Source organism: Pseudomonas sp. UFMG81, from assembly GCF_015354575.1.
GTDB lineage: Bacteria > Pseudomonadota > Gammaproteobacteria > Pseudomonadales > Pseudomonadaceae > Aquipseudomonas.
This window is the reverse complement of record NZ_JACAFQ010000043.1, coordinates 1-55,220: the sequence shown is the minus strand read 5'-3', so window position 1 is coordinate 55,220 and position 55,220 is coordinate 1. Positions and strand designations below refer to the sequence as shown.

Genomic DNA, 55,220 nt, shown 5'->3' with positions numbered 1-55,220 from the left:
TGGCGGCGGTCTTCCGGGTTTCTCGTTGTGGTGCTGCCACAGTAACGGAGCCGCACGGCAACCGACCGGTACAGTTGAGTTAAATTGAACGAATACACTCTACTGAACTGTTCGTGTCGCTTCCGTAACGTTGGGCCGTTACCATGGCGCCAGCCCATACACAAGGAAGCCAAGACATGAGCCTGACCCTCCGCCCCGCCGTGCGCAGCGACGCCGCGCAGATCCTCGCCTTCATCACCGAACTGGCCGACTACGAACGCGCCCGCCACGAAGTGGTGGCCAGCCTCGCCGACATCGAGCACAGCCTGTTCGACGAGGGCAGCACGGTACGTAGCCTGATCTGCGAACGCGATGGCCAGGCCATCGGTTTTGCCGTGTACTTCTACAGCTATTCCACCTGGCTGGGGCGCAACGGCATCTACCTCGAAGACCTGTACATCACCCCCGAGCAGCGTGGCGATGGCGCTGGGCGCCAACTGTTGCGGCATATCGCCCGCGAGGCGGTGGAAAAAGGTTGCGGGCGCCTGGAGTGGAGCGTGCTGGACTGGAACGAGCCGGCCATTGGTTTCTACCAGTCGCTGGGCGCCGAGCCGCAGGACGAGTGGATCCGCTATCGCCTGGACGGCGAGCGTCTGCGCCAGTTCGCCGAAGGTTGAAGGCCGGCGCGGATTCTGTAGGAGCGGCCTCGTGTCGCGAAAGGGGCGCGAAGCGCCCCCGCGATTTCAGCCATTATGTTGAAAACCTGGGGCCGCGCTGCGGCCCTTTCGCGACACAAGGCCGCTCCTACCCAATCCAGCAGCCGCAAAATTTCCCTTGGGCTGATTTGAACATCACGCCATTCCTGGCCTCCAACGTTTGATGCCATGCCATCTTTCGCCAGGAGCCCCGCCATGCCCACAGCCCCCCGTGGAGCACGCCGACCATGAAGATGCCCTGCCGCGCGCCCAACGCCTGCCTGCAACTGGACTATGTTCGCGACACCCTGTTCGGCCCGGTGGCCTTGAGCGTCGAGTGCCAGGTGCAGCTTGCCGCGCTCACCCTGCAGGGCCGCCCCGCGCTACGCCTGCACATCTGCCCTCCACTGCCGGACAAGGTCGAACGCGCCCACAGCGTCGCCTTCACTTGGGATGGCCGCAGCTACCGAGGTGTGGTCCGCGACCAGGGCAAGTGCGGCGATGGCGGCTTGAACCTGTTGCTCGAACTGCTGTAAGGCGATCAACGGCCAGCAACCCGGCTGAACCCGCCACGCCCTGCGTGTCTCCATAACAAGAGGAAGCGCCACGTCGCGCCCTTGAGGAGATCGCCATGAACAGCCCCTTGCTCAAGCTATTCACCCACCCCGCCGACGCCTGGATCGAGATCCGTCGCGCCGAAGAAGACCATCCCCGCCAGTACCTGCCGCGCCTGCTGTTGCTGGCGCTGATACCCGCCATTTGCCTGTTCGTCGGCACCACCACCTTCGGCTGGAGCCTGGCCGGCGAGGCGCGCGTGCGCCTGAGCATGGCCAGCGCCGCACAGCTGGCGGGCCTGCTGTACGCCACTACGGTGGCCGGGGTGATGCTGATGGGGGTGATGATCCGCTGGATGTCGCGCGGTTTCGATGTGCAACCAAGCCTGAACCAGTGCATTGGTTTTGCCGCCTACTGCGCCACGCCCTGGTTCGTCGCCGGGGTGGTCGGGCTGGTGCCGATGCGCTGGCTGGCGCTGCTGGCCCTGCTGGCGGCCTCGGCGTATGCCAGTGTGCTGCTGTATGGCGGGCTGCAGACCTTCCTGCGCCTGCGCAAAGAGCAGGCCATGCTGTTCGCGACCTGCGTGTGGGGGGTGGGCTTGTTGCTGCTGGTCACCATCCTGGTGGCGATGATCCTGTTCTGGTTCAACGGCCTGATGCCGGAATATGTACGCCCGGCCAGCCTTGGCTGACCGGGCATCGCACGCTCAGGCGCTTGCCTTGAGCGGTTGCGCTTGCGCATGGTGGTGCTGCTTGAGCTGCGCCACCAGCGCCACCAGGTCACGGCAACTGTTGAGGCTGGCCACCGACACTTCGGTGGTGAAGCAGTCCCCCAGGTTGTCGCCCTGGCTCAGGCGGATGGTGAGGTGTTCGCCGTCAGGGCAGCTCACCTCGCAGTGATCGGGCAGGCAGCCCTGTTCAATCATCTGCCGCATTTCAAGCATCGAGACTCCAATCAACGACATGGTGCGACCCTCTCTTGTGCTGGATGGCCTGTTGTGTGGTTACGCCCTTGGGCGGCGTAGTGCCAATTGATATTGCCCATGCCCCAAGCGGCAATCCATTCGCCCGGGCAATCATGCTGCGCAAGATCAACTAGCACCTTAGTGGAAGAATCCGCCAGGGCGGGGAATGTTCGATCCAAGCCAACCACCAGGCGACAGATGGCAGCCTCGCGACCGCTCGTCCCTTGCCGCCGTGGAGGGTTAAAACTTTTACGCCTGCGCCCGCCTCCCACGATCAGGTATGGGCAGCGACGCAAGGATCCGAGCATTTCATGATCGACGCCAAACTCTACGTCATCGACTACACCCTGCACGGGCAGCACAAGTCGTTCATCATCCGCGCCGAGCGGATGGACAACGCCGAAGCCTGGCACTGGGCCAGCTGCGATGCTGGCGTGGGGCGCATTGGCCGCTACGACCGGGAGAAGATCCGCAAGGTCAGCCGGCCGATGGCCGAGCGCCACGGCATCAGCGAGGTGAGCTGGCGCCAGACGGGCTGAGCGAGGCCCACAGGTGCTGGGCGGCATAGGCACGCCATGGCCGCCACGCCAGGGCACGCTCGGCCAGCACTGCCTGTGGCCCTTCCAGCAGCCGCAAAGCCTTGACCAGCGCTACGTCGCCCAAGGGCAGCGCATCGCCGGCCCCCAGTTGGCGCAGCGCCAGGTAGTGGGCGCTCCACGGGCCGATCCCCTTGAGCGCGCACAGGCGGGCTAGCGCTTCATCCAGCGCCTGACCCGGTCGCAACAGGTCGGGTTGCTCCAGCAGGGCGCTGGCCAGGGTGGCCAGCGTCGCCGCCCGCGACCGGGGCATCCCCAATCCCTCCAGCGTTGCCTGGGCCAGTACATCGGCGAGCGGGAACACATGGGTCAGCGGCGCGGCATCGAGCCGCAGCCCTTCCCCATGGCGTGCCACTAGGCGCCCGGCCAGGGTCATTGCCCCGGCCACGCTGATTTGCTGGCCCAGCACCGTGCGAATGGCCTGCTCGCAGGCATCCCAGCCCTGGGGGACACGTAGGCCGGGGCGCTCGGCCAGCAGCCGGGCCATCAACGGGTCGCGGGCCAGGTCCTGGGCGATCCGCGCCGGCCGGGCATCGAGGTCATACACTCGGCGCAGCCGGGCGATCAACCCAGGCAGCGCGGCAGGCGCCACGCCCTGCAAGCGCACTTGCAACCAGCAACCGGCCACCGCGCTGGCCTCCAGCACAGCGTGCCGGCCGGCGCATACAAAGCTGCGCCGGTACACGCCGTCGGTGAACGTCTCGATGCCGGGGATGCAGCGGGCCGCGAAGAAGGCTTGGGTCGAAGGCCAGTGGTAGGGGGGCTGGTAGCGTAGCCAGAGCAGGTGCGCGTTACCTGGGCGCAGGGAGCGGCGGACGGCGTGCAGGGAGGACAGAAGGGTCATGGTAGGTCGACTTACCAGAGGGCTGCGGCGCAGCCCAATCGCTGGCAAGCCAGCTCCCACAGGTACAGCGCTGATCCTCGAGCCAGCGCCGAACCTGTGGGAGCTGGCTTGCCAGCGATTGGGCCCGGGAAGGCAACACGGATTGCCTCATACCTCAAGACCAGCCCTGTACCTGCAAGCCGGCGATGAGGCGTCATCATGCGCGCTACCCAGCGCAAAGGCGAGCGCCGTCAGGCTTGCGCCTCGCCCTCCTCGTCACGCCGATGCGCCCACTGATACAGCGCCGGCAGCACCAACAGGGTCAGCGCAGTGGATGACAAGATCCCGCCGATCACCACCGTCGCCAGCGGCCGTTGCACCTCGGCGCCGGTGCCGGTGGCCAGGGCCATGGGGATGAACCCCAGCGAAGCCACCAGTGCGGTCATCAGCACTGGGCGCAAGCGCGTCAACGCCCCCTCCTCGACCGCCGCCCGCAGCCCGCGTCCTTCTTCACGCAGGCTGCGGATGAAGGCGATCATCACCAGGCCGTTGAGCACCGCCACACCCGACAGCGCGATAAAGCCCACCCCGGCAGAGATCGACAGCGGAATATCCCGCAGCCACAACGCCAGTACACCCCCGGTCAGGGCGAAGGGGATGCCGGTGAACACCAGCAGGCCATCCTTGAGGTTGTTGAACATCATCAACAGCAGCGCCATCACCAACAGCAACGACACCGGCACCACCACCCGCAGGCGCTCGGCGGCCGACTGCAACTGTTCGAACTGGCCACCCCAGCGGGTCCAGTAGCCCGGCGGGATCTGCACCTGGTCGATCAGCGTCTGCGAGGCCTCTTCGACAAACGAGCCCAGGTCGCGCCCGCGCACGTTGGCGCTGACCACCACCACCCGCTTGCCATCCTCGCGGCTGATCTGGTTGGGCCCCAGTTGCAGGTTCAGGGTGGCCACCTGCGCCAGCGAGATGAAGCCGATCTGCGTGGCGCCCGCGGCGGCACTGGCCGGTACCGGGATCAACAGGCTGCCCAGCCCGTCGACATCGGTACGCAGGGCCTCGGGCAGGCGCACCACCATGTCGAAGCGACGATCGCCCTCGTACAGCGTGCCGGCGCTGCGCCCGCCCACGGCGATGGCGATGGCATCCTGCACGTCGCCCACGTTCAGGCCATGGCGCGCGGCCTTGTCGCGGTCGATGTCAATGGTCAGCACCGGCAGGCCGGTGGTCTGTTCGACCTTCACTTCCGAAGCCCCGGGTACTTGTTGCAGGCGGGTGGCGATATCGGCGGCGGTGCGGTTGAGCACGTCCATGTCGTCGCCGAACACCTTCACCGCAACATCGCTGCGCACCCCGGAAATCAGCTCGTTGAAGCGCAGCTGGATCGGCTGCGACAGCTCGTAGTTGCTGCCCGGCACGCTGGCGGCGGCGCGCTGCACCTCCTGGATCAGCTCATCACGCGGTTTGCCTGGGTCCTGCCATTGCTCGCGAGGTTTGAGCATCACGTAGGCGTCGGAAATGTTCGGCGGCATCGGGTCCGAGGCGATCTCGGCGGTACCGGTGCGGGCGAATACTCGCTCCACTTCCGGCACCTGCTCGATGATGGTCTTCTCCAGGCGCTGCTGCATGTCCACCGACTGCGTGAGGCTGGTGCCCGGCACGCGCAAGGCCTGCAAGGCGAAATCGCCCTCGCTCAGGCTGGGGATGAACTCGCTGCCCATGCGGTTGGCCAGCACGCCCGACAGCAACACCAGGGTCGCGGCACCGGCGAAAGCCAGGTTGCGCCGGCCCAGCACCCAATCCAGCACAGGGGCGTAGCGACGGCGTGCGGCGCGCATCACCACGCCCTCCTCCTCTTTCACCTTGCCGGTGACGAACAGCGCGAGGGCCGCCGGCACGAAGGTCACCGAGAGGATCATCGCCCCCAGCAGCGCCAGCACCACGGTGAAGGCCATGGGGTGGAACATCTTGCCCTCGACCCCGGTCAGGGCAAAGATCGGCAGGTACACCACCATGATGATCAGTTGCCCGTAGATCAGCGGCCGGCGCGCTTCGCGGGCGGCGGCAAACACTTCGTGGAAGCGCTCGGCGCGGGTCAGGATGCGGCCGTGGCGCTGCTGGGCATGGGCCAGGCGGCGGATGGCGTTCTCGACGATTACCACCGCGCCGTCGACGATGATGCCGAAGTCCAGCGCCCCCAGGCTCATCAGGTTGGCGCTGACCTTGTTGCTGAACATGCCGGTGAAGGTGAACAGCATCGACAGCGGAATCACCATGGCAGTGATCAGCGCCGCGCGGATGTTGCCCAGGAACAGGAACAGCACGGCGATCACCAGGATCGCGCCTTCGATGAGGTTCTTCTTCACCGTGGCGATGGCCTTCTCGACCAGGTTGGTGCGGTCGTACACGGTAATCGCCACCACGCCCTTGGGCAGGCTGCGGTTGATCTCTTCGAGCTTGGCCGCCACCGCTTGCGAGACCGTACGGCTGTTCTCGCCGATCAGCATGAACACCGTGCCCAGCACCACCTCGCGGCCGTTCTCGGTGGCGGCACCGGAACGCAGCTCCTGGCCCAGCCCCACCTCGGCCACATGGCTGACGCGGATGGGCGTGCCATCGACGCTGGAGATGACGATGTTGGCGATGTCCTCGGCCGAGGCTACCTGGCCGGGGGCGCGGATCAGCAACTGCTCGCCGTTGCGCTCGATATAGCCGGCACCGACGTTGGCATTGTTGCGCTCGAGCGCGGCGATCAGGTCGTTGAGCGTGAGCTTGTAGGCCGCCAGGCGCTTGGGCTCCGGGGCGATCAGGTACTGCTTGGCATGGCCGCCGATGCTGTTGACCTCGGCCACCCCCGGCACGTTGCGCAGCTGCGGCTTGATGATCCAGTCCTGGATCACCCGCAGGTCGGTGGCCGTGTAGGGCGTGCCATCGTCCTTCAGCGCACCGTCCTTGGCCTCCACCGTCCACAGGAAGATTTCGCCCAGGCCAGTGGAGATCGGCCCCATGGCCGCCTCGATGCCTTCGGGCAGTTGCTCGCGGGCCACTTGCAGGCGCTCGTTGACCAGCTGGCGGGCGAAGAAGATATCGGTGCCGTCATCGAAGATCACCGTCACCTGCGACAGCCCCGAACGCGACAGCGAGCGGGTTTGCGCAAGGTTCGGCAGGCCGGCCATGGCGGTCTCGATGGCGTAGGTGATGCGCTGCTCGGTTTCCAGCGGCGAGTAGCCGGGGGCGGCGGTGTTGATCTGCACCTGCACGTTGGTGATATCGGGTACCGCATCGATGGGCAGCTTCTGGTAGCTGTGGATGCCCACGGCGGCCATCAGCACCACGGCGAGCATCACCACCAGGCGCTGCTCGATGGCAAACTGGATCAGGCGTTCGAACATGAAGAATGTCCCCGGTCAGTGGCTGTGTGCGGCCGAGCCTTTACCCAGCTCGGACTTGAGGACGAAACTGCCGGCGGCGGCGATGACGGTACCGGCAGCGAGCCCCTCGCGGATTTCCACCTGGTCGCCATCCCGGCGCCCGGGCTTGACCGGGCGCGCCTCGAAGCCCTCCTCGGTGCGGGCGAACACCACGGTCTGCTCCTCCCAGGTCTGCAAGGCCGCCTGCGGCACCACCACGGCGGCATCGAAGCGTTCGACGGTGACCGCGATGTTGACGAACAGGCCGGGGCGCCAGGCGCCATTGGGGTTGGCCAGGGTGGCGCGCACGGTGGCGGCGCGGTTCTGCTCGCCGAGCAGGCTGCCGACGTAGTTGACCTTGCCCTCGACCTGCGCGCCGAGGTCTGGCGCGCTGACGGTGACACCACGGCCGCTGACCACCTTGTCCAGGTCGCGCGGGGCCACGGCGAAGGTGGCCCAGACCCGGCTCAGGTCGGAAAGCGTGAAGGCGTTGCTGGTCTCGTCCACCACCTCGCCCACGGTCAGGTGCTTCTCCACCACCACCGCGTCGAACGGGGCGCGCAGCTCATAGCGGTTGCCCTTGCCGGCGGGTGCCACGGCGGCGACCTTCTGCCCGGCGTTGGCGGCGGCGATCTCGGCCTCTTGCAGGGCCTGGCGCGCTTGCAGGTAGTCCTGCTCGGCGCTGATGCGCTCCTGCCACAGCTGTTTTTCCCGCTCGAAGGTCAGGCGCGCCAGCTCCAGGCGGCGCTGGGCGGCCTGCTGCTCGCTGCGCAGCTCGGAAATCTGCTGGCTGGCGATCACTGCCAGTACCTGGCCGCGCTTGACCGCCTGGCCCAGGTCGGCGTGCACCGACTCGACCACGCCGGGCACCCGCGGCACGACGTGGGCGGTGCGGTCTTCGTCGAAGCGGATCTCGCCGGGGAAGCTGATGGCAGTGCCGAGGGTCTGCGGGCCGGCGGTGGCCAGTTGCACACCCGCGGCCTGGATTTGTTCGGCGCTCAAGTGCAACTGGCCCTCTGCTTCGGCATGGCTCTCGCCTTCGGCCTCGCCATGGCCGTGGCCATCGTCCTTTTCTTCGTCGTGGCCGTGGCCTGCTTCTTCGCCGTGGCCGTGGCCTTCTTCGCCTTGGTCGTCATGCTGAGCCTGGCCGCTGGAGGCCTGGCCGAGGGTGCCGGTCCAGGCCAGGCCGCCGAGGCCGAGGGCGGCCAAGGCAGCGGCGAGGATCGCGAGTTTGCGGGGGTTGGTCATTGTCGTTCCTGCTGCAAAGGGTTGTCAGTCGAATCGCCGGGGCCGCTGCGCGCCCCATTCGCCGGCGAGCCGGCTCCCACAGGGTGCGATGTGGTTTCTGTGGGAGCCGGCTTGCCGGCGAATGGGCTGCGCAGCAGCCCCTTGTCACCGTGCTCTCGGAAGCTCGCCGTAGATGCGCTCCACCTGCGCCCGCGCATCGGTGGCCGAGGCCAGCGCGTCGAGGTACAAGCCCCGCGCCTCGATCAAGGTGCGCTGGGCGTCGAGCACATCGAGGAAGGCGAACTTGCCCATCTCGAAGCCTCGGGTGGCGGTGTCCACCGCCTGCTGCGCCGCCGGCAGGATGGTGCGGTCGTAGGCCTGCACCTCGCCCATGGCCGTGGCCCACTGGTCCAGGGCACTGCGGGTATCACTGCGCAGGCGCAGCTCCACGGCGTTACGCAGGTCGCGGGCCTGGTCGGCACGGCGTGCGGCGGCCAGCACGTTGCCCTGGTTGCGGTCGAACAGCGGCAGCGGCATCGACAGGCCCACTACGTTCACCCGTTCACGGTCCTCGCGGCTGTACTGGCTGCCGACGCTGACGGTGAGGTTGGGGATGCGCTGGGCCTTTTCCGAGCCGAGGCTGGCTTCGCCGCGTTCGATCTGCGCGGCGGCCAGGCGCCAGTCGGCGGTTTGCTCGACCCGGGCCAGCAATTGCTCGGTGCCTGGTGCAGGGCCAGGCGAGAGGCTGGCGTCGTCGAGGCGATCAAAACCGGTTTCGGCGCTGCCGGTCAGGCGCGCCAGGGATTGCCAGGCCACGCTGCGTTCGGTTTTCGCCCGACGCGCCGCGGCTTCGGCCTGGGCCAGCTGCACCTGGGCACGGGTGGCCTCGACCGGTGATGACTGGCCGGCCTTGACCCGCCCTTGCACCACGCGCAACCCGCGCTCGGTCAGGGCCTGGGACTGCTGCGCCAGCTCCAGCGCAGTCTGCGCGCGCAGGGCGGCGTGAAAGGCCTGGATCACATCGGCGCGCAAGGCATTGCGCTGGCGCTCGAGTTCCAGGCGGGCGACTTCCTGGCCGGCGCTGGCCAGGTCGATGCGTGCGCCGCGCTTGCCACCCAGCTCCAGCGCCTGGCTGAGGGTGACGGTGGTGGTGCTGGTGTCGCGGCGGGTGTCCTCGACTTCCCAGGACAGTTCGGGGTTGGGGACCAGCCCTGCCTGGCGACGCTCGCCCTCGGCGATGCCGATCTCGCGGCCCACGGCGGCCAGTTCCGGGTTGTGGGCGTAGGCGGCGGCCAGGGCCTGGTCCAGGCTCAGGCCTTGCGCACCGGCGGGGCCGGCCAGCAACAGGCAGAGCAAGGCAATCTTGCGGGGGATGGGCACGGCTTGGGTCCTCGTCGACAAGCGGCGGAATGCGTTGGCGAGGGACTGTAGGGAGCGGTGGTTATCGGGGTGGTGGCGTGAAGATTACAATTTTGAAATGTTCTCACTATCACTTCTACAACGATCTGGCTCGGGCGATTGCAATGTGACTTAAAAGTTGTCTGTGAGGGACTCATCGGCCAATTCACAATCAGGTGACACTATGTTCGTGACCAAAGAACAAATTGCAATTGCCAAGGAGCTCTGGGAGCTCGCCAGGGACGCCTGCGTAGTGGCACATTGCAACTGGGGGCTGCTGGAGGGAAGTAAAGCCAGCATCATTCAAAGCCTGCGCGATCACGGCACCCGGCCCCTTGCTGCCGAAGAGGCATTCAAGCTTTTTCGTGAAGAACGCTTGGACGCCTACCACAAACTTCTTCTGGTAAAAGACGAGCGCGCACAAGAGCTCGCTGAACTCGAACGTCGCTATCAGCAGCAGTAAGCACAATAACAAAAGGCGCCCATCGGAAACGCACTGTGCCAGACAAAAAGGCTGCAAACCCTCTGGCACAACTGTGCGGTAATCGCACAGATTTGCTCGTATCCAGATGCTTCAAATTGACGAAACTAACCAGATAGTACAAATATCGGAGCATCCAAAAACAACAAAGCGATACCCCGCCATGCCCCCTCGAATCCTCGTACTCAACGGCCCCAACCTCAACCTGCTGGGCACCCGCGAACCGGCCCAGTACGGCCATGAAACCCTCGCCGATCTGGCCAACCTGTGCGCCACCAGCGCCGCCGAGCTGGGCCTGGAACTGGAATTCCGCCAGACCAACCACGAAGGCGAGCTGCTCGACTGGATCCATGCCGCCCGTGGCCGCTGCCACGGCATCCTGATCAACCCCGCCGCCTGGACCCACACCTCGGTGGCCATCCGCGACGCGCTGGTGGCCACCGAACTGCCGGTAATCGAAGTGCACCTGTCCAACGTGCACAAGCGCGAACCCTTCCGTCACCTGTCGTTCGTTTCCAGCATCGCCGTCGGCGTGATCTGCGGCCTCGGCAGCCAAGGCTACAAGATGGCCCTGGCGTACTTCGGCGAGCACTTCAAGGAGCAGGCATGAACCGCACAGGCATCCTCGCCGGCCTGATCGGCCGTGGCATCCAGGCCTCGCGCACCCCGGCGCTGCACGAGCACGAAGGCGACGCCCAGGCCCTGCGCTACCTGTACCGGCTGATCGACGCCGACCTGCTGGGCGTGGACGACAGCGCCCTGCCCCACCTGCTCGATGCCGCCGAGCGCACCGGTTTCACCGGGCTGAACATCACCTTCCCGTTCAAGCAGGCGATCCTGCCACTGCTCGACGAGCTCTCTGAAGAAGCCCGTGGCATTGGCGCGGTGAACACCGTGGTGCTACGCGATGGCAAGCGGGTCGGGCACAACACTGACTGCCTGGGCTTCGCCGAAGGCCTGCGCCGCGGCCTGCCAGGCGTGGCCAAGCGTCAGGTGGTGCAGATGGGCGCGGGGGGCGCGGGCTCGGCAGTGGCCCATGCACTGCTGGCCGAAGGGGTCGAGCGGCTGGTGCTGTTCGAGGTGGACCGGGCCCGTGGGCAAGCGTTGGTGGACAACCTGGTGCAACGCTTTGGTGCCGGGCGGGCGCTGCTTGGCAGCGACTTGGCCTGTGCCGTGGCCTGTGCCGATGGCCTGGTCAACACCACGCCGGTGGGCATGGCCAAGCTGCCCGGCATGCCACTGCCAGCCGAACTGCTGCATGCAAGGCTGTGGGTGGCGGAGATCATCTACTTCCCGCTGGAAACCGAACTGCTGCGCCATGCCCGGGCCCTGGGTTGCCGCACGCTGGATGGCGGCACCATGGCGGTGTTCCAGGCGGTGAAGGCGTTCGAGTTGTTCAGTGGGCGGGCGGCAGATGCCGGGCGCATGCAGGCGCATTTCGCCAGCTTCGATTGAGGTAGACGCGGTCCCTGTGTAGGAGCGGCCTTGTGCCGCGAAAGGGCCGCAGAGCGGCCCCGGGGTTATTGCAACACTGCACAAATTGCTGGGGCTGCTTCGCAGCCCTTTCGCGGCACAAGGCCGCTCCTACACAGAGCCCGTGCCTACAGGCCAGGCTCACGCCTTGATATAGCGCATCACCGCCTCGCAGATCACCTGCTTGTGGCGCTGCTTGATCTGCTCATCCGACAGGTCGATCTGGAAGATATCGCCAAACGTGTGGCGGTTGGACACCCGGTAGAAGCAGAACGAACTCATCAGCATGTGCAGGTCGATCACCTCGATGCCTGGGCGAAACACGCCCTGCTCCACACCACGGGCAAGGATCTTGCCCAGGGCGTCGAGCACCATGCTGCTCATCTCGCGGATCACCGGCGACTGCTTGACGTACTCGCCGTAGTGGATGTTCTCGGTGCAGACGATGCGCACGAAATCGACGTTGTTGGCATGGTGGTCGAAGGTGAACTCCACCAGGCGCTGGATCGCCTGCTCGGGCTCCAGGGATTCGAGGTCGAGGCTGTGCTCGGTCTTGCGGATGTCGCCGTAGAGTTTGACCAGGCACTCGACGTACAGCTGCTCCTTGCTGCCGAAGTAGTAGTAGATCATGCGCTTGGAGGTGGCGGTGCGCTCGGCGATGGCATCCACCCGGGCGCCGGCCAGGCCTTGTTGGACGAACTCGGTGATGGCGGCCTGGAGGATGTTCTCGCGGGTCTTTTCCGGGTTGTTCTTGCGCGTCTTGCGCGCCCCCTCGACTTCAGGCTTGACTACCGAATCACTCATACCGACTCACAGGCTCGTTGTAGGAATCCGGACGATTATCCGTGAGCCGGGCGACGCAGGGAAGCGCGCTGTTGGTCGCGTGGTCAGCGTCGCCTGTTCAACCCTCATCGCGGGGCAAGCCCGCTCCCCCAAAACCGTGGGAGCGGGCTTGCCCCGCGATGAGGGCGCAACTCACAACACCGGCTTGCGCCCTACCCCGCTACGCGCCTTGGCCATCGCCGCCAGGCGCACCGCCACGTTGGCCGCGCCGTACCCGGCATAGCCACCCTTGCGCTGGATGATCTCGAAGAAGAACCGCCCTTCGAACGGCTCGGTGTACACATGGAACAACTCGCCGCCCTGGGCATCGCGGTCGTAAAGCACGTTGTAGTACGCCAGCTCGCTCAGGAACTCATCGTCGAAATCGAAGCGCGCCGCCAGGTCGTCGTAGTAGTTGAGCGGAATCTCCAGCAGCGGCACACCCGCCTCCTTGGCGCGCACCACTTCGCGGAAGATGTCGTCGCAGTCGAAGGCGATGTGGTGCACGCCCGAGCCGCGGTAGCTGTCCAGCGCATGGGCAATGGCGGTGTTGCGGTTCTCCGAAATGTTCAGCGGCACGCGCAAGGTGCCGCAGTGGCTGCGCAAGGCGCGGCTCTTGACCAGGCCATAGGGGTCGGGCAGTACCACCTCGTCGTCGGCGGTGAAGTCGAACAGGCTCTTGTAGAACAGCACCCAGCTGTCCAGCGCCTCGGCCGGCAGCGCCAGGGCCATGTGGTCGATACGCCGCAGGCCGCCGCTGGCGGTGGCCGTGGGGTCCAGGTGGAAGTCGGTGTCGTAGATGGTCTGGCCTTGCCCATCAGGTTCGACCAGGTAAAGCAGGCTGCCATCCGGTGCACGTACCGCCGGGATCTCACGCTCGTTGGGGCCGACCAGCCCACGGAACGGCTGGCCCCGGTAGGCGATGGCGCGCTGCAATGCAGCCTGGCCATCGTTCACCCGCAACGCAGTGGCGCACAGCGACGGGCCGTGGGCCTCGAAGAAGTTGTGGGCGAACGAGTACGGTTCGGCGTTGAGCACGATGTTGATATCGCCCTGGCGCAGCAGGCGCACGGCCTTGCTGCGGTGCGCGCCTGCCTCGGCGAAGCCCAGGCGCTTGAGCCACACGCCCAGGCGTGCGCCGACCGCCTCGTCGACCGCGAACTCGAGAAACTCCACGCCGTCGTAGCTGCTCGCAGCGGGCGGGGCGAACAGCACGCCCGGCTCCACCGCCCGCGCCTCGCGCACCAGTTGCAGGCGGGTCTTTTCTTCCAGGTACAACAGCGAGCGCAGGCCATCGGCGGCGTTCTGCCGAGGCGGCGCGGCGCGGAAACCATCGTTGAAGATCTCCAACGACAGCGGGCCGCGATAGCCGGTGGCGAGGATTGGCGCGAGGAAACCCGCCAGGTCCATCTCGCCCTGCCCCGGGAAGCAGCGGAAATGCCGGCTCCACTCCAGTACGTCCATGGCCAGGATCGGCGCGTCGGCCATCTGCACGAAGAAGATCTTGTCGCCTGGGATGTCGCGGATGGCACTGGGGTCGCCCTTGAGCGACAGGGTGTGGAAGCTGTCGAGGATCACCCCCAGCGCCGGGTGGTCGGCCTGGCGCACCAGGTTCCATACCTGCTGGTAGGTGTTGACGTGGCGGCCCCAGGCCAAGGCCTCGTAACCAATGCGCAGGCCCCGGTCGCCGGCGTGCTCGGCAAGCAGGCGCAGGTCATCGACCAGCAGCTGCTCATCACCCAGGGCGTCGGGCTGGACGTTGCTGCACACCAGCACCAGGTCGGTGCCCAGCTCCTGCATCAAGTCGAACTTGCGCGCGGCACGGTCGAGGTTCTTGTGCAAACGGTCGCGGCGGCAACCTTCGAAATCGCGAAACGGCTGGAACAAGGTGATGGTGATGCCGAGGTCGGCGCACATCTGGCGGATCTCGCGGGGGCTGCCGGCGTAGTACAACAGGTCGTTCTCGAAGATCTCGACGCCGTCGAAGCCCGCGGCGGCGATGGCTTCGAGTTTCTCTGGCAGGGTGCCGCTGAGGGACACGGTGGCGATCGAACGCTGCATGGGGGAGTTCCTTGTTATTGGGCGACAAGTCGGCATCCCGGTGGTCGCTACCGGCCTCTTCGCTGGCAAGCCAGCTCCCACAAGGGCAGCACTGTCCTTGTGGGAGCTGGCTTGCCAGCGATGAGGCCTTGGCAGCAACAACGCACTCAATGCCTGGCACGATCGATTATTCGCAGGTAAAGTCGCCCCGGCAACGCACTTTGTACGAAACAGTTAGTTTTTGTTCGATTACCGAACAAAACCCGTTTCGGCGAATTGATTCACCCCGCCCCGTGAACAACCATGATCGACAGTCGCAGGCCCCGCCGGCCTTTCTCGCTGCCACGCCGGTCGTTCGGCGGAGCCTGCGCCGCACAGCCCAACGTCACCACATAATAAGTTCAAGAAAACGGGTACCGACCTATGCACAGCTTCCTCGCCCTGCGATCCGCACCGCCGCGTTCGTCTTCTCTCCACAGCCCCGTTCACGTGCCCTGCGCGCGCTGACCCCCGGCCCCTGACAAGAACAACGGAGACAACATGGCCCGCTCAAGCTCCCAAGCCAAGAAAGCCACCGCCAGCGGTTGGATCGGCTCTGCCCTCGAGTACTACGACTTCTTCATCTACGCCCAGGCCGCAGCGCTGATCTTCCCGCAGATCTTCTTCCCGTCCACCGACCCGAAGATGGCCATCATCGCCTCGCTGGCCACTTATGGCGTGGGCTACCTGGCGCGACCCGTCGGCGCCTTCGTGCTTGGCCACTGGGGTGATACCCGTGGGCGCAAGAACGTGCTGCTGCTGTGCATGTTCCTGATGGGCCTGTCGACCATGGCCGTAGGCCTGCTGCCCACCTACCACGACATCGGCCTGCTGGCCCCGGCGTTGCTGGTGGTGCTGCGCCTGATCCAGGGCTTCGCCGTGGCCGGCGAAATCTCCGGGGCCAGCTCGATGATCATGGAGCATGCGCCGTTCGGTCGCCGTGGCTACTACGCCAGCTACACCCTGCAGGGCGTGCAGGCCGGCCAGGTGATGGCGGCGGCGGTGTTCCTGCCGCTGGCCTACTTCATGCCCAGCGAGGCGTTCAACGAGTGGGGCTGGCGCATCCCGTTCCTGATGAGCGCCGTGGTGCTGATCGCCGGCTTCATCATCCGTAAGGAGGTGCACGAGACCCCGGCCTTCGTTCAGGAGGAAAAGCAGGACAAGGTGGCCAAGTCACCGATCAGCGAGGCCTTCCGCCACAGCTGGAAGCACATGGTGCTGGTGATGTTCATGGCATTGATGAACGTGATCCCGGTGGTCGCCACCATCTTCGGCGCCGCATACGCGGTGCAACCGGCCTACGGCATCGGCTTCGACAAGAGCGTGTACCTGTGGATCCCGGTGGTGGGCAACATCGTCGCGGTGCTGGTGATCCCCTTCGTGGGCAACCTTTCGGACAAGATTGGCCGCCGCCCGACCATGATCGCCGGCTGCCTGGGCTCGGGCCTGCTGGCGTTCGTCTACCTGTACGCGATCAGCATCCAGAACGTGCCGCTGGCCTTCGCCGCCTCGATCTTCATGTGGGGCATGGTCTACCAGGGCTACAACGCGGTGTTCCCCAGCTTCTACCCGGAGCTGTTCCAGACCCGCTACCGCGTATCGGCCATGGCCATCGCGCAGAACATCGGCACCATGATCACCGCCATGCTGCCAGCGCTGTTCGCCCTGGTGGCGCCGCCGGGGTCGGAGAACATCCCGCTGGTGGTGGGTAGCTTGGCGTTCTTCATCACCTGCGTGTGCGCGTTTGCCGCGTACCTGGCGCCGGAGACACACCGCTTGGCGATGGAAGACCTGGGTAATCCGCAGGCCCAGCCGATGGAGCGTGAAGCTTATGAGGCCAGCCGCAAGGGCAGCCTGAAAGCGTTCGGGCATTGAAGCACGATCGCGGGGCCAGTCGCAGCAGCGCACCGCCGCTCCCACGAGCTTGCAGCCGAGCACGTGGGAGCAACTGTCTTGCGCGGTCTGTAGGAGCGGCCTTGTGTCGCGAAAGGGGTGCGCAGCGCCCCCAGGATCTCGAATACACCTCAAGATCGCCGGGGCCGCTTTGCGGCCCGTTCGCGACACAAGGCCGCTCCTACAGAGACCGCGCAAGATGTGGGAGCGGCGGTGCGCCGCTGCGACTGGCCCCGCGATCAGTCCGGTAACCGATAGCGCTCGGCAAAGTACTGCCGGAAGAACTCCACCGCCACTCGCACCTTGGCCGACCCGGCCAGGGGCGCGGTGTACACCGCCCAGATATCCGCCGCCTGCTGGTAGTCCGGCAGCACCTGCACCAGCCGCCCGTCCTCGATGCTGTCGTGCACGTCCCACCACGAACGCAGCAGGATCCCCCGACCATCCAGGCACCACTGGTGCGCCACCTCGCCATGGTTGCTCGACAACGCACCCGTCACCCGCACGCTCTCCTCGCCTTGTGGCCCCTCCAGGTGCCACAGCCCGAACGGGTGGTCGCGCTCCTTGATCACCAGGCAGTCATGGCTGGCGAGGTCGGCCAGTACTTTCGGCGTACCGCGTTCGGCCAGGTAGCGTGGCGCCGCGCACAGCACCCGGCGGTTGCGCGCCAGCGGCTTGGCGATCAGGTGCGGGGCGATCACGTTGCCGACGCGGATGTCCAGGTCCACGCCCTCGGCGATCAGGTCCACCAGCCGATCATGCACGTCCAGACGGATGTCCAGCCGTGGGTAACGCGCCGCCAGCTCCGACAGCGCCGGGGCCACGAAGCGCCGGCCCAGGCCCAGGCTGCTGGCGATGCGCAACTGGCCGGCGGGCTCGCGCTGGCCGGCGTTGAGGTCGTCGTCCATGCGTTGCAGGGTGTCGAAGATCTGTTGCGCCCACTGGTAGACCCGCTCGCCCTCCTCGCTCACCGTCACCCGCCGGGTGGTGCGGTGCAGCAGGCGCACGCCCAGGCTTTCCTCCAGCAGGCGAATGCGCTTGCTGACGAACGCCGCCGACATGCCGCGCTCGTCCGCCACCGCGGCGAAACTGGCGCGGCGCGCCACCTGGAGGAAGATATCGAGGTCATCGAGATTCGGCAGATTATTCACGCTTCGTGCACCAAGAATTGATCGATCAGCGGATTATCTCCGCAGCGCGCCCTTATAGCATGACCGCATCCTCCCTGAACACGAGATGCGCCCCATGACCAAGACCTTCAAAATCGCCGCCATCCCCGGTGACGGCATCGGCAACGAAGTCCTCCCGGAAGGCATCCGCGTGGTCGAGGCCGCCGCGCGCAAGCACGGCCTGAACCTTGAGATCGAGTTCTTCGAGTGGGCCAGCTGCGACTACTACCTGGCCCACGGCAAGATGATGCCGGACGACTGGTTCGAACAGCTCAAGGGCTTCGACGCGCTGTTCTTCGGCGCCGTCGGCTGGCCGGACAAGGTCCCGGACCACATCTCGCTGTGGGGCTCGTTGCTCAAGTTCCGCCGCGACTTCGACCAGTACGTCAACATCCGCCCGGTGCGCCTGTTCCCCGGCGTACCTTGCCCCCTGGCGAACAAAAAGCCGGGCGACATCGACTTCGTGGTGATCCGCGAGAACACCGAGGGCGAATACTCGTCGCTGGGTGGGCGCATGTTCGAGAACACCGAAAACGAATTCGTCCTGCAGGAGTCGGTGTTCACCCGCCGCGGCGTCGACCGCATCCTCAAATACGCCTTCGAAGTGGCCCAGACCCGCGAACGCAAGCACGTCACCTCGGCCACCAAGTCCAACGGCATGGCCGTGAGCATGCCGTACTGGGACGAGCGCACCGCCGCCATGGCCGCGCACTACCCCGAGATCAGCTGGGACAAGCAGCACATCGACATCCTCTGCGCACGCTTCGTGCTGCAACCGGAACGTTTCGACGTGGTGGTGGCCTCCAACCTGTTCGGCGACATCCTCTCCGACCTCGGCCCGGCCTGCGCTGGCACCATCGGCATCGCGCCGTCGGCCAACCTCAACCCCGAGCGCAAGTTCCCGTCGCTGTTCGAGCCGGTGCATGGTTCGGCGCCAGATATCTACGGCAAGAACATCGCCAACCCGATCGCGATGATCTGGTCGGGTGCACTGATGCTCGAGTTCCTCGGCAAGGACGGCGATGACGCCCGCTACCAGGCCGCCCACGACGACATCCTCAAGGCCATCGAGACCGTGATCGCCAATGGCGACACCACCCGCGACATGGGCGGCAGCCGCTCGACCCAGGACGTGGGCAAGGCGATTGCCGAATTGCTCGGCGCTTAATCGATACACCGGGGCCGACGGTCAGGATTGTCTGACAGTCGGCTTGCGGTACGTAACAATTCAATGCACACTTCGTTAACCAAAAGATATATGTAAACCTTAGGTTAACAGAAAGCCACACGACACGGATTTCACCCAACGCCTGACTGACTCCAACTACAAAAAAAATGCCCCTGGAGACAATTGATGTCCCCCAACAATAAAAAGATTGATGTGTTCCTGATTGCCGTGAGCCTGGTTGCCGTGCTGCTCACCGTGATCGGCCTTGCCGCCTTCCCCGCACAAGCGGAAAACCTCGCCAACCAGCTGTTCGAAGTGGCCACCCGCACCTTCGGCACCAGCGTCCAGGTGCTGGTGTTCGGCAGCTCGCTGGCGGTGCTGTACCTGGCGTTCAGCAAGTACGGCAACATTCGCCTGGGTGCCGGCAAGCCGGAATACTCCACCACTACCTGGGTGTTCATGTTCATCTGCGCCGGCATGGGCTCCTCGACCCTCTACTGGGGCGTGATGGAGTGGGCCTACTACTACCAGACCCCCGGCCTGAACATCGCACCGATGTCGGCCCAGGCGCTGGAATACAGCGTCAGCTACTCGTTCTTCCACTGGGGTATCAGCGCCTGGTCGATCTATGCCCTGGCCTCGCTGGCCATGGCCTACCACTTCCACGTGCGCAAGAAGAGTGGCCTGAACCTGGCCTCGGTGATCGAGGCGGTGACCGGCTTCAAGGCCACCGGCCCGGTGGGCCGCGCGGTCGACCTGATCTTCCTGCTGACCATGATGGGCGCGCTGACCGTGTCGCTGGCGCTCACCGCCTCCACCCTCACCCGTGGCCTTGCTGACCTGGCCGGCACCCCCAACACCTTCACCGTGCAACTGCTGGTGATCGGTGCGGTGGCGCTGCTGTTCTCGCTGAGCTCGTACATCGGTATTGATGGTGGTTTGCAGCGCCTGTCGAAGATGGTCTGCGTCGGCGCCCTGCTGTTCGCCGCCATCGTGCTGCTGGTCGGCCCGACCCAGTTCACCCTGAACAACACCGCCAACTCCATCGGTCTGATGCTGCAGCATTACGTGCAGATGAGCCTGTTCACCGACCCGGCCGGCGACGGCGCCTTCACCCGTAACTGGACGGTGTTCTACTGGCTGTGGTGGGTCTCCTACGCCCCAGGCGTGGCGATGTTCGTCGCCCGTGTGTCGCGCGGCCGGTTGATCAAGGAAGTGGTGTTCGCCCTGCTGCTGGGTGGCAGCTTCGGTTGCTGGTTCTTCTTCGGTGCGCTGGAAAGCTACAGCATGCACCAGTTCATCAACGGCCAGATCGACGTACCCAAACTGCTCAGCACCCTGGGCGGCGAAGCAGCGGTGACCGACCTGCTGCTGGCCCTGCCGTGGGGCACGCTGTTCCTGGCGGCGTACCTGTTCATCATGGCGGTGTTCTGCGCCTCGCACATGGACGCCGCCGCCTACGCCGTGGCCGCCACCAGCACCCGCAACCTGCGTGAAGGCGAAGACCCAAGCCCGACCCTGCGCCTGTTCTGGTGCGTGGTGCTGACCCTGGTGCCGCTGGCCATGCTGTTCGCCAAGGCCTCGCTGTCGACCATGAAGACCGCCGTGGTCCTGACCGCGATCCCGTTCATGCTGATCCTGCTGGTGAAGATCTACGGCTTCTTCAAGTGGCTGGCGGCCGACTATGGCCAGGTGCCGGCGTACCGCATCGAGGAAGAGGCCACGCGCCTGGCCGGTGAAGAGCCGCAGGAGCAGGCGCCGCGTAGCGCCGCGGCGGTGCACTGACCCTTGTAGGAGCGCCCCGGCAAGGCCGCTCCTACACAGATCAACATCACGCAGCAGCACAAAAAATTTTGCACCACTTGTTAACCAACAGATACGCGTTAACCAATAAGAACCGAGATAAAGCCATGAACGATTTCAAACGCCTGCCCGCCGACTTCTGCGCCAACCCCGAGGAAGCCTTCACCCTGCCGGCCAAGTTCTACACCCAGGCCGCCGTGTTCGAGCATGAGAAGGAAGCGATCTTCGCCCGCAGCTGGATCTGCGTCGGCCACCGCAGCGAAGTGGCCGAGAAGAACGCCTACATCACCCGCCAGGTGATCGGCGAAAGCATCATCGTCGTGCGTGGCCGCGACGACGTGCTGCGCGCGTTCTACAACGTCTGCCCGCACCGCGGCCACCAACTGCTCGAAGGCAGCGGCAAGGCCAAGAACGTCATCACCTGCCCGTACCACGCCTGGACCTTCAAGCTCGACGGCGAGCTGGCCCACGCGCGCAACTGCGAGAACGTGGCCAACTTCGACAAGGACAACTCCACCCTGGTGCAGCTGCGGGTCGAAGAGTACGCAGGCTTCATCTTCATCAACATGGACAACGACGCAGGCTCGGTCGAAGACCAGCTGCCCGGCATGCAACAGCGCATGCGCGAAGCCTGCGCGGTGATCGACGACCTGCACCTGGCCGCGCGCTTCGTCAGCGACACCCCGGCCAACTGGAAGTCGATCGTCGACAACTACCTGGAGTGCTACCACTGCGCCCCGGCCCACCCGGGCTTCTCCGACTCGGTGGATGTCGGCCAGTACAGCCACAGCCTGCACGGCAACTGGACCCTGCAGTACGGCCTGGCCAAGCCTTCGGAGCAGTCGTTCACCTTCGACGAGTCGGTCAAGGACCCGTCCTTCGCCGGCTTCTGGGCCTGGCCGTGCACCATGTTCAACGTGCCGCCAGGGGCCAATTTCATGACCGTGATCTACGAGTTCCCGGTCGATGCCGAAACCACCCTGCAGCACTACGACATCTACTTCCTCAACAAGGACATCACCGAGGAGCAGCAGAAGCTGATCGACTGGTACCGCGAAGTGTTCCGCCCCGAGGACCTGCGCCTGGTCGAAAGCGTGCAGAAGGGCCTCAAGTCCCGTGGCTACCGTGGCCAGGGCCGGATCATGGTCGACGCGCAGCGCAGCGGCGTGAGCGAGCATGGCATCGCTCACTTCCACAACCTGATCGCCGTCGCCCACCTGGACGACTGACCACACCGTTAGGCTCGCCCCGCGCCAGGCCTGGCGCGGGGCTTCGTTGTCGAGGTATGCCATGGCCAAGCAATACGAAATGTTCAAGGTGCGCGTGACTGGCGTCGAGCAGGCCACACCGCAGATCAAGCGCTTCACCCTGGCCCGCACCGACGGCGCCGCCCTGCCTGCGTTCACCGGCGGCAGCCATGTGATCGTGCAGATGCAGTCGGCCTGCGGCGGCCAGTTCAGCAACGCCTACTCGCTGATGAGCGACCCGCGCGCGCTGGCCAGCTACCAGATCGGCGTGCGCCTCGAAGAGCAGTCCAAGGGTGGCTCGGCCTTCATGCACCAGCAGGTCGAGGTGGGCAGCGAGTTGACCATCTCCACCCCCAACAACCTGTTCGCCCTCGACCCCAGCGCCGGCCGGCATGTGCTGATCGCCGGCGGCATCGGCATCACCCCCTTCCTGGCGCAGTTGCACGAACTCGAGGGCGGCACTACCCCTTACGAGCTGCACTACGCCTTCCGCGCCCCGGAGCACGGCGCCTTCCAGGGTGACCTGGAAAACGGCCCGCATGCCGGCAACACGCGGTTCTACATCGACAGCCTGGGCCGCAAGCTCGACCTCGCAGGCCTGTGCGCGAGCCTTGCCGACGATGCCCACCTGTACGTGTGCGGGCCCAAGCCACTGATCGACGCGGTGATCGCTACCGCTGCCGCCGCTGGCATCGCCCAATCCCGTGTGCACTGGGAGCAGTTCGCCGCCGCAGCGCCAGCCACCGGCGCCGCCTTCACCGTGGTGCTGGCCCGTTCCGGCACCGAGCTGGCCGTGGAGGAAGGCATGACCATCCTCCAGGCCATCGAGAAATCCAAGGCCGCCAAGGTCGAGTGCCTGTGCCGCGAAGGCGTGTGCGGTACCTGTGAAACCGCGATCCTCGAAGGCGAAGCGGAGCACTTCGACCAGTACCTGAGCGATGAGGAAAAGGCTGCGCAGCAGACCATGATGCTGTGCGTGTCCCGGGCCAGGTCGGCGCGGATCGTGCTGGACCTCTGAAGCACCGCACGCCTGTAGGAGCGGCCTTGTGCCGCGATAGGGCCGCAAAGCGGCCCCAGCAGTGGGTGTATCGACACTGTGTCTTGGGGCCGCTACGCGCCCCTTTCGCGGCACAAGGCCGCTCCTACAGGCGATCGTGCAGGTTTGCTTTACGCGGAACTCCCGCCCCCGCCACCGCTCTTAACAACATGCAGTAACTCCCTGGTCACTACCTTCGCGGAGGACTCACCATGCGCCACTTACTGCTTGTTCCATCGCTGCTGCTCCTGCTCCCTGCCGGGGCCGCCCTGGCCCGGGTCGATGCCGGCGACGTCGCCACCTCGGCGGGGATTTCCGCTTCGCTGTACTCGACCTTCAAGGACGACAAGCGGGTCATCCCCGCCCGCGACGAGCTGACCGCGTTCATCGCCAGTGGCGGCGCGATCCGCGGCGCCTACCTCGAATCGGCGTTGCAGCAGGCTCGCCAGGCCAATCCCGGCCTGCAAGCCAGCGACGAGGAACTGGCCCAGGCGCTGCTGTCGCAACCCGACCCGCTGGCCGATCACTGAGCCAGCTCTGCAGGGGCCGCCCAGCGGCCCCTGGTTCATTACACCTGTTGCCGCCACTGGCCGGGGCTCATGCCGGTCTTGCGGCGGAACACCCGCGCCAGCGCCGAAGGGCTCTGGTAACCCACCTCGTCCGCCACCAGTGCCAGAGGCCGGCCGTCGCGGATGCGTTTTTGCGCCAGGGCGATGCGCCAGCCGGCCAGGTAGTCACCCGGCGTATCGCCTACCACTGCCTTGAAATGCGCGGCAAAACCCGCCCGTGACATGCCGGCCAGCGCCGCCAGCGCCTGCACCGACCAGTCCAGCGCCGGGGCCTCGTGCAGGGCAACCAGCGCACGGGCCAGGCGCTTGTCGGCCAGCCCCGCGAGCATCCCCGAAGTCACGCCCTGGCTGCCCAGCAGATCGCGCAGCAATTGAATCACCAGCAGTTCGAACAGGCGGTTGAGTACCAGCCCTTTGCCGCACTCATCGCCCAAGGTCTCGGCGAACAGCCACTCGCACAGCGCCCGCACCTGGGGCAGGTCGCGCAAGGGGCTGACCAGCACGTCCGGCAGCGCGCGGGTGAGCGGGTTGTCCGGGCCGCCGGTGAACGCCAACGTGGCGCACACCAGGTCGGCGCCGTCGCTTTCGCCAGCGCTCAACTCATGCGCCCGTGGGCGAATCATCAGGATCAGGCTGGGCTCGTCCAGCACCCGTGGCGGCCCCAGGCCATCGCGCAGGCGCAGGCTGCCGGCGCGCAGCAGGTGGACATGGCCGACCGGTTGGCTGCCATCAACCTGGTCGATGCCGCAAAAGCTACCTTGGTGGAAGGTCGAGGCGGTGAAGGCAAACTGGTCGAGCAAGGTGGCGAGGCGGTCCATACAGATTCCAGTCTTAGACGATCAGTCGCACAAACTGGACGATCAGAACCCGAAAGGCAATGCCCGTTGGATAACCTGTGCCCAGTTCGATCAACAACCCCCACCGCACAGGAGCAACACCATGAGCCGTATCACCGCCCTCACCCTCGACCAGGCACCTGCCGCCACCCGCCCGGCACTGCAGAACATCGAGAAAGGCCTGGGCTTCCTGCCCAACACCTTTGCCACCCTCGCCCACTCGCCGGCCGCGCTCAATGGCTACCTGGCACTGGCCCAGGCCCTGGGCCGCGACGGCCTGACCGCGGTCGAACGCGAAGTGGTTGCGCTGGCGACGTCCGAAGTCAACGGCTGTGACTACTGCGTCGCCGCCCATCGCTATTTCGGCGGCAAGGCGGGCTTGAGTGCCGACGAGGTGCTGGCCGCCCGTGCGGGTACCTTGAACGCAGTGGCCAAGCTGGCCCGTTCGGTCACCCTGCAACGGGGCCTGGTGCCCGACGAGGTGCTGACCGAGGCGCGCGACGCAGGCCTGGACGACGGGCGCATCGTCGATGTGATCGCCCAGGTCACCCTGCTGACCCTGACCAACTACCTGAACAACGTCGCCCGCACCGAGGTCGACTTCCCGCCCCGCACCGCCTGAGTTGCCGCGCGCCGCTGCAAGGCGGCGCGCCACCTGCGCCCGGCAACCGATGCCCAGCGTGTCCATCACGGCTTTTTCCTGGGGCAAAGCCCTCCTACAATCAGGCCCTGGAATCAACCACAGGCCAGCCCCATGCCCGACAACCTGTTCAGCACCCTGCCCGCCCTCGACCCTCAGGCCAACGAGCAGTTCGACGACCTGCTACGCCGCCCTGGCCTGCGTATCGAGCGCATCGTCTCCAGCGGCCAGGCCAGCCCGCCGGGCCATTGGTACGACCAGGAAGAAGGCGAATGGGTGGCGCTGCTCAGCGGCAGCGCCGGGCTGCGCCTGGAGCACGAGCCCGAAACTCGCGTGTTGCGCCCAGGCGATCACCTCAATATCCCGCCCCATTGCCGGCATCGGGTGGAGTGGACCGAAGCCGGCGTGGCCACGGTGTGGCTGGCAGTGTTCTATCGCACCTGAGCCAGCGCCGTAGAACCCGGCACGGCTTGCAGCCGGTAGAAGCGCCACGGCAGCACCAGCGCCGCGACCGTCAGGCCACTGGCGAAGCCCACCCACACCCCCACCGCGCCCAGCGAGGAATGGAACGCCAGCCAGTAGCTCAGCGGCAACGCCAGCAACCAATAGCTGACCAAGGTGACGCCCACCGGCCAGCGGTAGTCCTGCAACCCGCGCAGCGCACCCAGCGCTGTGGATTGCAGGCCGTCGGCCACCTGCATCGCCGCGACCACCACGAACATCGGCACGGCGATGGCGATCACTTGCGGGTCGTCGCTCATGGCCTCGGCGATGCGCCGGCCGAACAACGCCAGTACCACCGTGGCCAGGCACATCCACGCGGTGACGCTGATGAAGGTGGCGCTGCCGATGGCGCGGATACGTGCCGTTTCGCCACGGCCCTGGGCCTGGCTGATGCGAATGCTCACCGCCGCCGCCATGCCCAGCGGCAGCATGTACAGCAACGAACCGATCGAATGCACCACCTGGTTGGCCGCCAACGCGGCATTGCCCAGCCAGCCCAGCATCCAGGCGGCGATCACCACTGCGCCGGCCTCGGCCAGGTAGCCCAGGCCCACCGGCCAGCCCTCGGCCAGCAATGTGCGCCGCCGCAGGCGCGGCCCGCCGGCAGCCTGGCGATAGCGCGCCAACGACGGCGCCAGCCGCCAATAGGCCAGGGCCAGCAGCACCGCCAGCGACTCGGCGATCACGCTGGCGATACCGGCACCGAGCAGGCCCAGCGTCGGCAGGCCGAAGTAGCCGTGGATCAGGCCATAACTCAGGGGAATGTTGAACAGCACTGCGCTCATCACCAGCAGCACCGCCACCCACGGGCGGCCGATGGCTTCCAGCACGTCCTTGAACACCACGGCCAGGCAGTAGGGGATGAGAAACACCGCCATGGCCTGCCAGTAGGGTGTCAGCAGCGCAATGTCCGGCAACGGTACCCCGAACCATTGCAAGGTCGGCAAGGCGCCGAGCATCGCCAGGCAGCCCAGGCTGCCGACCAGCAGCCCGTAGCCAAGGCCTGCGCGCAGCGTGCGCGCCACCGCAGCCGAGTCGTCGGCGCCGAAGGCATGGGCCACGCGCACGCTGAGGGTGGCGAGCATGCCGTAGAGCCCGGCATGGAAGATCAGCCCGGCGCTGCTGGTCAGCGCCACGCAAGCGAGTACCACGGTGCCGAGCGAAGCCAGCAACACAGTGTCGGTCAGGCTGATCAGCTCGGCGGCGGACAGGCCCAGCACCAGTGGCAAGGCCAGGCGCAGCAAGCCTGGTAGCTCCGCCAGCCAGGCAATCTGGGGCCGTGTTACAGAACTCACGGTAAGTATCTCCAATTGACATACGCCGCGTATGTTAATGCCATTCATTGACATACGCAACGTATGCTAATTTACGCGCCGTCGTCCTTTGCCTGGAGTTCCCCATGCCCACCCCTCGCCGCAGCCGCGCCGCCATGAGCGCGGACACCACCGAACGGCTGATCGCCGTCGCCCGCCGGCAATTCACCGAGAAAGGGTTCAATGCCGTGGTCATGGACGAGCTATGTGCCGAGGTCGACCTTACCCGGGGCGCCCTGCACCACCACTTCGGTGGCAAGGCGGGGTTATTCACTGCGGTGGTGCAGAGCCTGCTCGATGAGATCAACCAGGCGCTGGATGTGCGCTATGCCACGCATCACGACCCTTTGGAGGCGTATATCGACACCTGCCTGCATTACTACGACCTGCTCAAGGACCCGGCCTTGCGCCGTATCCTGCTGCAGGACGCGCCGGCGGTGCTTGGCCTGCGTTTGCGCGAGCTGGAAGAGGCCAGCTATATCGGGCCCATGGCCCAGGGGCTGGTGGAATTGCAGGAGGCTGGCCGGTTGCGGGCGTTCGACGCGGTGGCCATGGCGCACCTGATCAATGGGGCGATGGGGGATACCGGGATCTGGGTGGTCGCGCAGGATGATCCGCAGCAGGCGGCGGAGCGGGTGAAGGGGGCGTTGCGGTGTTTGCTGGAGGGGTTGCAGTGTTGAGGGCGATGGAGCGGCCTTTGCGCGTTATGGCTGCCAGGTGCTTGCCGGTGTTTTTGTAGCGCTCTCAAGATCGAGCGCCNCTGGAAGAGGCCAGCTATATCGGGCCCATGGCCCAGGGGCTGGTGGAATTGCAGGAGGCTGGCCGGTTGCGGGCGTTCGACGCGGTGGCCATGGCGCACCTGATCAATGGGGCGATGGGGGATACCGGGATCTGGGTGGTCGCGCAGGATGATCCGCAGCAGGCGGCGGAGCGGGTGAAGGGGGCGTTGCGGTGTTTGCTGGAGGGGTTGCAGTGTTGAGGGCGATGGAGCGGCCTTTGCGCGTTATGGCTGCCAGGTGCTTGCCGGTGTTTTTGTAGCGCTCTCAAGATCGAGCGCCAAAAAATCACCGACAGGCACCTGGTGGCCCTAACACGGTGACAGCCTCTAAACCCCACACCAACACCCTTTTCCCCACACGATCTAAGCTTTTAGCAACAACCACCCCCTCCCCACCCTGCGACAATCAGCCCCACCAACAAATGTACTAACTTGTTAATTAGCTTGCTAAGAGCTTAAACTGCGCGGCATTCCACCCCCGAGACTCCTGGCATGAAAGACACCCCCCGCGCCTCCGGCGCCTCACGCATCCTCCTGATCGGCCTGGGCAGCATCGTCGCCCTGCTCGGCCTGCTGCTGGCCGCTGGCGGCATCAAGCTCGCCGGCCTGGGCGGCTCCTGGTACTTCCTGCTCGGCGGCCTGGCCATGGCCATCGCCGGCCTGCTCATCGCCCGCCGCAAACCCGCCGGCGCCTGGCTGTACGCCGCCTTCCTGCTCGGCACGCTGATCTGGGCGGTGGCCGATGCCGGCCTCACGTTCTGGCCCCTGTTCTCGCGCCTGTTCATGTTCGCCGCCATCGGCCTGGCAGTGGCGCTGGTCTACCCGCAACTGGTGCAGCGCAAGGCACGCGGTGCCTACGGCGTTGCCGGCGTGATGGCCGTGGCGCTGGTAATCGCCGCCGGCAACATGTTCGTCGCCCACCCCAGCGTCGCCCCCACCGGCAATGGCCCGGGCCTGACCCCGGTCGAGCCCGGCCAACAGCAGAAAGACTGGGCCCACTACGGCAACACCGAGGGCGGCAGCCGCTTCGCCGCGCTGGACCAGATCAACCGTGGCAACGTCGACAAGCTCCAGGTGGCCTGGACCTACCACACCGGTGACGTCGCCCTCAGCGACGGCAACGGCGCCGAAGACCAGCTGACCCCGCTGCAGGTTGGCAACAAGGTGTTCATCTGCACCCCGCACAACAACCTGATCGCCCTCGACGCCGACACCGGCAAGGAACTGTGGAAGAACGCGATCAACGCCCAGTCCAAGGTCTGGCAGCGTTGCCGTGGCATGGCCTACTTCGACGCCAGCGCGCCCGTTGCCCAGCCCACCCAGCCGAACAGCTCGCCGATCACCGTGGCCAACGTGCCGGCCGGCGCCAACTGCCAGCGTCGCCTGCTGACCAACACCATCGACGGCCGCCTGATCGCAGTGGACGCCGATACCGGCGCCTTCTGCCAGGGCTTCGGCAACAACGGCCAGGTCGACCTCAAGGCCGGCCTTGGCGCTGTGCCCGACTCCTACTACCAGCTGTCCTCCGCGCCGTTGATGGCTGGCACCACCGTGGTGGTCGGCGGCCGCGTCGCCGACAACGTCCAGACCGACATGCCAGGCGGCGTGATCCGCGGCTTCGACGTCTACACCGGGGCAATGCGCTGGGCCTTCGACCCGGGCAACCCTGAAGACCGCAATGCCCCGCAGGGCGACAGCACCTACGTGCGCAGCACCCCCAACAGCTGGGCGCCGATGTCCTACGACCCGGCGATGAACACCCTGTTCCTGCCGATGGGTTCGTCCTCCACCGACATCTATGGTGTCGAGCGCAGCACGCTGGACCACACCTACGGCGCTTCGGTGCTGGCCCTGGACGCCACCACCGGCAACCAGAAATGGGTGTACCAGACCGTGCACAACGACCTGTGGGACTTCGACCTGCCGATGCAGCCGAGCCTGATCGATTTCACCAAGGACGACGGGCAAACCGTTCCCGCCGTGGTGATCGGCACCAAGGCCGGGCAGATCTTCGTGCTCGACCGCGCCACTGGCCAGCCACTGACCCAGGTCGACGAAGTACCGGTCAAGCCCAGCAACATCCCCAACGAGCCGTACTCGCCGACCCAACCGAAATCCGTAGGCATGCCGCAGATCGGCGCGCAGACCCTGACCGAGTCGGACATGTGGGGTGCCACCCCGTTCGACCAACTGCTGTGCCGCATCGACTTCAAGAAGATGCGCTATGACGGCCTGTACACTGCGCCCGGCACCGACTTGTCGCTGAGCTTCCCAGGTTCGCTCGGTGGCATGAACTGGGGCAGCCTCTCGACTGACCCGGTGCACGGCTTCATCTTCGTCAACGACATGCGCCTGGGCCTGTGGATTCAGATGATTCCGTCGCAGAACACCGGTAAGGCAGCAGGTGGTGGCGAAGCGCTGAACACCGGCATGGGCGCCGTACCGCTCAAGGGCACCCCCTATGCGGTGAACAAGAACCGCTTCCTGTCGGTAGCCGGCATCCCCTGCCAGGCACCGCCGTTCGGCACCCTGACCGCGATCGACATGAAGACCCGCCAGGTGGCCTGGCAGGTGCCAGTGGGTACCGTCGAAGACACCGGCCCACTGGGTATCCGCATGCATCTGCCGATCAAGATCGGCCTGCCGACCCTCGGCGGCACCCTGTCCACTCAAGGCGGCCTGGTGTTCATCGCCGGCACCCAGGACTTCTACCTGCGCGCCTATGACAGCAGCAACGGCAGCGAAATCTGGAAAGCCCGCCTGCCGGTGGGCAGCCAGGGTGGCCCGATGACCTACGTGTCGCCCAAGACCGGCAAGCAGTACGTGGTGGTCACCGCGGGCGGCGCGCGCCAGTCGACCGACCGTGGCGACTATGTGATTTCGTACGCCCTGCCGTAAGCCACTGACGCCATCGCGGGGCAAGCCCGCTCCCACGCTGACCGTGGGAGCGGGCTTGCCCCGCGATGGTTTCCACCCGATTTCAGGAATACCCGCAATGCGATCCACCCTTCGCCACACCCCTACTGCCCTGCTGCTGGCCCTGGCCAGCACCACTGCCCTCGCCGACAGCGACCTGCTCACCCGCAACACCCTGACCGGCGACTGGGGCGGCCTGCGCCACCAGCTCGAAGCAGACGGCGTCAAGTTCAGCGGCGATTACAGCGGTGAAACCGCCTACAACGCCCACGGCGGCCTGCACCGCTCGGCGCGTTATTCGCAAAACCTCAAGCTCGGCGTGCAATTCGACCTGGCGAAGCTGTATGGCCTGGACGGCAAGGTCCAGCTGACCATCAACGACCGCCGCGGCAACAGCGCCTCGGAGGACCTGGTGGGCAACCGCCTGCCGATCCAGGAAAACTACGGCGGCCTCTACACCCGCCTGACCGAGCTGAGCTACGAGCGCAATTTCACCACGGCGCTCAACGTCAAGCTCGGCTACATGGCCATGGGCAACGACCTCGGCGGCCTGGACAGCGGCATCCTGTGCAACTTCATGAACGCCGGGTTCTGCGGGCACCCACTGAACATGTCAGGCGGCAGTGGCTGGACCAACTACCCCAACGCTCACTTGGGCGCACGCGTGAAGTACGACCTGTCGCCCGCCTGGCAGCTGCGCGTGGCCGCGTTCAACGTCGACCCCGAAAGCAATGGCAACTCCAGCCGCGCCTGGCACCTGGGGCCCAAGCACACCACCGGCACGGTGGTCCCGGTGGAGCTGGTGTACAAGCTGCAGGGCGAGCTGCCGGGCGAGTACAAGCTGGGCTACTACTACGACAGCTCCGATGTGAAGCGCATCGGGAGCAGCAAGGAGGTGTCCGGGCGCAGTGGCCACTACCTGCTGATCGACCAGGCCGTGTGGAGCGACCCCACTTCGCCGGGGCGCAGCCTGCATGCCTTCGGCCAGTACTCGGCGTCGAGCAAGGCGGCCTCGCCTTTCACCAAGTGGTATGGCGCCGGTGTGGTGCTGTACAAGCCGTTCGAAGGCCGTCCGCGCGACACCGTGGCGCTGGGCTATGGCCGCGCCGTGCCCAACCCGCGCAGCCGGGATGTGCTGGAGGATGCCGCGTTCGACGCAGGCCAAGGTTTCCCCAACCTGGACAGCGCCGAGCAGCTGATCGAACTGAGCTATGGCTACCAGGCCACGCCGTGGCTGAACCTGCGCCCGGATGTGCAGTACATCGTCGAACCGGGGGCGTTTTCCGGGAAGGCGATTGATAACGCCTTGGTGGTCGGGCTTCAGGTCAAGGCGACCTTCTGACCCATAGGGCCGCTGCGCGGCCCTGGCCGGCTTGCGCATTCTCTGTAGGAGCGGCCTTGCCGGGGCGCCGGACCGGCCGGAAAGGGGTGCGCAGCGCCCCCAGGATCTCGATTACACCTCAAGATCGCCGGGGCCGCTTTGCGGCCCTTTCGCGGCACAAGGCCGCTCCTACAAAAAACTGTGCAAGACAGTTACTCCCACAAGGGCCAGCCTTATCATGCCTGCCTGAGGTGCTCCACCAGCCGCAGCAACATTGCATCGCACCCCTGCAACTGCTCGACACTGACGAACTCGTCCGGCTTGTGCCCCTGCTCCATGCTGCCCGGCCCGCACACGACTGTCGGGATGCCCGCCTCATCGAACAACCCGCCTTCGGTGCCAAATGCCACCGTGCCGAAATCGTTCGAGCCACTGAGCAATGCCACCAGTTGCGCCGCTTCGCTATCGGCCGGCGTGGCCAGCCCAGGGTAGGCGCTCAGCGGCCGCAAGCGAATATCACTGCCCGCGTTGACCGCGCGCATCCGCGGCAGCAGCTCGGCCTCGGCGAAGGTCTGCAAGCGATCGGCCACGGTATCGGCGGCAAAGCCTGGCAAGGCGCGCACCTCGAAGTCGAACTCGCATTCCTCGGGCACGATGTTCAGCGCCCTGCCGCCTTTGATCACGCCCGTCTGCACCGTCGAGAACGGCGGATCGAAGCGCTCGTCGTGATGCTCGGGGCGTGCCAGTTCGTCACCGATCTCGCCCAGCTTGCCGATCAACCGCGCCGCGTACTCGATGGCGTTGACACCATAGGGCGCATAGGCCGAATGGCAGGCCGCGCCATGCACCTGGCAGCGCATGGCCAGCTTGCCCTTGTGGCCGAGCACGGGCTTGAGTTCGGTCGGTTCGCCGATCAGGCACAGCCTTGGTTTGTGTGGCCGCTGCTGCAGCGCCTCGAGCATCGAACGCACACCCAGGCAGCCGACCTCTTCGTCATAGGAGAACGCCAGGTGCACCGGCAGCTTCAACGGTTGCGCGAGGAACGCGGGGACTGCCGCCAGCACCGAGGCGATAAAGCCCTTCATGTCGGCCGTACCGCGTCCATACAGCCGGCCATCACGCTCGGTCAGCTGAAACGGCTCGACGGTCCACGCCTGGCCGTCCACCGGCACCACGTCGGTATGCCCGGACAGCACCACGCCACCGCGATCGGTCGGGCCGATGGTGGCGAACAGGTTGGCCTTGGTGCCTTCCTCGTTGAGGAACAGCTCGCTGTCGACCCCCAACCCGGCCAGGTAGTCACGGATGAAACCGATCAACCCCAGGTTCGAGTCACGGCTGACAGTGGCGAACCCCACCAGCCGCTCCAGCAACGCGCGGCTGGACAGATCATTCATCGCCCGGCACCCCATAGCTCGGCGCGGCGGTGGGGTTGAGCGCGCGGGTCACGTAGTCCTGCATCTGCGGGCGATAGGCCTGCCACAACCCGTCCAGCTCGCCGATCGGATCGTGTTCGGCCCAATCCACGCGCAGGTCCACCAACGGCCAGGTCAGCTCACCGGCGATTTTCAGCGCCGCCGAATGCACCGGCCCCGCTTCGCCGCCGGCTGCCATGGCCGCATGCATCGCTGCCAGCAGGCGGTCGGCCAGGTGGCCGTCAGCCTGCTCGAAGGCCGTAACCATGGCTTCGATTACCGCCTGCGAGGTCAACAGGTTGCCCGCCGCCGCGCATTGCTCGCCGGCCACGGCGTTGTGCACACCCAAGGCCTCTTTGCCGGTGAACAGCGCCACCTGGCCGTGGCTGTCGATCACCGTGACCTGGCGGTACTCGCTCCAGCCATTGGCGCTGAGCACCCGGTCCAGCGCCGCCGCCGGCGGCAGCTGGCCCTGCTCCAGGGCATCGAGGATCTGCGGGCCAAGGGCCGGCAGGGTGATGTTCTGGGTCGAGACCGCGCCAACGCCTGCGCGCACCCAGGGGCAACGGGCGCCCACGGCGATGCTCGACGAACTGATGGCGATGCCGACTTGGCCGGTGTCCTGGCAGCGGCCGATGATGGAGAAGGTCATGGTGCAGCTCCTGTCTGGGAATGCCTGCATTCTCGGCAAGCCTTGGCGGGTGCGAAACGAGCATTTTGTTGGGTATTGCACAGGAAAAAACTAAGCGCCTCGATGGAGGACCTTTGTAGCAGCGGCCCGGCACCCCCTTCGTGAATTTATCGGCAAGGCCCAGCTAAATACTATTTTCGCGATTTTCCGCACATCCCTAGTCTGGCCCCAGGCAACGGCGGTCCTCCGCAACCGACCTGAACAACAACCGCCTGAACAAGGGCTCGGACATGACACTGAACAACATCGAAATCGACACCCTCGTGGTCGGCGCCGGCCAAGCCGGCGTGGCCATGAGTGAACACCTGAGCAAGCTCGGCGTGCCGCACTTGGTGCTGGAGCGCAACCGCATCGCCGAGGCCTGGCGCACCGGGCGCTGGGACTCGCTGGTGGCCAACGGCCCGGTCTGGCATGACCGCTTCCCAGGCCTGGAATTCGACCTCGACGCCGACGCCTTCGCCGGCAAGGACCAGGTTGCCGACTACTTTGAACAGTACGTGCGCAAGTACAACCTGCCGGTGCGCACCGGTGTCGAGGTCAAGCAGGTGGTGCGCAATGCCGACCGCCCGGGCTTCACCATCGAAACCAACCAGGGCGTGATCCGTGCCAATCGCGTGGTGGCCGCCACCGGCCCGTTCCAGAAACCGGTGATTCCGGCCATCGCGCCAAAGGATGAGGGGCTGCACCAGATCCACTCGGCCGCCTACTTCAACCCCGAACAACTGCCCGAAGGCGCGGTACTGGTGGTCGGCGCCGGCTCTTCCGGCGTGCAGATCGCCGAAGAACTGATGCGTGCCGGGCGCCAGGTGTACCTGTCGGTCGGTGCCCACGATCGCCCGCCACGCAGCTACCGCAACCGCGACTTCTGCTGGTGGCTGGGTGTGCTGGGTGAATGGGACGCCGAGATCGCCAAGCCCGGCCGCGAACACGTGACCATCGCCGTGTCCGGCGCCCGCGGCGGCCACACCGTGGACTTCCGTGCCCTCGCCCACCAAGGCATGACCCTGGTCGGCCTCACGCAATCGTTCGAAGCCGGCGTGGCGCGCTTCCAGGACAACCTGGCCGACAACATCAACCGTGGCGACGAAAACTACCTGGCGCTGCTGGATGCCGCCGACGCCTATGTCGAGCGCAACGGCCTGGACCTGCCGGAGGAGCCCGAGGCACGCAAACGCCTGCCGGACCCGGCCTGTGTCAGCGACCCATTGCGGGAGCTGGACCTGGCAAAGGCCAACGTCACCAGCATCATCTGGGCCACCGGCTATGGCGTGGACTTCAGCTGGCTGCAGGTCGACGCCTTCGACGCCAACGGCAAGCCCCAGCACCAGCGCGGCGTGTCGAAAGAGCCGGGCGTTTACTTCCTCGGCCTGCCCTGGCTGTCGCGCCGTGGCTCGTCGTTCATCTGGGGCGTGTGGCACGACGCCAAGCACGTCGCCGGCCACATCGCCACCCAACGCACCTACCTGGCCTACCGCGACCGCGACCAGCGCAACGCGGATGAGCAGAACACCTCGATCAGCAACGTCAGCACCCTTGGAGCCCACTGATGCCTACCCACACGCGCATCCGCATGTTCAACACCAAAGAAACCTACCCCAACCAGACCCTGGACAATGACCTGTGCCAGGCAGTGCGGGCCGGCAACACCATCTATGTACGCGGCCAGGTCGGCACCGACTTCGAAGGCCGCCTGGTCGGCCTGGGTAACCCGCAGGCCCAGGCCGAGCAAGCGATGAAGAACGTCAAGCAGCTGCTCGAAGAGGCAGGCTCGGACCTGTCGCACATCGTCAAGACCACCACCTACATCACCGACCCGCGCTTCCGCGAGCCGGTGTACAAGGAGGTGGGCAAGTGGCTCAAGGGCGTGTTCCCGATTTCCACCGGGCTGGTGGTGGCGGGCCTGGCCCAGGCTGAATGGCTGATGGAAATTGATGTAATCGCGGTGGTGCCGGATCAGGTTTGATCCTTTGATATCGTCAGGGGCGCTTTGCGCGCCTTTCGCGGGCAAGCCCGCTCCCACAGGTACGGCGCAGACCTCGGGCTTGGCGCCATCCTGTGGGAGCGGGCTTGCCCGCGAAGCGTTTTAGAACTTGGCCAGCTCTTCCCGGCAAAACTCCACGAACAACTGCGCCGGCTTGGTCAACTGCACCCGCTTCAGGTGCGCCGCGGCCAGCCCCGACAGCGTCACCGGCTCGGCAATATCCAGCATCACCAAACGCTGGCCATCGTAGGTGAATTCCGAATGCGGCCGGGTCACCAGCAGCGAAAAGCCGAAGCCCTGCCCCACCATCCCCCGCACCATCTCGATCGACGGCGAACTGAAAACGATGTTCGGCGTCAGCCCCAGCTCGTTGAACAGGCTGACGAAGTAGGTGCGGCTGGGTGCCACGTCGAGCAGGATCATCGGTTCCGGGCACAGGTCGCGCAGCGACACCTGGGCCTGCCCTGCGAAGCGGTGCTTCTCTGGCAACAGCACGTAGGGTTTTTGCGGTGGCATCAGCGGCTCGGCTTCGATGGTACCGTCCAGGTCATGATCATAGAGAAATGCCAGGTCGAAGGTGCCGGCGGTCAGGCCCTGGATCAGGTCCTGCTGTTCGCCGTCACGCAGGCGGATGTCCACACCCGGGTAACGCTGGCGAAAACCGGCGATCAGTCGCGGCAGGTAAAGCGGCGCCACAGTCTCGAAACAGCCGATGTCGATATGCCCGGCCACCGTGTCGTTGTCAGCCAGTGCGTTCTGTTCGAACTCGTGGGCCATCTGCAGCAACGCGCGAGTCTTGGCGTAGAAACGCTTGCCACTCGGGGTCAGCGACACCCCCTGGGCGTGGTGGCGGATGAACAACTGCACCCCAAAGCTTTCTTCCAGGCTCTTGATCGCCGTAGAGATCGACGGCTGGGCGATGTACAGCTGACGTGAAGCTTCGGCAACGCTGCCGGCCTCGACGGTAGTGACGAAGTACTTCAGTTGACGCAAGGTGTAGGAAGCCACAGGCACCTCTCTGGCGCTTCGGTCAGCGCACTGGAATTTTTCCCACAAGCTTACCTCGGCGACGGGCTGGCGGATGCGCAGTACAGGCAAGGATTTGTCTGGGAGTTGAGTACATTTTACCTCTGTCAACCCATGGGGATGTCTACGTACTGCACCCAAGAAACTCGCCCCTAAAGTACACCGCCGCCTGTAGTTGCCCACAGGCGGCGGTGTTTACAAACTCAGTGACAGATCGACAGTTAGTCGAAATCGAACTCAGGCTGGCACAAGCCTACTGGGGTAATGTACGTGCCTGCCGGGCAATCAATGCTAGGAACCGCCAGACTCGAGAGTTGAATATTTTCGGTAACGGAGGAGTCAAACTGAGCGAACGGCGGAACGGTCTCCACGTCGAAGTTGCTGCCATGGGCGGCGGCGTTGCTGTAAGCGGCTTGAGTCAGGCCGGCAGTTGCCAGCAGTGCGATCAGTGCATACTTTTTCATACAAGCTTCCTCGAAATAAAGTTTTTATGCGTTTCTTATAAGTAGCTACAGCAAGTTCTTACTTTGCTTCTCGCTACACGACAGACTTTATTCCTTGCCCAAGACGGATGAACTAGGAGAAGGCTGATAGCCAACCAGGCAATGGGGCGCCGCGCCGTGGGAAATATGCCGACTCCAACCTGGATGCACTCAGCGTCTAGCTCCCAGCATCCCCCGCTCAACGATGAAGTCGATCACCGCCTGCAATCCCTCCCCTTTCTTCAGATTGCTGAAGGTCCATGGACGCTGCGGGCGCATTCGGTTGGTATCGCGTTCCATCACCTCCAGCGAGGCGCCCACGTAGGGCGCAAGGTCAGTCTTGTTGATCACCAGGAAGTCCGACTTGGTAATGCCAGGCCCGCCCTTGCGCGGGATCTTCTCGCCTTCGGCGACGTCGATGACGTAGATGGTCAGGTCGGCCAGTTCCGGGCTGAAGGTGGCGCTGAGGTTGTCGCCGCCGCTCTCGACAAAGATCACTTCAAGGTTACCGAACTTGCGCGCCAGCCCTTCCACGGCGGCGAGGTTCATCGACGCGTCTTCACGTATCGCCGTGTGCGGGCAGCCGCCGGTTTCCACGCCAACGATGCGTTCAGGCTCAAGGGCGCCGGCCTCGGTGAGGATGCGCTGGTCTTCCTTGGTGTAGATGTCATTGGTCACCACGGCGATCTGGTAGTGGTCGCGCATGGCCTTGCACAAGGCTTCGAGCAGCGCGGTCTTGCCGGAACCGACCGGGCCGCCGACACCGACGCGCAGGGGTTGCTGGTAGTTTTCCATCTAGGCAGTCCTCAGGAACGGAATAAACGGGTGTATTGGGTTTCGTGGCGTGACGAGGCGATGGCCAATAGCGGCAAGCCACCGCCGAGCTGGTCGTCTGCCAGCGTCAGGGCCTGATCGAGCACGGCAGGCAGTTCCTCGCTCAAATCGCGCAGCAGCGTCTGTGCCGCCTGCTGGCCGAACGGCACCAGCTTCACCCCGGCCATCACCGCCCCTTCCAGCCAGGCGAAGCCAAGGCCAAGGGCGAGCTGGCGCAGCGGGATCGACCAGTGCGCGCCGAGCCAGGCCATGCCACCGAGCTGGCTGAGTTCCAGGCTGGCCCGCCAGGCCGACGCCTGGCCCAATTGCCAGCCATCGAGCAAGCGTGCCAGGGCACTGCCGCGTTGCTGCTCTTCAAGGCGCAGCTCGGCGGTTTCGCGGTTGGCCAGCAAGAAGCGGCTCCAGTGGCCGAAAGCTTCGGCGTCGTCAGCGAGGCTGGCGTGGTAGAGGCGCGCCAGGACCGGCCAGTCAAGGCAGCCAAGGGTGTCGTGCAACTGCTCGCGCTGCCAGCTGGCGAAGCCCGCGGCATCCTTCACCCAGCCCGCCTCGACGGCCCATTCCAGGCCTTGCGAATAGGTGAAGCCGCCCACCGGCAAGCCTGGGCTGGCCAGCTGCAGCAGGCGCAACAGCGCCAGGTCGCTGTGCATCAGCCGGCCAGCACCAGCGCGGCACCGGCCAGCAGGCCGCCGCCGAACGCCTTCTGCAGGCCGGCATGGCGGCGCAGCAGGCAGCCCACGGCAAAGCCTGCCACCAGCAGCAAGCCGCTGACTGTGACGAAGCCGGCGCTGAACTGCCAGAACGCGCTGGGCGTGGCCTCCACGCCATGGGCCCAGCCATGGAACAGGGCGAACACCGGCATGATCAGCGACAGCAACAGTTGACGGCTGGGTAGCAGCATCGCGGCGGCGGCCACCAGCAGGGAACCGAGGATCATCTGTTCCATCCCCACCACATCGCCGAACAGATGGCCGCACACTGCACCGCCGAACATGGCCGCCAGGGTGGCCAGCGGCAGGGCCAGGGTGCGGCCGGTCAGCGCGGCGAGCACGCCGGTACCGAGCAGCATCAGCAGGTGATCGAGGCCAGTCAGCGGGTGCAGCAGGCCATCTTGCAAGGGGTTGGCGTCGTGGCCAGGGTGGGCGAAGGCCGGCAGGGCCACCATCAGCAGCAGCAGGGCGAAAGTCTTTTTCATGGTCAGCTCCAGGGGGTGTCAGGAATGGGCTTGCAGGCGCACGAACGGATGGTCGTGGTCATGGCTGTGGCTGTGCGGTACGCTCTGGTAGGCGCCGGCCTCGGGCTCGAACGGCGCCTGTTCGGCCTCCACCGTCAGCCCCAGGCCACGCAACATGTCGTCGAGCACATGGTCGTGCTGAAAACGCAGCAAACCCGGCTCGATCTGCAACGGCACATGGCGGTTGCCCAGGTGGTAGGCGGCCCGGGCCAGCAGGTGCGGGTCGCTGCAACGCACGGTCGATACCGCTTCAGGCGCGGCGAGTACACGGATCACCTGGCCGCCTTCGGCATCGGCGAGCAGCTCGCCGCCGCGCAGCAGGTGACCGCGTTCGAGCATCAAGCCGGCCTCGCGGCCGTCGTCGAGGGTCACGCGCAGGCGGCTTTTGATACGGCTGTCGACCGTCAGGGTGACACTGCCGGTCACCGTGTCGGCGTTGGGGACCCTACGGGTAAGTACGATCATGTTCACTCCTTTCAAACAAAACGGATGGCACTGGCGGGCCCCTGTGGGAGCGGGTTCGGCAATTGCGCTCAGAACAGGAAATAGCGCTGGGCCAGGGGCAGTTCAGTGGCCGGTTCGCACACCAGCAGCTCGCCGTCGGCGCGTACCTGATAAGTCTGTGCATCGACTTCGATCAGCGGTTGCAGGGTGTTGTGCACCATGTCCGCCTTGCGCACCCGACGACAGCCGTGGGCCACGCCGATCAGGCTCTGCAGCTTCAGCTCCTGCGGCAGGCCACGGTCCATGGCGGCCTGGGGCAGGAAGGTCATGCGCGTGGCATGGCGAGCGGCGCCGAGCGCACCGAACATCGGCCGGTAGTGCACCGGCTGGGGCGTGGGGATCGAGCCGTTGATATCACCCATCGGCGCGGTGGCGATCATCCCGCCCTTGAGCACCAGCGCCGGCTTGACGGCGAAGAACGCCGGCGCCCACAACACCAGGTCGGCCAGCTTGCCCACTTCCACCGAACCGACCTCGTGGGCGATGCCATGGGTAAGCGCTGGGTTGATCGTGTACTTGGCGATGTAGCGCTTGACCCGGAAGTTGTCGCTGTAGTCGCTGTCCGGTGCCAGCGGGCCGCGGCGCAGCTTCATCTGGTGCGCCACCTGCCAGGTGCGCAGCACCACCTCGCCAACCCGGCCCATGGCCTGGGAGTCGGACGAGGTCATGGCGAAGGCGCCCAGGTCGTGGAGGATGTCCTCGGCGGCGATGGTCTCGCGGCGAATACGCGACTCGGCGAAGGCCACGTCCTCGGCGATGCTCGGGTCCAGGTGGTGGCAGACCATCAGCATGTCCAGGTGCTCGTCGACCGTATTGACCGTGTACGGCAAGGTCGGGTTGGTCGACGACGGCAGCACGTTGGCCTGCCCCGCCGCACGGATGATGTCCGGGGCGTGGCCGCCGCCGGCACCTTCGGTGTGGAAGGTATGGATGGTGCGGTCGCCGATGGCGGCCAGGGTGTCTTCGATACAGCCGGACTCGTTGAGGGTGTCGGTGTGGATAGCCACCTGGATGTCCATCTCCTCGGCAACGCCCAGGCAGCAGTCGATGGCCGCCGGGGTCGAGCCCCAGTCCTCGTGCAGCTTCAGGCCCACCGCACCCGCAGCAATCTGCTCACGCAACGCTTCGGGGCGTGAGGCATTGCCTTTGCCCAACAGGCCGATATTGATCGGCAGGCTGTCGGCGGCCTGGAGCATGCGCGCCAGGTACCAGGGCCCGGGGGTGCAAGTGGTGGCATTGGTGCCAGTGGCCGGCCCGGTGCCGCCGCCAATGAAGGTGGTGACGCCGCTGGTCAGCGCCTCTTCCACCTGTTGCGGGCAGATGAAATGAATGTGCGAGTCGATGCCACCGGCGGTGACGATCTTGCCCTCGGCGGCGATCACCTCGGTGCCCGGCCCGACCGGCACGGTCACGCCCGGCTGCACGTCGGGGTTGCCGGCCTTGCCAATGGCGGTGATACGCCCGTGCTTGACGCCGATATCCGCCTTGACGATGCCCCAGTGGTCGATGATCAGCGCATTGGTCAGCACCAGGTCCATGGCCTCGGCAGCGAGCATCTGGCCCTGCCCCATACCGTCACGGATCACCTTGCCGCCGCCGAACTTGACCTCCTCGCCATAGACCGTGAAGTCCTGTTCCACCTCCACCCACAGCGCGGTATCGGCCAGGCGCACACGGTCGCCGACGGTGGGGCCGAACATGTCGGCATAGGCCCGGCGGGAAATGCGGCTCATAGCCGGCCCTCCAGCGCGCCCATCACCTTGCCCTGGAAGCCATACACCTCACGCTTGCCGGCATAGGCCACCAGCTGCACGGTGCGTGCCTGGCCCGGCTCGAAGCGCACGGCGGTGCCGGCCGGGATGTCCAGGCGAAAGCCCAGGGTCGGCTCGCGCTCGAACACCAGGCAATCGTTGACTTCGTAAAAGTGGTAATGCGAGCCGACCTGCACCGGTCGGTCGCCATGGTTGGCCACGCTGACACTGACGGTGGCACGGCCAACGTTGAGTTCGATGTCGCCTGCGGCGACCTGGATTTCTCCGGGAATCATGGGCAGCACCTCAAACGATGGGGTCATGCACGGTCACCAGTTTGGTGCCGTCGGGGAAAGTGGCTTCGACCTGGACGTCGTGGAGCATCTCCGGCACGCCATCCATCACCTGCTCGCGCACCAGTACCTCGCGGCCCAGGCTCATCAGCTCGGCCACCGTGCGGCCATCGCGGGCGCCTTCGAGCACCGCCGCGCTGATCAGTGCCACCGCTTCCGGGTAGTTGAGCCTCAGGCCACGGGCCAGGCGCCGTTCGGCCAGCAGCGCGGCGGTGAACAGCAGCAGTTTGTCTTTCTCTCTCGGGGTCAGCTCCATGATGGCTCTCTCAAGTGGCCCAGATGCGCGGCGGGCACGGCGCCAGGCCGAGCACGGCCGGGCGCAGCAGGTGCCAGAGGCGCTGCAGGTTGCGTTGCAGGTGTTGGTTGTCGTGGTCGAGCAGGCGGATCACCAGCAGCGGGCCGAGCAGCGTGGCGCCAGCCGGCGTGTCCAGTTCGTCGAGCAGCTCGCGCACCTGCTCCAGCACGCTCGGGTTCGCCGGTGCTGCACAGAAGGTGGCGAGCAGCGGATGGCCGCCCAGCTTGTCCAGGTGCCCGCCTTCGATGCGCAGGCGCTCGTGCAGGCCCGGGTCGTCGGGCAATTCGATGCGCAGGCGGCTGTCGAGCGCCCCCTGTTCAAAGCGTTCGTTCATCACCGGGCGGCCCAGGCACAGCGTTTCCCAGGCCAGCAGGCGAGCGCCGGGCGCCAGGGTGAAGCGGCTGTCGAGGCTTGCGCGCGCGCCGTTGAAGAAGATGCTGTCCTGGGGCAGCCACTCCAACGTACTGCCGGCGGCCAGGTGAAAACGCTGGGCCAGCCGCGCGGTGGGGCCGATGCTGCGGTAGAACTTGCTGGCGCCGGGCATGGTGAGCAATGCGTGGCTGCCGGCCTCGAGGTGAATGTCCAGTTCCAGGCGGTCGCCGGCGACGATGCCGCCCGGCGGGTGCAGTACATAGACATGGCACGGCGCGCCTTCCGGGTAGAACGGCCGCTGCACCAAAAGAGGTCCGACATGACGCCGCGCACCAAGGCGGGTCACACCCTCACGCTGGACGAAGCGCAATTGCAGGTGCGCGCTCCAGCCTGCGTGCTCTTCCTGGGCCTCGATGTGCTGCGCCAATGTCATGTTTCAACCCCGTGTTTACGTGGTGTGGCGCACTGCGCGGTGGCGTGTGAAGCGCCTTTCCAGAGCGGCGGCCTGACCGTTCGATCAAATAACGTGAACGGGATGTTGCAGGTTGCAGGCCAAGTAAGCGGATGAATCTGAATGAATTTTCCTACATTCACCCAAACAACCAGGCAGCAGGGCCCAAAGTGCGCAAACGAGGGGTGAACGGGCGCCCCGCAGCGGTGCCGAGGGCGCTACACTGGCGCCCCAGGAACAGGCACACCCCAAGGAGCTACCCATGCAGTTCGCCCCCGCTATCCCCATCCTGAGAATCTTCTGTGTCGACAAGGCGCGGGAGTTCTACCTGGACTTCCTCGGTTTCACCGTCGACTGGGAGCATCGATTTGCCGCAGACCTGCCGCTGTACATGCAGATCCACCGCGACGGGCTGATCCTGCATCTCTCCGAGCACCATGGCGATGCCACCCCAGGCTCGGCGATCTTCGCCCGGGTCGACGACCTCAAGGCCCTGGAGCAGGAGTTGCAAGCCAAGCAGTACGGCTATTCGCGCCCACATGCCGAAACGGTCGACTGGGGCCTGGAAATGCAGATCGCCGACCCATTCGGCAACCGCCTGCGGTTCTGCCAGCAGATCGACGACGCCTGATGGCCAGCAACAAACGTGCACTGGCGCGCCTGGAGCGGGAAATGGTCGCGCACCTCACCGAGGCCTGCGCCACTGCCCAGGCCGAGATCGTCGGCTTCGCCTGGCTCACTCACCAGGTCGACCTCGACGATTTCCCCGCCAGCCTGCGCATCACCTGGGTATTCAGCGACGACACGGCCAAGGCCGAGGCCCTGGCTGGCCAGGCCAAGGCCCGCATGCTGGCCCTGACCACCCAGGCGCTGGCAGAGGCCGGTGTGCAGCTGGACCATGTGGCATGGCATGTGCGTTTCGACAGTGAAGAAGCCTGCTGGCGTGACCACGGTGGTGACTGGAATCGGCGGCTGCGCTGACTCAGCGCGGTCACCCTGTAGGAGCGGCCTTGTGTCGCGAAAGGGCTGCAGAGCAGCCCCAGCGGTTTACGCATCGACGCTGAGATCCTGGGGCTGCTGCGCAGCCCTTTCGCGACACAAGGCCGCTCCTACAGGGTGACCGCGTCAGGTGCCCCCAACTGTTGCCTTACCCCACCCGCTGGACTAGTCTTGCGCCTCTGCTCCCCTCCCACGAGGTATTCGTCCAATGCGCCATTGATGCCGCCGTCAGCTTGACGGCCTGTCTTCAGCCTCCGGCCTGCTCCGGAGATGTCGCGGCATGAGTGGAGTTGTGCATGACGAATACGTCGATCCTGACGCTGGACAGCGTCGCCCTGGCCCTGCCTTCCGGCCGGCCACTGTTTACTGATCTCAACGCTTCCTTCGACCAGCGCCGTACCGGCCTGGTGGGGCGCAATGGCGTGGGCAAGAGCCTGCTCGGGCAACTGCTGGCCGGCCTGCGCGAGCCCAGCCAGGGGCGCTGCCTGCGCCATGGCCGGGTGCATTACCTCGACCAGCAGATCATCGAGCGCAGCGCCAGCGTGGCCGACCTGGCCCAGCTCGGCGGTACCCTCGCCGCGCTGGAGCGGATCGAGCACGGCAGCTGCGATACACAGGACTTCGATGCCGTCGCCGACCGTTGGAATATCCGCGAGCAACTGCAAGCCCAGTTGCAACGCCACGGTCTTGGGCACCTTGATCCGTGCAGCCCAAGCGCCCACCTGAGCGGCGGCCAGGCCATGACTGTGGCGCTGCTCGGCGCCTGGTTGAACGACGCCGACTACCTGATCCTCGACGAGCCAAGCAACCACCTGGACGGCAGCGCCAGGGGCCGCCTGCTGGAGATGATCGAGGCCTGGAACAAAGGCCTGTTGGTGATCAGCCACGACCGCGCCTTGCTTGGCCACATGGCGCGCATCGTCGAGTTGTCGCCACTGGGCCTGCAGTCGTATGGCGGCAACTACGACTTCTACGGCCAGCAAAAGCAGCAACAGAGGGTGCAGGCCGAGCAGCAACTGACGCGCCTGAAACAGGAGCGCCAACGCCAGGCCCGCGAGCTGCAGCACCAACGGGAAAACCTCGAGCGTCACCAGACCCGTGCCGGGCGCCAGGCCAAACAGAGCAACCAGGCGCAGATCCTCATCGACCGCCAGCAGCAACGCAGCCAGGCCACCGCCGGGCGCCAGCGGCGTGAACAGCGCGACGCCAGGGCTCATCTTGACGACCAGGTGCGCGCTGCGGCACTCAAGGTCGAACGTGAAGTGGCGATCGCCCTCCGGGCACCGTCGGTGCAGCGCCATCAAGGGCGGGAGGTCCTGGCGCTGGAGCGGCTAAGCCTGCCGCGCGGCCTTGCTCAGGCACTGGACTTGCGCCTGTGCCAAGGGCAGCGGATGGCACTGGTCGGCGACAACGGTAGCGGCAAGTCCACCTTGTTGCGGGTGATTGCCGGTGAACTGGCGCCGCAAGCCGGCCAACTGCGCACAAGCGGCGAGCTGACGCTGCTCGACCAGCATTGCAGCCACCTGCCAGGCGAGCAGACGGCACTCGCGCATCTGGCCGTAGCCAGCCCTCGGCTGCCCTTGGCCGAACAACGTACCCGCCTGGCACAGCTCGGCCTCGACGCCGCACGCATCGAGTTACCCAGCGCCCTGCTCAGCGGCGGCGAACGACTCAAGGCGGCCCTCGCCGCCGTGTTGTACCGCGATCGCCCCTTGGACCTGCTGCTCCTGGATGAGCCGAACAACCACCTTGACCTGCCATCGCTTGCGGCCCTGGAAAGCATGCTGCGCCAATTTGCTGGGGCCCTGCTGGTGGTTTCCCATGATCCGTTGTTCCTGGAGGGGTTGGCGCTGGACGGTTACCTGCGATTGGGCAGTGACGATTGAATCCACCAGGAACGCCGCGCCGAAGGCTCCGCCCGGCCAATTCGTGACTGGCCGTTCCCGATCCGCGCCGGATGTATTAAGGTGGCGGGGTGCGCATACAAAAGCAGCCCGCCGTGTTCGGGCGTAGAGCAATGAGGGTGTCATGAGTAACGAAAGCATTAACTGGGACAAGCTGGGTTTCGACTACATCAAGACCGACAAGCGTTACCTGTCCGTATGGCGTAACGGCGAGTGGGACAAGGGCACCCTGACCGAAGACAACGTGCTGCACATCAGTGAAGGCTCCACTGCCCTGCACTATGGCCAGCAGTGCTTCGAAGGCCTCAAGGCCTACCGCTGCAAGGACGGCTCGATCAACCTGTTCCGCCCCGACCAGAACGCCGCGCGCATGCAGCGCAGCTGCGCCCGCCTGCTGATGCCACACGTCCCCACCGACGTGTTCATCGAAGCCTGCAAGCAGGTGGTCAAGGCCAACGAAAAGTTCGTCCCACCGCACGGCAAGGGTGCCCTGTACCTGCGCCCGTTCGTGATCGGCACCGGTGACAATATCGGCGTGCGCACCGCCCCCGAGTTCATCTTCTCGATCTTCGCCATCCCGGTGGGCTCGTACTTCAAGGGCGGCATGAAGCCGCACAACTTCCAGATCTCCAGCTTCGACCGCGCTGCCCCACAAGGCACCGGCGCAGCCAAGGTCGGTGGCAACTACGCCGCCAGCCTGCAGCCAGGCGCCGAAGCGAAGAAAGCCAACTTCGCCGACGCCATCTACCTGGACCCGCTGACCCACACCAAGATCGAAGAGGTCGGTTCGGCCAACTTCTTCGGCATCACCGCCAACAACGAGTTCGTCACCCCGAAATCGGCCTCGGTGCTGCCAGGCATCACTCGCCTGTCGCTGATGGAACTGGCGCAATCGCGCCTGGGCCTGACCGTGATCGAAGGCGACGTCGAGATCAGCAAGCTCGACCGCTTCCTCGAAGCCGGCGCCTGCGGTACCGCTGCGGTGATCACCCCGATCGGTGGCATCGAGTACAACGGCAAGCTGCACGTGTTCCACGACCTGGAGAAGGTCGGCCCGGTCACCCAGAAGCTCTACAACGAGCTGACCGGCATCCAGAGCGGTGATGTCGAAGCACCGGCGGGCTGGATCGTCAAGGTCGCCTGATCCAGCGACGCGACAAGCACGGGGCAGGCCAGCGATGGCCTGCCCCGTTTTTATTTGTGCGCACATTCCGCAACACTCTGGAGGCATTTCCTACGCCAAGCAGTGAACCTGCTGACAAAAATGCGGTCTGTCGCTGACGGTCAATTCACCCGACCCGCTCGCCGGCCCAGTCATCGGGCCTTCATTTGCCCTGTTTCAGCGAAGACCACCATGCCAGACAAGCAGCCCTCCTCCGCCCTCCCCGCCCTGCGCATCGGCGTGATCGCCGCCCTGATCGCCCTCGCCGCCCCGGCCCATGCCGAAGAGCCGGCCAGCGACGCACGCTGGGTCAGCGACAGCCTGAGCACCTACGTGCGCAGCGGCCCCACCGATGGTCACCGCATCGTCGGCTCGCTCAAGTCCGGGCAGAAGGTCACGCTGGTCACCAGCCAAGGCAACTACAGCCAGGTGCGTGGCCAGAGCGGCGACCTGGTGTGGATCCTCACCAGCGACCTGCAGGCAGTACCGGGCCAAAGCGAACGCTTGCCACAGCTGGACCAACAGGTGGCCGACCTGTCCGGCCAGCTGAAGACCATCGATGACAGCTGGAAGAACCGTGTGCAGGGCATGCAGGAGACCCTCGACTCGCGCAAGGCGCTGGTCGAGGAATTGGAAGGCCGCAACAAGGCGCTCAATGAGCAGCTCGAGCAGGTGCAGTCAACTCTGCGCGATACCCAGGCGCGCCTGGGCGACGAAAACAAGCAGGTGATGATGCGCTACATGGTCTATGGCGGCAGCATCGCCGGCGCTGGTTTGCTGCTGGGGCTGATCCTGCCGGCGCTGACCCGCGGGCGCAAACGTAACGACCGCTGGTTCTGAGCAATCACTCGATGGGCTTGCACGACCACTGTAGGAGCGGCCTTGTGTCGCGAAAGGGCCGCACAGCGGCCCCGGCAATCTATGCATCCACGTTGAAATCCTGGGGCCGCGCTGCGGCCCTTTCGCGACACAAGGCCGCTCCTACAGGAGAGCGCATTTCCCTGTAGGCCGAGTGCAGCTTCACACCGAACGGTTGGTCACCCCAAACGGCACATGCACCGACGGCACCACCGTGCTGGTGCTCTTCAAATGCCCCGACTGGTCGTCGAAGAAGATATGCGGCTTGAGCACCCGCAGCACGCGGCGCTTCTCGATCCCACCGAGAAAGAATGCATCGTTGGCCATCACCCCCCAGCTCTTGAGCGTGTTCAATGCCCGCTCATGGGATGGCGCATTGCGCGCGGTGACGATCGATACCCGCAGGCGATTCTGGTAATCGGGGTGTTCGAGCTTGTACTGCTCCTCGGCCGCCTGGATACGCGCGATGCGCACGAAGAACTCCTTCAAAGGCCCCGGGTTGTGCGGTTGGGCCTTGTTCTGCACTTCATGGGCATGGAAACGGCCCAAGCCGCCCGATTGCATCACCGCCTCCGACTCGTCCCCCGCCAGCACACCATCGAAGTCGAAGGCGATGCGCAGGTTATCGTCGCGCTCGTCATCGTCGAACTGCGAGTCGAGCACCTGGCCTGCCGGGTAGCCGGCCTGGATCGCCGCGTCCACGTGCTGCTTGTCGGCAGACAGGAACAGCGCGATGTTCAGCGCAGGGATGTACTCATAGGGCGAGCGACCCTGGGTGAAGATCGCCCGGGTCATGTTCAGCCCATAGTGGTCGATGGTCTTCATTACCCGCAGGCCGGTGTCCGGGTCGTTCTGCGACAGCAGCACCACCTCCACCAGCGGGTCCTCGGGGTCGTCGCGCAGGTTGTTGAGCGCCAGCAGGCGCTTGATGAAGGGATAGGCGATGCCCTTGCCCAGCGGCACGTCCAGGTGCTGTTGCTGGTACTTGCGGTACTGCGCCTCGCCGTCGCGGCGGAACACCGCGTCCGACTCACCAAGGTCGAACACCGCACTCGAGGCGACACCGATCACCAGGCGATCGTCCAGTTCGAAAGGCATGTTGCGTTCCTTGTCTGTCAGGCCTCGGAGCGCCCTTGCAGGCGCGATGTCCAGTCTTCGACCTGGTGCTGCTCCAGGCGTTTTTCCAGGGTGCGCCGCCAATTCGGCACCAGCGGCAGCGCCAGGCACTCACGCAACAACTCAGGCTCCAGGCGCTTGTCGAACAGCACCGCCGACAGCCTTGCTACCGACCATTCCCCGTGCGGCCGTTCGAGCACCTGCAAGGTGTCGCCCGCCTGCACCACACCCTCCTCCAGCACCCGGTAGTACCAACCGGTGCGCCCGCTCTGCTGCACCCGCAGCGCCATCTGCGGCACCTCGAAACGGTCGTTGAGCTTCCAGCACGGCATACGCCCCTGGGAGACTTCCAGCAGCGCCGAACCCACGCGAATACGGTCGCCCAGACAGACATCGGCTTCGGTCCAGCCCTGACTGCTGAAGTTTTCCCCGAACGCACCGGGTTGCGCCAGTAGCGGGTGCTCGCCCAATTCTCTGGCCCAGACGGTGTAATGCTCGCGGGGGTAGTGATGGATGGCCTTTTCGACACCGCCGTGCACGCGCAGGTCGCCCTGCTCGTCGCCGGCAATGCCGAGGAAGGTCACTTGCACAGCCCCCTGGCGGGGCTGCTTGTCGATGGCACTGTGCGAACCCGGGCGGGTGAAAGGCCGGGCGATGCCGGTGAGCAGGGTGTCGAGGCGCGGGCTGGACGGCTTCATGGGGCGGTCTCGTGAAATGACCCGAGCGAGCTTACACGAGACCTCGCCGCCAGCCCAATACCGCCCCGCTACTTGCCGCGCGCCTTGTTGTAGATGGTCTTGGCTCGATCAGCCGAGGCCTGGCACATGGCCATGTCGCCCTTGGCCTTTGCAGCCTTGGCCTGTTCAAGCAGCTGATGGTAATCATGAGCCATGCCGCCATGCAGCGCTTGGCCATCGGCCTTGCTGATGCTTTCAAGTTCGTTGATCTTGGCTTCGCAGTTGGTCTTCGCGCTGTCCTCGGCGTGCGCGGCAAAACTCAGTACCGAGGCAATCACTAGCAGTGTCATGGATTTCATGGAGCGTTCTCCTGGGAAATAGCCGGACTGCTGAATGGTCGGCGGCACAACGCGCCGATGCAGCCACAAGAATAGTTGCCCAAAGCACGCCATGCGCGGGCTTCAGCCAAGCGGCAAGGCCGCTTCGGCAAACAGGAAGTCGATGAACACCCGCACCTTGAGCGGCATGTGCCTGGCCTGCGGGTAGACCAGCATGAAGGGCCGCGAGGTACCGCCATACTCCGCCAGCACCTCCACCAGTTCGCCGCTGTCCAGCGCGTCCTGCACGGTGAAACGATAGGCCTGCATCAGGCCACCGCCGTGGCGCACCAGGGTGGTGGTGGCGAGGAAGTCACCCAGGCAGGTGAATGGCCCCTGCGTCTCCAACTCGACCACCTGCCCCTCCTGGCGGAAGCTCCACGGCGGGCGTCGCCCGCTGCTGGGCATTTCGAACTGAATGCACGCATGCCCAACCAGGTCCTGCGGTGTGCCGGGCGTGCCCGCATGGGCCAGGTAGCCCGGGGTGGCGACGATCACCAGCTCGGCGTCTTCCAGCCGCCGGGCCACCAGCCGTGAATCGGCCGGCGCGCGGCCACGGATCGCAAGGTCGAACTGTTCCTCGGCGAAATCGACATTGCGGTTGCTTACGTGCACATCCACCAACACCTGCGGATAGCGCTCGCGAAAGCGCGGCAACAGCGGCAGCAGCCGGTAGTGGGCATAGGGTGTCGGTGCGCTGATGCGCAGGCGACCACTGGGTTCGAGTTGCCCGCCCGCCACCTGGCGCTCGGCCTCCACCAGCTGCCCCAAGGCCTGGCGGCACTGCTGGTAGTAGGCCTGGCCGGCCTCGGACAGGCGCATCTGGCGGGTGGTGCGCACGAACAGGCGCACGCCCAGGCGCTCCTCCAGGCGCGCCACCGAACGGCTCACCGCCGCGGGCGTCACCCCGGCCAGGGTGGCCGCCTCGGTGAAGCTGCCGGCGTCGGCGGCCAGGCAGAACAGCTCGAGGCTGCCCAGTTGCAAGTCATCGAAATGGCGGGGCATGGTGGCTCGATTGATTACACGATGTATCGATTGAAATGCCCTGCGCCTCATTTTTCAAGCAGGCATTGCAACTTACAGTGATTCCACCCCGAGCAACGGCTCGACTACCGGAGATCACGCACATGAGCACCCCACGCACCGTCATCATCACCGGCGCCTCCAGCGGCCTGGGCTTCGCCCTGGCCCAGGCCTTCATCGCCCGTGGCGACAACGTGGTCGGCAATGCCCGCAGCCAGGCCCGCCTGGATGCAGCCGCCGCACAGCTGGGCCACCCTGCCGGCTTCATCGGCGTGGCCGGCGACATCGCCGAAAAAGCCACCGCCGAGCGCCTGTTCGCCACCGCCCTGGAGGCCTTCGGCGGCGTCGACATCCTGGTCAACAATGCCGGCATCTTCATCCCTAAAGCAGTGGTCGACTACACCGAGGCGGATGTCGACGCACTGGTCGGCACCAACCTCAAGGGCTTCTTCTACCCCGCCCAGGCTGCCGCCCGTGTCATGAAACAACAGGGCCACGGGCACATCGTCGCCATCACCGCCTCGGTGGCGATGCAACCGGATACCCGCGTGCCGGCACTGTTGCCGGTGCTGGTCAAGGGTGGCCTGAACCAGGCGGTCAAGGGCCTGGCCCTGGAGCTGGCCGCCAGCGGCGTGCAGGTAAACGCCGTGGCGCCGGGGATCATCGACACCCCGCTGCACAGCGGCCATGTCGAGGGCCTGGGCGCGCTGTCACCCAGCGGGCGTACCGGCCAGCCGCAGGATGTGGTGGATGCGGTGCTATACCTGACCGACGCGCGCTTCGTCAGCGGCGTCATTTTGCCCATCGACGGCGGCAGCACCGCCGGTACCTGGCACTGAACCCGAGGAGGATCGAAAAATGCCCTACGTCCACATCCGCGTCACCGATGAAGGCGTTACCGCCGAACACAAACGCCAGCTGATCGAAGGCACCACACAGTTGCTGGAGCGGGTGCTGAACAAACCGCCGGCCAGCACCTTCGTAGTCATCGAAGAGGTGCCGACCGACAACTGGGGGGTGGGCGGCGAGACGGTGACCGCCGTGCGTCAGCGCGAACGCCGCTGACGCCACGCTTACCGTTTGCAACCGGGCCGGGGCATGGCACCAGGCACTTGATCAATGCCTGGCGTACTGCGCCCCGGTTTGGCTCGGCTCGGGCCCTTCATCGATCTGCGCCATGCTCAACCCCGCCGTTTCCCTGAGCATCAGCGAGCACACCGCCACCAGCGCCAGCGCCCCTGTACCGTACAAGGCAACCCCCAAGGGGTTGTGGTCGGTGAGGATGAGGATCGCCGTGGCAATGCTCGATGCCGTGCCACCGCCCAGCGCCGCGCCGATCTGGTAGCTGGCGGAGATCCCCGAATAGCGCATCCCGCGCGGAAACTGCTCACCGAGAAACGCCGGGATCGGCCCCTGTGTCGCGCCCATCAACAGGCCCGTCAGGCTGTAGGCGAACAAGGCCAGGGTAAAGCTTTGCATCCCAACCAGCTTAAAGAAGGCGAACAACCCCAACGCCATGGCCAGCGCGCCGAACACCATGACCCGGCGCCTCCCCAGCCGATCTGACAGGTGCCCGAACAAGGGCGCCGACAGCACGATGGCCACCGACAAGGTGAAGTCGAACACCAGTGCCTGGGTGCTGGCGTACCCGACCTGGGTCGCATACGTGAGGAAGAAGGTGCTGCCGATGTAGGCGATGGTGCAATAACCAAAGGCGATACCGGTGCACAGCAGCAGCTGCCGTGGCCGTTGCCGCAGCGCCTCGGCCAGCGGTGCGCGCACGGGTTTGCCGATGGGCGCGGCCATCGCCGAGGGCGTCTTGAGCCGGGCATAGAGGCCGATCAGCACCAGCGTGCCGCCCAGCCAGAACGGAATGCGCCAGGCGAAGTCGACCAGGTTGTCATTGGCCGCCCAGCTGACGAGGGCGAATACCGCCGCGCCGAGGATCCCACCGACACCGATGCCCATACTGGTGAAGCTGCCCCACAGCCCACGCCGACCAGGCGGCGCCGACTCGATGCCGAACAACGCTGCGCCGCCCCATTCGCCTCCAGCCGCGAACCCTTGGACCAGGCGCAGCAGCACCAGCAGTACCGGTGCGGCGACGCCGATGCTGGCATGGCTGGGCAGGCAACCGATCAGGAACGTGCTCAGCCCCATCAGCAGCAAGGTGGTGACCAGCACCTTCTGCCGGCCGATGCGATCGCCGTAGTGGCCGAACACCAGGCCTCCCAGGGGCCGGGCCAGGAAGCCGGCACCGAAGGCGCTGAATGCCACCAAGGTCGCGGTCAGGTGGTCGAGCCCGGGGAAGAACACCTGGGGGAAGACCAGTGCGGCGGCGGTGCCATAGATGATGAAGTCGTAGAACTCCAGCGCGGTGCCAAGGCCCGAGACGCAGAAGGTCCGCAAGGCGGAGCGGGATGACGCGGTGTGCGCATGCATTGTTGTTGTTCTCAGGATGCGGGGGCTCAGAAGCGTTGGAAACCGGCCTTGGCCAACAGCAGCGGGGTACCCGCCACATAGTCCAGTGCGCAGTGTTGGGTGTCGATGGCGACGCTGAGCAGGGTTTCCCAGCGCTCGGTGTCGGGCTGGGTCATGTCCGGGTGGAAGCAGATCGGCGCCCGGTCACCGGCCGCGCCGCACATCGCCTCGGCCCGGGCGCGCAGATCGCGGTCGGTCATCTGGCCAATGACCTGTTCGAGGTGCGCCAGGCGGCCTTGGGTATCGGCGCGGTCGGCGACCTGCTCACCCAGGCTCAACCTCGGGTCGAGGAAATGGTTGGTGTGCAACAGCCAGCCATCTTCGCGCGGCAGTACCTGTGCCGTGCGCTCGGGGCTCAGTTCGATACTGGCGGCGCGTGGGCTGCGATCTTCCCGGGAGAACACGGTGAGCACCGTGGAGGCGCTGACCCGTGCCGAGCGCGCAAGCTCCAGCGCTTCGTCGACGTTGCCGGCCTCTTCCAGCAGGCGCCGGGCGATGGCGTGCACCGGTACGCCGCCACTGGCGTTGTCGCTGGTGTGATGCAGGATGTTGAAGTGCAGGCCCAGGCCTGCGCTGTTGACGCCGAGCTTGGCAAGCATGCCGAACTCGCAGAACAGCTTGACCTGTTTGCCTGCCTTGGTGGGCAAGGCCAGCATCAGGCCGTGGGGGCACAGGCTGTCGTGCCAGTCCCAGGTTTGCAGGGTCTGTGGTGCGCGGGGGCCGCGGGGGGCGTGGACGGTGGTCGAGCATTCGCTGTGGCAGGTGCGCGCGGCCAGCACTTCGGTGCGGGCATTGAGGGCGGCCAGTTGCCACAATGGCAACTCGGCGCCCTGGGCCATGCCCATGATCTCCGTAGCCAGGTTCGGGCTCCAGGCTTCCAGCGCTGCCAGGCTGTTTTCGCCGATGCGCCGGGCCTCGCTCAAGGTCACGCCGACTCGGGGGAAGAAGCCTAGGTACAGCTCGGTGGTCTGGCGGATCTGCTCGGCGAAGCGGGCACCGATCTGGGTGCCGCGTGCCAGCGGATCGGTTAGGTCGGTGACGAAGGTGTGGATCTTCACTGGGGGATGGCTCCTGAAGGTAAGCTGGGCGCAAGCCTACGCAGTCGAGACTGGAGCGATCATCGCCTTGGTGCGCACAACTTTTGTGCCCGGGGGGAAAAATTCAGGTCGGGTTCGGGGATTAGTGTGGTGGTTTTTAGATTTCGCCGCATATCCATTCACGATAGGGACTTTTCGTCACCTTTCCGCCCTTACGGCGGCTTACTTTTTTCTTGGCAAAAGTAAGCATGGGCCTGTCCCCTGACAACGGACGCCAAGAAGCGATACTTACATCGTTCTCTTGGAGGTCGCCATGTACCCACGTACTCGCCGCAACTACACCGATGAGTTCAAAACGCAAGCCGTAGCTCTAGCCGAAAGCGTTGGCAGAACTGAAGCTGCACGTCAGCTTGAGATGTCCGTCAAAACGCTCGACAACTGGGTTGATGCTACGCGTAAAGGCCTGCCGCTGAGCTCTCCCGAGCGTAAAACC

General features: G+C 65.6%; 58 protein-coding genes (1 of these 58 running past the window's edge). 29 read left to right on the top strand and 29 right to left on the bottom strand.

Features of this window, described 5'->3' with window-relative positions:
* A protein-coding gene (locus IX761_RS24035; RefSeq protein WP_194791997.1) for a LysE family translocator crosses the window boundary here: on the bottom strand, position 1 shows a 1-nt sliver of it. 620 nt of this gene lie to the left of the window's left edge; just 1 of its 621 coding nucleotides falls inside the window; only part of the start codon is in view: it crosses the left edge, with 1 base visible at position 1; its stop codon lies beyond the left edge, outside the window.
* A 175-nt stretch (positions 2–176) separates the two neighbouring features.
* On the opposite strand from IX761_RS24035, the gene IX761_RS24030 reads away from it, so the two are divergent.
* The 3 genes from IX761_RS24030 (at position 177) to IX761_RS24020 (ending at position 1,920) form a co-directional block, all read left to right on the top strand.
* Positions 177–656, top strand: coding sequence for a GNAT family N-acetyltransferase (locus IX761_RS24030; protein ID WP_194791996.1), 480 nt, complete (start codon positions 177–179; stop codon positions 654–656).
* Between the two features lie 266 nt (positions 657–922).
* Positions 923–1,210 carry a hypothetical protein gene (locus IX761_RS24025; RefSeq protein ID WP_194791995.1) on the top strand — a complete coding sequence of 96 codons (288 nt, stop codon included), beginning with the start codon at positions 923–925 and terminating at the stop codon, positions 1,208–1,210.
* Between the two features lie 95 nt (positions 1,211–1,305).
* Positions 1,306–1,920, top strand: coding sequence for a Yip1 family protein (locus tag IX761_RS24020; RefSeq protein ID WP_194791994.1), 615 nt, complete (start codon positions 1,306–1,308; stop codon positions 1,918–1,920).
* A 15-nt stretch (positions 1,921–1,935) separates the two neighbouring features.
* Here the strand turns inward: IX761_RS24020 and IX761_RS24015 are convergent, their stop codons facing one another.
* Complete coding sequence (locus IX761_RS24015; protein WP_194791993.1) at positions 1,936–2,193, bottom strand: DUF1652 domain-containing protein; 258 nt, start codon at positions 2,191–2,193, stop codon at positions 1,936–1,938.
* A gap of 311 nt (positions 2,194–2,504) precedes the next feature.
* Between IX761_RS24015 and IX761_RS24010 the strand changes: the two genes are divergently transcribed.
* Positions 2,505–2,732, top strand: a complete 228-nt coding sequence (locus IX761_RS24010; RefSeq protein ID WP_194791992.1) for a DUF6555 family protein — start codon at positions 2,505–2,507, stop codon at positions 2,730–2,732.
* On the opposite strand, the gene IX761_RS24005 is transcribed toward IX761_RS24010, so the two are convergent.
* The 4 genes from IX761_RS24005 to IX761_RS23990 all read right to left on the bottom strand — a co-directional run bounded on the left by IX761_RS24005 (position 2,701) and on the right by IX761_RS23990 (position 9,641).
* Positions 2,701–3,633, bottom strand: coding sequence for a DNA-3-methyladenine glycosylase family protein (locus IX761_RS24005; RefSeq protein ID WP_194791991.1), 933 nt, complete (start codon positions 3,631–3,633; stop codon positions 2,701–2,703). The two genes, IX761_RS24010 and IX761_RS24005, sit on opposite strands and share 32 nt — an antisense overlap.
* Before the next feature lie 230 nt (positions 3,634–3,863).
* Positions 3,864–7,016: an efflux RND transporter permease subunit gene (locus tag IX761_RS24000; protein ID WP_194791990.1), complete on the bottom strand. Its 3,153-nt coding sequence runs from the start codon at positions 7,014–7,016 to the stop codon at positions 3,864–3,866.
* Positions 7,017–7,031: 15 nt separating this feature from the next.
* Positions 7,032–8,282 carry an efflux RND transporter periplasmic adaptor subunit gene (locus IX761_RS23995; protein ID WP_194791989.1) on the bottom strand — a complete coding sequence of 417 codons (1,251 nt, stop codon included), beginning with the start codon at positions 8,280–8,282 and terminating at the stop codon, positions 7,032–7,034.
* Positions 8,283–8,426: 144 nt separating this feature from the next.
* Positions 8,427–9,641, bottom strand: coding sequence for a TolC family protein (locus IX761_RS23990; protein ID WP_194791988.1), 1,215 nt, complete (start codon positions 9,639–9,641; stop codon positions 8,427–8,429).
* 202 nt (positions 9,642–9,843) lie between these two features.
* On the opposite strand from IX761_RS23990, the gene IX761_RS23985 reads away from it, so the two are divergent.
* The 3 genes from IX761_RS23985 to IX761_RS23975 all read left to right on the top strand — a co-directional run bounded on the left by IX761_RS23985 (position 9,844) and on the right by IX761_RS23975 (position 11,595).
* Positions 9,844–10,122, top strand: a complete 279-nt coding sequence (locus tag IX761_RS23985; RefSeq protein WP_194791987.1) for a hypothetical protein — start codon at positions 9,844–9,846, stop codon at positions 10,120–10,122.
* Positions 10,123–10,303: 181 nt separating this feature from the next.
* Positions 10,304–10,750, top strand: a complete 447-nt coding sequence (gene aroQ, locus IX761_RS23980) for a type II 3-dehydroquinate dehydratase (protein ID WP_194791986.1) — start codon at positions 10,304–10,306, stop codon at positions 10,748–10,750.
* On the top strand, positions 10,747–11,595 hold the full coding sequence (locus IX761_RS23975; RefSeq protein ID WP_194791985.1) for a shikimate dehydrogenase: 849 nt from the start codon (positions 10,747–10,749) through the stop codon (positions 11,593–11,595). Before aroQ ends, IX761_RS23975 begins: the two co-directional genes overlap by 4 nt.
* A 159-nt stretch (positions 11,596–11,754) precedes the next feature.
* Here IX761_RS23975 and IX761_RS23970 read toward each other — a convergent pair whose 3' ends face one another.
* A complete protein-coding gene (locus IX761_RS23970; RefSeq protein ID WP_194791984.1) occupies positions 11,755–12,417 on the bottom strand; it encodes a TetR/AcrR family transcriptional regulator in 663 nt (220 codons plus the stop codon).
* A 171-nt stretch (positions 12,418–12,588) separates the two neighbouring features.
* Positions 12,589–14,496, bottom strand: a complete 1,908-nt coding sequence (quiC, locus tag IX761_RS23965; RefSeq protein WP_194791983.1) for a 3-dehydroshikimate dehydratase QuiC — start codon at positions 14,494–14,496, stop codon at positions 12,589–12,591.
* Positions 14,497–15,015: 519 nt separating this feature from the next.
* Between quiC and IX761_RS23960 the strand changes: the two genes are divergently transcribed.
* On the top strand, positions 15,016–16,389 hold the full coding sequence (locus IX761_RS23960) for an MFS transporter (protein ID WP_194791982.1): 1,374 nt from the start codon (positions 15,016–15,018) through the stop codon (positions 16,387–16,389).
* A gap of 257 nt (positions 16,390–16,646) precedes the next feature.
* Here IX761_RS23960 and IX761_RS23955 read toward each other — a convergent pair whose 3' ends face one another.
* Positions 16,647–17,558, bottom strand: a complete 912-nt coding sequence (locus IX761_RS23955) for a LysR substrate-binding domain-containing protein (RefSeq protein ID WP_194791981.1) — start codon at positions 17,556–17,558, stop codon at positions 16,647–16,649.
* A gap of 94 nt (positions 17,559–17,652) precedes the next feature.
* Between IX761_RS23955 and IX761_RS23950 the strand changes: the two genes are divergently transcribed.
* The 5 genes from IX761_RS23950 (at position 17,653) to IX761_RS23930 (ending at position 23,360) form a co-directional block, all read left to right on the top strand.
* Positions 17,653–18,744 carry a tartrate dehydrogenase gene (locus IX761_RS23950; protein ID WP_194791980.1) on the top strand — a complete coding sequence of 364 codons (1,092 nt, stop codon included), beginning with the start codon at positions 17,653–17,655 and terminating at the stop codon, positions 18,742–18,744.
* A gap of 186 nt (positions 18,745–18,930) precedes the next feature.
* Complete coding sequence (locus IX761_RS23945) at positions 18,931–20,529, top strand: BCCT family transporter (RefSeq protein ID WP_194791979.1); 1,599 nt, start codon at positions 18,931–18,933, stop codon at positions 20,527–20,529.
* A 125-nt stretch (positions 20,530–20,654) separates the two neighbouring features.
* Positions 20,655–21,776 carry an aromatic ring-hydroxylating oxygenase subunit alpha gene (locus IX761_RS23940; RefSeq protein WP_194791978.1) on the top strand — a complete coding sequence of 374 codons (1,122 nt, stop codon included), beginning with the start codon at positions 20,655–20,657 and terminating at the stop codon, positions 21,774–21,776.
* A gap of 61 nt (positions 21,777–21,837) precedes the next feature.
* Positions 21,838–22,812, top strand: coding sequence for a PDR/VanB family oxidoreductase (locus IX761_RS23935; RefSeq protein WP_194791977.1), 975 nt, complete (start codon positions 21,838–21,840; stop codon positions 22,810–22,812).
* A gap of 230 nt (positions 22,813–23,042) precedes the next feature.
* Positions 23,043–23,360, top strand: a complete 318-nt coding sequence (locus tag IX761_RS23930; RefSeq protein ID WP_194791976.1) for a DUF2388 domain-containing protein — start codon at positions 23,043–23,045, stop codon at positions 23,358–23,360.
* Between the two features lie 38 nt (positions 23,361–23,398).
* On the opposite strand, the gene IX761_RS23925 is transcribed toward IX761_RS23930, so the two are convergent.
* Positions 23,399–24,217 (bottom strand): AraC family transcriptional regulator, encoded by an 819-nt coding sequence (locus IX761_RS23925; RefSeq protein WP_194791975.1) that lies wholly within the window; start codon positions 24,215–24,217, stop codon positions 23,399–23,401.
* Between the two features lie 121 nt (positions 24,218–24,338).
* On the opposite strand from IX761_RS23925, the gene IX761_RS23920 reads away from it, so the two are divergent.
* Together IX761_RS23920 and IX761_RS23915 are read left to right on the top strand one after the other, a co-directional pair.
* Complete coding sequence (locus tag IX761_RS23920) at positions 24,339–24,857, top strand: carboxymuconolactone decarboxylase family protein (protein ID WP_194791974.1); 519 nt, start codon at positions 24,339–24,341, stop codon at positions 24,855–24,857.
* Between the two features lie 132 nt (positions 24,858–24,989).
* Positions 24,990–25,319: a cupin domain-containing protein gene (locus IX761_RS23915; protein WP_194791973.1), complete on the top strand. Its 330-nt coding sequence runs from the start codon at positions 24,990–24,992 to the stop codon at positions 25,317–25,319.
* Here IX761_RS23915 and IX761_RS23910 read toward each other — a convergent pair.
* Positions 25,307–26,674 carry an MATE family efflux transporter gene (locus IX761_RS23910; RefSeq protein ID WP_194791972.1) on the bottom strand — a complete coding sequence of 456 codons (1,368 nt, stop codon included), beginning with the start codon at positions 26,672–26,674 and terminating at the stop codon, positions 25,307–25,309. The genes IX761_RS23915 and IX761_RS23910 overlap by 13 nt on opposite strands.
* A gap of 104 nt (positions 26,675–26,778) precedes the next feature.
* Here IX761_RS23910 and IX761_RS23905 point away from each other — a divergent pair, with 104 nt between their 5' ends.
* From IX761_RS23905 to IX761_RS23890, 4 genes are all read left to right on the top strand, one after another.
* The gene (locus tag IX761_RS23905) at positions 26,779–27,372 is read left to right on the top strand and encodes a TetR/AcrR family transcriptional regulator (protein ID WP_194791971.1); all 594 of its coding nucleotides are present in this window, start codon (positions 26,779–26,781) and stop codon (positions 27,370–27,372) included.
* Between the two features lie 80 nt (positions 27,373–27,452).
* Positions 27,453–27,671 (top strand): hypothetical protein, encoded by a 219-nt coding sequence (locus IX761_RS23900; RefSeq protein WP_323744603.1) that lies wholly within the window; start codon positions 27,453–27,455, stop codon positions 27,669–27,671.
* Between the two features lie 291 nt (positions 27,672–27,962).
* Complete coding sequence (locus IX761_RS23895; RefSeq protein ID WP_194791969.1) at positions 27,963–30,368, top strand: glucose/quinate/shikimate family membrane-bound PQQ-dependent dehydrogenase; 2,406 nt, start codon at positions 27,963–27,965, stop codon at positions 30,366–30,368.
* A gap of 97 nt (positions 30,369–30,465) precedes the next feature.
* Positions 30,466–31,728, top strand: a complete 1,263-nt coding sequence (locus IX761_RS23890) for a carbohydrate porin (protein WP_194791968.1) — start codon at positions 30,466–30,468, stop codon at positions 31,726–31,728.
* Positions 31,729–31,943: 215 nt separating this feature from the next.
* On the opposite strand, the gene argE is transcribed toward IX761_RS23890, so the two are convergent.
* Together argE and IX761_RS23880 are read right to left on the bottom strand one after the other, a co-directional pair.
* A complete protein-coding gene (argE, locus tag IX761_RS23885; protein ID WP_194791967.1) occupies positions 31,944–33,104 on the bottom strand; it encodes an acetylornithine deacetylase in 1,161 nt (386 codons plus the stop codon).
* A complete protein-coding gene (locus IX761_RS23880) occupies positions 33,097–33,774 on the bottom strand; it encodes a DUF1028 domain-containing protein (RefSeq protein WP_194791966.1) in 678 nt (225 codons plus the stop codon). The genes argE and IX761_RS23880 overlap by 8 nt, the downstream gene beginning before the upstream one ends.
* A gap of 269 nt (positions 33,775–34,043) precedes the next feature.
* Between IX761_RS23880 and IX761_RS23875 the strand changes: the two genes are divergently transcribed.
* Both IX761_RS23875 and IX761_RS23870 read left to right on the top strand, forming a co-directional pair.
* Complete coding sequence (locus IX761_RS23875) at positions 34,044–35,360, top strand: flavin-containing monooxygenase (protein WP_194791965.1); 1,317 nt, start codon at positions 34,044–34,046, stop codon at positions 35,358–35,360.
* Entirely contained in the window at positions 35,360–35,776 is a 417-nt protein-coding gene (locus IX761_RS23870) for a RidA family protein (RefSeq protein WP_194791964.1), read from the top strand. The genes IX761_RS23875 and IX761_RS23870 overlap by 1 nt, the downstream gene beginning before the upstream one ends.
* 120 nt (positions 35,777–35,896) lie before the next feature.
* Here IX761_RS23870 and IX761_RS23865 read toward each other — a convergent pair whose 3' ends face one another.
* From IX761_RS23865 to IX761_RS23820, 10 genes are all read right to left on the bottom strand, one after another.
* Positions 35,897–36,802 carry a LysR family transcriptional regulator gene (locus IX761_RS23865; protein ID WP_194791963.1) on the bottom strand — a complete coding sequence of 302 codons (906 nt, stop codon included), beginning with the start codon at positions 36,800–36,802 and terminating at the stop codon, positions 35,897–35,899.
* Positions 36,803–37,041: 239 nt separating this feature from the next.
* On the bottom strand, positions 37,042–37,284 hold the full coding sequence (locus tag IX761_RS23860; RefSeq protein ID WP_194791962.1) for a hypothetical protein: 243 nt from the start codon (positions 37,282–37,284) through the stop codon (positions 37,042–37,044).
* A gap of 189 nt (positions 37,285–37,473) precedes the next feature.
* Positions 37,474–38,097: an urease accessory protein UreG gene (ureG, locus tag IX761_RS23855; protein WP_194791961.1), complete on the bottom strand. Its 624-nt coding sequence runs from the start codon at positions 38,095–38,097 to the stop codon at positions 37,474–37,476.
* Positions 38,098–38,108: 11 nt separating this feature from the next.
* Entirely contained in the window at positions 38,109–38,783 is a 675-nt protein-coding gene (locus tag IX761_RS23850; RefSeq protein WP_194791960.1) for an urease accessory protein UreF, read from the bottom strand.
* On the bottom strand, positions 38,783–39,328 hold the full coding sequence (locus IX761_RS23845; protein ID WP_194791959.1) for a HupE/UreJ family protein: 546 nt from the start codon (positions 39,326–39,328) through the stop codon (positions 38,783–38,785). The genes IX761_RS23850 and IX761_RS23845 overlap by 1 nt, the downstream gene beginning before the upstream one ends.
* 18 nt (positions 39,329–39,346) lie before the next feature.
* Positions 39,347–39,832: an urease accessory protein UreE gene (gene ureE / locus IX761_RS23840; protein ID WP_194791958.1), complete on the bottom strand. Its 486-nt coding sequence runs from the start codon at positions 39,830–39,832 to the stop codon at positions 39,347–39,349.
* Between the two features lie 68 nt (positions 39,833–39,900).
* Positions 39,901–41,604, bottom strand: coding sequence for an urease subunit alpha (ureC, locus tag IX761_RS23835; protein ID WP_194791957.1), 1,704 nt, complete (start codon positions 41,602–41,604; stop codon positions 39,901–39,903).
* Positions 41,601–41,918: an urease subunit beta gene (locus tag IX761_RS23830; protein WP_194792013.1), complete on the bottom strand. Its 318-nt coding sequence runs from the start codon at positions 41,916–41,918 to the stop codon at positions 41,601–41,603. The genes ureC and IX761_RS23830 overlap by 4 nt, the downstream gene beginning before the upstream one ends.
* Before the next feature lie 10 nt (positions 41,919–41,928).
* Positions 41,929–42,231 carry an urease subunit gamma gene (locus tag IX761_RS23825; protein ID WP_011533326.1) on the bottom strand — a complete coding sequence of 101 codons (303 nt, stop codon included), beginning with the start codon at positions 42,229–42,231 and terminating at the stop codon, positions 41,929–41,931.
* A 10-nt stretch (positions 42,232–42,241) separates the two neighbouring features.
* Positions 42,242–43,075 carry an urease accessory protein UreD gene (locus tag IX761_RS23820; RefSeq protein WP_194791956.1) on the bottom strand — a complete coding sequence of 278 codons (834 nt, stop codon included), beginning with the start codon at positions 43,073–43,075 and terminating at the stop codon, positions 42,242–42,244.
* Between the two features lie 280 nt (positions 43,076–43,355).
* Here IX761_RS23820 and IX761_RS23815 point away from each other — a divergent pair, with 280 nt between their 5' ends.
* From IX761_RS23815 to IX761_RS23795, 5 genes are all read left to right on the top strand, one after another.
* The gene (locus IX761_RS23815) at positions 43,356–43,724 is read left to right on the top strand and encodes a glyoxalase superfamily protein (protein ID WP_194791955.1); all 369 of its coding nucleotides are present in this window, start codon (positions 43,356–43,358) and stop codon (positions 43,722–43,724) included.
* Positions 43,721–44,074 carry a hypothetical protein gene (locus IX761_RS23810; protein ID WP_194792012.1) on the top strand — a complete coding sequence of 118 codons (354 nt, stop codon included), beginning with the start codon at positions 43,721–43,723 and terminating at the stop codon, positions 44,072–44,074. Before IX761_RS23815 ends, IX761_RS23810 begins: the two co-directional genes overlap by 4 nt.
* Before the next feature lie 314 nt (positions 44,075–44,388).
* The gene (locus IX761_RS23805) at positions 44,389–45,978 is read left to right on the top strand and encodes an ATP-binding cassette domain-containing protein (RefSeq protein WP_194791954.1); all 1,590 of its coding nucleotides are present in this window, start codon (positions 44,389–44,391) and stop codon (positions 45,976–45,978) included.
* A gap of 142 nt (positions 45,979–46,120) precedes the next feature.
* Entirely contained in the window at positions 46,121–47,140 is a 1,020-nt protein-coding gene (locus IX761_RS23800; protein ID WP_194791953.1) for a branched-chain amino acid aminotransferase, read from the top strand.
* A 210-nt stretch (positions 47,141–47,350) separates the two neighbouring features.
* Positions 47,351–47,998, top strand: coding sequence for a TIGR04211 family SH3 domain-containing protein (locus IX761_RS23795; protein ID WP_194791952.1), 648 nt, complete (start codon positions 47,351–47,353; stop codon positions 47,996–47,998).
* Between the two features lie 180 nt (positions 47,999–48,178).
* Here the strand turns inward: IX761_RS23795 and IX761_RS23790 are convergent, their stop codons facing one another.
* The 4 genes from IX761_RS23790 to IX761_RS23775 all read right to left on the bottom strand — a co-directional run bounded on the left by IX761_RS23790 (position 48,179) and on the right by IX761_RS23775 (position 51,191).
* On the bottom strand, positions 48,179–49,114 hold the full coding sequence (locus IX761_RS23790) for a 5'-nucleotidase (RefSeq protein WP_194791951.1): 936 nt from the start codon (positions 49,112–49,114) through the stop codon (positions 48,179–48,181).
* A gap of 17 nt (positions 49,115–49,131) precedes the next feature.
* Positions 49,132–49,830, bottom strand: coding sequence for an MOSC domain-containing protein (locus tag IX761_RS23785; RefSeq protein WP_194791950.1), 699 nt, complete (start codon positions 49,828–49,830; stop codon positions 49,132–49,134).
* Positions 49,831–49,898: 68 nt separating this feature from the next.
* Positions 49,899–50,168: a hypothetical protein gene (locus IX761_RS23780; protein ID WP_194791949.1), complete on the bottom strand. Its 270-nt coding sequence runs from the start codon at positions 50,166–50,168 to the stop codon at positions 49,899–49,901.
* A gap of 102 nt (positions 50,169–50,270) precedes the next feature.
* Positions 50,271–51,191 carry a LysR family transcriptional regulator gene (locus IX761_RS23775; RefSeq protein ID WP_194791948.1) on the bottom strand — a complete coding sequence of 307 codons (921 nt, stop codon included), beginning with the start codon at positions 51,189–51,191 and terminating at the stop codon, positions 50,271–50,273.
* 122 nt (positions 51,192–51,313) lie between these two features.
* Here IX761_RS23775 and IX761_RS23770 point away from each other — a divergent pair, with 122 nt between their 5' ends.
* Together IX761_RS23770 and IX761_RS23765 are read left to right on the top strand one after the other, a co-directional pair.
* Entirely contained in the window at positions 51,314–52,048 is a 735-nt protein-coding gene (locus IX761_RS23770) for an SDR family NAD(P)-dependent oxidoreductase (RefSeq protein WP_194791947.1), read from the top strand.
* Between the two features lie 19 nt (positions 52,049–52,067).
* A complete protein-coding gene (locus IX761_RS23765) occupies positions 52,068–52,274 on the top strand; it encodes a tautomerase family protein (protein ID WP_194791946.1) in 207 nt (68 codons plus the stop codon).
* A gap of 51 nt (positions 52,275–52,325) precedes the next feature.
* On the opposite strand, the gene IX761_RS23760 is transcribed toward IX761_RS23765, so the two are convergent.
* Entirely contained in the window at positions 52,326–53,651 is a 1,326-nt protein-coding gene (locus tag IX761_RS23760) for an MFS transporter (protein WP_194791945.1), read from the bottom strand.
* Positions 53,652–53,677: 26 nt separating this feature from the next.
* Positions 53,678–54,748, bottom strand: a complete 1,071-nt coding sequence (locus IX761_RS23755; RefSeq protein WP_194791944.1) for a C45 family autoproteolytic acyltransferase/hydolase — start codon at positions 54,746–54,748, stop codon at positions 53,678–53,680.
* A gap of 292 nt (positions 54,749–55,040) precedes the next feature.
* Here IX761_RS23755 and IX761_RS23750 point away from each other — a divergent pair.
* The coding region (locus IX761_RS23750; RefSeq protein ID WP_194791943.1) for a transposase at positions 55,041–55,220 on the top strand (180 nt) is incomplete at its 3' end.

Excerpts from the sequence above, each read along its gene's own strand:
- IX761_RS24030 (WP_194791996.1), top strand. The coding sequence starts at position 177 with ATGAGCCTGACCCTCCGCCCCGCCGTGCGCAGCGACGCCGCGCAGATC.
- IX761_RS24025 (WP_194791995.1), top strand. The coding sequence starts at position 923 with ATGAAGATGCCCTGCCGCGCGCCCAACGCCTGCCTGCAACTGGACTAT.
- IX761_RS24020 (WP_194791994.1), top strand. The coding sequence starts at position 1,306 with ATGAACAGCCCCTTGCTCAAGCTATTCACCCACCCCGCCGACGCCTGG.
- IX761_RS24015 (WP_194791993.1), bottom strand. The coding sequence starts at position 2,193 with ATGTCGTTGATTGGAGTCTCGATGCTTGAAATGCGGCAGATGATTGAA.
- IX761_RS24010 (WP_194791992.1), top strand. The coding sequence starts at position 2,505 with ATGATCGACGCCAAACTCTACGTCATCGACTACACCCTGCACGGGCAG.
- IX761_RS24005 (WP_194791991.1), bottom strand. The coding sequence starts at position 3,633 with ATGACCCTTCTGTCCTCCCTGCACGCCGTCCGCCGCTCCCTGCGCCCA.
- IX761_RS24000 (WP_194791990.1), bottom strand. The coding sequence starts at position 7,016 with ATGTTCGAACGCCTGATCCAGTTTGCCATCGAGCAGCGCCTGGTGGTG.
- IX761_RS23995 (WP_194791989.1), bottom strand. The coding sequence starts at position 8,282 with ATGACCAACCCCCGCAAACTCGCGATCCTCGCCGCTGCCTTGGCCGCC.
- IX761_RS23985 (WP_194791987.1), top strand. The coding sequence starts at position 9,844 with ATGTTCGTGACCAAAGAACAAATTGCAATTGCCAAGGAGCTCTGGGAG.
- aroQ (WP_194791986.1), top strand. The coding sequence starts at position 10,304 with ATGCCCCCTCGAATCCTCGTACTCAACGGCCCCAACCTCAACCTGCTG.
- IX761_RS23975 (WP_194791985.1), top strand. The coding sequence starts at position 10,747 with ATGAACCGCACAGGCATCCTCGCCGGCCTGATCGGCCGTGGCATCCAG.
- IX761_RS23970 (WP_194791984.1), bottom strand. The coding sequence starts at position 12,417 with ATGAGTGATTCGGTAGTCAAGCCTGAAGTCGAGGGGGCGCGCAAGACG.
- quiC (WP_194791983.1), bottom strand. The coding sequence starts at position 14,496 with ATGCAGCGTTCGATCGCCACCGTGTCCCTCAGCGGCACCCTGCCAGAG.
- IX761_RS23960 (WP_194791982.1), top strand. The coding sequence starts at position 15,016 with ATGGCCCGCTCAAGCTCCCAAGCCAAGAAAGCCACCGCCAGCGGTTGG.
- IX761_RS23950 (WP_194791980.1), top strand. The coding sequence starts at position 17,653 with ATGACCAAGACCTTCAAAATCGCCGCCATCCCCGGTGACGGCATCGGC.
- IX761_RS23945 (WP_194791979.1), top strand. The coding sequence starts at position 18,931 with ATGTCCCCCAACAATAAAAAGATTGATGTGTTCCTGATTGCCGTGAGC.
- IX761_RS23940 (WP_194791978.1), top strand. The coding sequence starts at position 20,655 with ATGAACGATTTCAAACGCCTGCCCGCCGACTTCTGCGCCAACCCCGAG.
- IX761_RS23935 (WP_194791977.1), top strand. The coding sequence starts at position 21,838 with ATGGCCAAGCAATACGAAATGTTCAAGGTGCGCGTGACTGGCGTCGAG.
- IX761_RS23930 (WP_194791976.1), top strand. The coding sequence starts at position 23,043 with ATGCGCCACTTACTGCTTGTTCCATCGCTGCTGCTCCTGCTCCCTGCC.
- IX761_RS23925 (WP_194791975.1), bottom strand. The coding sequence starts at position 24,217 with ATGGACCGCCTCGCCACCTTGCTCGACCAGTTTGCCTTCACCGCCTCG.
- IX761_RS23920 (WP_194791974.1), top strand. The coding sequence starts at position 24,339 with ATGAGCCGTATCACCGCCCTCACCCTCGACCAGGCACCTGCCGCCACC.
- IX761_RS23915 (WP_194791973.1), top strand. The coding sequence starts at position 24,990 with ATGCCCGACAACCTGTTCAGCACCCTGCCCGCCCTCGACCCTCAGGCC.
- IX761_RS23905 (WP_194791971.1), top strand. The coding sequence starts at position 26,779 with ATGCCCACCCCTCGCCGCAGCCGCGCCGCCATGAGCGCGGACACCACC.
- IX761_RS23895 (WP_194791969.1), top strand. The coding sequence starts at position 27,963 with ATGAAAGACACCCCCCGCGCCTCCGGCGCCTCACGCATCCTCCTGATC.
- IX761_RS23890 (WP_194791968.1), top strand. The coding sequence starts at position 30,466 with ATGCGATCCACCCTTCGCCACACCCCTACTGCCCTGCTGCTGGCCCTG.
- argE (WP_194791967.1), bottom strand. The coding sequence starts at position 33,104 with ATGAATGATCTGTCCAGCCGCGCGTTGCTGGAGCGGCTGGTGGGGTTC.
- IX761_RS23880 (WP_194791966.1), bottom strand. The coding sequence starts at position 33,774 with ATGACCTTCTCCATCATCGGCCGCTGCCAGGACACCGGCCAAGTCGGC.
- IX761_RS23875 (WP_194791965.1), top strand. The coding sequence starts at position 34,044 with ATGACACTGAACAACATCGAAATCGACACCCTCGTGGTCGGCGCCGGC.
- IX761_RS23870 (WP_194791964.1), top strand. The coding sequence starts at position 35,360 with ATGCCTACCCACACGCGCATCCGCATGTTCAACACCAAAGAAACCTAC.
- IX761_RS23860 (WP_194791962.1), bottom strand. The coding sequence starts at position 37,284 with ATGAAAAAGTATGCACTGATCGCACTGCTGGCAACTGCCGGCCTGACT.
- ureG (WP_194791961.1), bottom strand. The coding sequence starts at position 38,097 with ATGGAAAACTACCAGCAACCCCTGCGCGTCGGTGTCGGCGGCCCGGTC.
- IX761_RS23850 (WP_194791960.1), bottom strand. The coding sequence starts at position 38,783 with ATGCACAGCGACCTGGCGCTGTTGCGCCTGCTGCAGCTGGCCAGCCCA.
- IX761_RS23845 (WP_194791959.1), bottom strand. The coding sequence starts at position 39,328 with ATGAAAAAGACTTTCGCCCTGCTGCTGCTGATGGTGGCCCTGCCGGCC.
- ureE (WP_194791958.1), bottom strand. The coding sequence starts at position 39,832 with ATGATCGTACTTACCCGTAGGGTCCCCAACGCCGACACGGTGACCGGC.
- ureC (WP_194791957.1), bottom strand. The coding sequence starts at position 41,604 with ATGAGCCGCATTTCCCGCCGGGCCTATGCCGACATGTTCGGCCCCACC.
- IX761_RS23830 (WP_194792013.1), bottom strand. The coding sequence starts at position 41,918 with ATGATTCCCGGAGAAATCCAGGTCGCCGCAGGCGACATCGAACTCAAC.
- IX761_RS23825 (WP_011533326.1), bottom strand. The coding sequence starts at position 42,231 with ATGGAGCTGACCCCGAGAGAGAAAGACAAACTGCTGCTGTTCACCGCC.
- IX761_RS23820 (WP_194791956.1), bottom strand. The coding sequence starts at position 43,075 with ATGACATTGGCGCAGCACATCGAGGCCCAGGAAGAGCACGCAGGCTGG.
- IX761_RS23815 (WP_194791955.1), top strand. The coding sequence starts at position 43,356 with ATGCAGTTCGCCCCCGCTATCCCCATCCTGAGAATCTTCTGTGTCGAC.
- IX761_RS23805 (WP_194791954.1), top strand. The coding sequence starts at position 44,389 with ATGACGAATACGTCGATCCTGACGCTGGACAGCGTCGCCCTGGCCCTG.
- IX761_RS23800 (WP_194791953.1), top strand. The coding sequence starts at position 46,121 with ATGAGTAACGAAAGCATTAACTGGGACAAGCTGGGTTTCGACTACATC.
- IX761_RS23795 (WP_194791952.1), top strand. The coding sequence starts at position 47,351 with ATGCCAGACAAGCAGCCCTCCTCCGCCCTCCCCGCCCTGCGCATCGGC.
- IX761_RS23790 (WP_194791951.1), bottom strand. The coding sequence starts at position 49,114 with ATGCCTTTCGAACTGGACGATCGCCTGGTGATCGGTGTCGCCTCGAGT.
- IX761_RS23785 (WP_194791950.1), bottom strand. The coding sequence starts at position 49,830 with ATGAAGCCGTCCAGCCCGCGCCTCGACACCCTGCTCACCGGCATCGCC.
- IX761_RS23780 (WP_194791949.1), bottom strand. The coding sequence starts at position 50,168 with ATGAAATCCATGACACTGCTAGTGATTGCCTCGGTACTGAGTTTTGCC.
- IX761_RS23775 (WP_194791948.1), bottom strand. The coding sequence starts at position 51,191 with ATGCCCCGCCATTTCGATGACTTGCAACTGGGCAGCCTCGAGCTGTTC.
- IX761_RS23770 (WP_194791947.1), top strand. The coding sequence starts at position 51,314 with ATGAGCACCCCACGCACCGTCATCATCACCGGCGCCTCCAGCGGCCTG.
- IX761_RS23765 (WP_194791946.1), top strand. The coding sequence starts at position 52,068 with ATGCCCTACGTCCACATCCGCGTCACCGATGAAGGCGTTACCGCCGAA.
- IX761_RS23760 (WP_194791945.1), bottom strand. The coding sequence starts at position 53,651 with ATGCATGCGCACACCGCGTCATCCCGCTCCGCCTTGCGGACCTTCTGC.